The organism is Prosthecobacter sp. GW821-HT29F12 (assembly GCF_058803405.1).
The window spans coordinates 2,929,935-2,987,605 of sequence record NZ_CM179517.1 but is presented as its reverse complement, the minus strand read 5'-3'; the positions used below and the strand labels follow the sequence as shown (position 1 = coordinate 2,987,605).

The window sequence follows — 57,671 nt, the reverse complement described above, 5'->3', positions numbered from 1 at the left end:
GGCCGCACGTGATGCCTTGCGCACCTACATCGCTACCAATCCCGGAGGAGAGCGCAAACAGGAGACTGAAATGATCCTGCATCAGGTCAACACTGCCGAGGCCAATCAATCGCTCACCGTGGCCAAGTTCTACCAGCGTGTGGGCAAAACCAAGGCCGCTGCCATCTACCTCAATGAGGCGCTTAAGTTTGGTTCCCCTGAAGTTTCCGCCCAGGCGCGCACCATGCTTGCTGAACTCGCCGCCGCTGATCCTGCGGGTGTGGAAGATGCCAAGAAAGGACCGGGTCAGGACTACACCTCGCTGACTGCGGAGAACTTGAAGGCGCGTGATGATTATGTCGGTCCGCTGGCTCCGGAGCTTGCCCGCCTCAGCCAGAAACCGAAAATGCGTACGGGAGACGAAGGTTTCGTGCCGATTCCTTTGCAGGAGCCGACGCTGCCGCTCCGTCCCGGTGCCACCACGCCAGGAGCAGGCTCCTTGCTCCCGCCTGTGCCTGAGACTGAAAAGCCGGCATTGCTGCCTGTGCCACCTTCTCCAAGTGTACCCTCTATGCTGCCGCGCGCACCGGGTTCAGCGTTGCCAACGCCGCCAGTTCCGCCCGTGCCCTCCACGACGAAGCCTGCGTCATAATTCTTGCGCGGGCATTGCAGCACTCCATTACTGAGCTGGGTCACTTTTTAAACTATTTGGATGAAATCGCTTTTTCTTCTGCTGGCAGCTGGCTGCCTCCTGCTCTCCGGTTGCGCGGGCTACACCTTGGGCGCACAAAAACCTTCCCACCTCCGCCACGTCACCAAGCTCGCGGTCCCTACCTTTGAAAACCTCACCCTGGAGCCCCGGCTGGCCTCGTTGGTGACGAATGCGGTTATTAAACAGCTGCAAAACCATGGCTCCTATCAGATCGTGGCCAAAAGCGAAGCTGAAGCGGTCCTGCAGGGAAAAGTTTCGAACATCAACCGCCAGCAGTTTCGCTCCGACCTCAACAACGTCCTGCGCAGCTCGCAGCTCCTGGCCACTTTGACCTGTCTGTTTACCGTCACGGACACGGCTACTGGCAAAGTGCTGCATACGGGCAACGCCACTGCTGATTCTTACATCATCCTTGAAGCAAATCTGCAACTGTCAGAAACTCAGCTCTTGGAAGACGCTGCGCAGCGTTTGGCGAACAATCTGGCCGATCAGGTCTCCGAAGGCTGGTAATCATCTGTCCGCACCATGTCGTCGGATCCGGATTCAGCCGCTGAACAGTTAGACGGTGCAGATGATGAGTTGCTTGAACCTGTGGTCGCCACGGGACGTTTGACTGCGGGCCTGCATCTGGTGGCCACACCCATCGGCAACATGCGCGACATCACGCAGCGTGCGCTCGACACCCTGCGTATCGCCGACTTGGTGGCCTGTGAGGACACACGTCATTCCGGCATGCTGCTCAAGCATCATGACATTCGTGCGCGGCTCATTAGCCTCAATGAGCACAATGAAGCACACCGCATTCCCCAGTTGCTGGAGCACATCCGGCAGGGGGGCAGTGTGGCGTTGATTTCGGATGCGGGCATGCCCACGGTTTCTGATCCCGGGCAGCGCCTCGTCGGGGCCGTGGTCGGGGCGGGTCTGCATGTGGAGAGCATCCCCGGTCCCAGTGCCGTCCTCACGGCGCTGGCAGCGTCAGGACTGCCCACCACACCGTTTTATTTTGGTGGTTTCCTTCCTCACAAAAAAGGAGCGCGCACCACCATGCTGACCGCCGCCTTGCAGCGTGACTGCACCAGCATTTTTTTCGAAAGCCCCTATCGTCTGGTCGATACGCTGGCGATCCTGGCGGAGGCGGCGCCGGACCATCGCGTGGTCGTGGCGCGGGAGTTGACGAAAAAGTTTGAGGAATTCAAACGTGGTCCGGCAAGCATCCTGCTATCTTATTACCAAACCAAAACGCCCAAGGGAGAAATCACTCTCCTCATCGCGCCGGTCGATCCCCCCAAGTGGTTGACTTGGTAACTCATTCTCAACACTGCCTATCCCATGGAAGCCCTCGCCAACTGCGCCGTCCTTAACACCACCGACAGCCTTAAACTTTCGATCACCAATCACCTGCGCTTTACCCTGGGGGCCTACGTTGAAACAGCCAGTGAGAATGACTGGTACGTCGCCACTTCGCTCGCGGTAAGGGATCGCGTCATGGAGCGCGCCACCCAGTCACGCCGTCAGCATCGTTCCCAGGGCGTGAGGCGCGTGCATTATCTCTCGCTCGAATACCTCATGGGCCGCCTGCTGGAGAACAATCTACGCAATGCCGGCATCTATGATGCCACCAAAGTAGCGCTGTCAGAAATGGGCAAGGATCTCGACACTCTCGTGCAAAAAGAGCCTGACATGGGACTTGGCAACGGCGGTCTGGGTCGTCTCGCCGCCTGTTTCATGGATTCGCTCAGCACCATGGACCTGCCCGCCATCGGTTACGGCATTCACTACGAGTTTGGTTTGTTCCGTCAGGAGTTCGTCAACGGCAAGCAGGTCGAGCATCCGGATGCGTGGATGCGTGATGGCAGCCCTTGGAAGATTGCACGGCCATCCTATCGTCAGGCCGTCAAGCTCTACGGTCATACTATCCAGAAATTCGACGAATTTGGCCGTCCGCACCACGAGTGGGTGGAAACCAAATGCCTCCTCGGTCTCCCGTGGGACATTCCCATCGTCGGCTATGACAGCAACACCGTGAACGTGCTGCGCCTCTGGCAGGCGCAGGCGGATGAAGACTTCAACTTCAAGGTCTTCAACGAAGGCAGCTACATCGAGGCCTTGCGTGAAAAGGCCATCGCCGAAACCGTCTCCAAGGTGCTCTATCCGAACGATGCCACCGAGAGCGGCAAGGAACTGCGCCTCGTGCAGCAGTACTTCTTTGTCGCCTGCTCGCTGGCCGACATCGTGCGCCGCTTCAAGGGCGGTTACGATCTGCCATGGAGTGAGTTTCCTGCCAAGGCGGCCGTGCAGCTCAATGACACGCATCCAGCCGTCGCCATTCCAGAACTCATGCGCATCCTTATCGATGAAGAGAAGCTCGAATGGAGCCAGGCTTGGGAAATCTGCCAGAAGACCTTCTCCTACACAAATCACACCCTGCTTCCCGAAGCGCTGGAGACCTGGAGCGCGGCGTTGTTTGAGCGTGTGCTTCCGCGTCATCTGCAGATCATCTATGAGATCAACAAGCGCTTCCTCGAAGGGGACGTCGAGGCGCGCTGGCCGGGCGATGGAGAGAAGAAGCGTGCGCTTTCCCTCATCGAGGAAAGCGGCGGCAAAAAGGTGCGCATGGCGCACATGTCCGTGCTCGGCAGTCACGCCACCAACGGTGTGGCCGCGCTTCACACACGCCTGCTCTGCGAGCGCCTTTTCCCGGAGTTCTTTGAGCTGTATCCCGAGCGCTTCCTCAATCTGACCAACGGCGTCACCTTCCGCCGCTGGCTCGATGTGTGCAATCCGCAGCTCTCCTCCCTCATCACCGAATCCATTGGTGCCGGCTGGTTGAAGGATTCCACCAAGCTCATCGCGCTCGACAAGTTTGCCGACGACGCTTCATTCAAGGAAAAATTCCAGGCCATCAAGCGTGGACACAAAGTCCACCTCGCCAAAATCATTCAGGACACCTGCGGGGTCAGTGTCAGCCCTGACGCCTTGTTCGATGTCCAGATCAAGCGTCTGCACGAATACAAGCGCCAGCACCTCAACCTGCTGCACATCGTCACTCTCTATCGCAAGATCATCGCCGATCCGAACTTCGACATGGCTCCCCGTGTCTTCATCTTCGGCGCCAAGGCTGCTCCCGGCTACTACCTCGCGAAGAACATCATCCACGCCATCAATGCCCTTGCGGCCAAGGTCAATCATGACCCGCGCGTGAATGGCAAGCTGAAAGTCATCTACATCCCGAACTACGGCGTCTCCATCGCCGAGCGCATCATTCCTGCGGCTGATCTTTCCGAGCAGATCTCCACCGCCGGCAAGGAAGCCTCTGGCACCGGCAACATGAAGCTCGCCCTCAATGGCGCGCTCACCATCGGCACGCTCGATGGTGCCAATGTGGAAATCCTCGAAGAAGTCGGCCCGGACAACATCTTCATCTTCGGCCTCACCGTCGAAGAAGTCACCGAGCTCTATGCCAAGGGTTACAATCCTTGGGATTTCTACCACGCCAGCAAAGACCTGCGCCTCAGCATCGACTGGCTGGCCTCCGATTATTTCACCGGCAACCAGGACGAATTCAAACCGTTGCGTGACAGCCTGCTCTCCCATGGCGATCCCTTCCTCGTCATGGCCGACTATGACCGCTACGCTGCCTGCCAGATCGAAGTGGACAAAGCCTATCGCGACCAGCCCCGGTGGCAGAAGATGGCCATCCACAACACCGCCCGCATGGGCAAGTTCAGCAGCGACCGCACGATCTTGGAATACGCCAAGAACGTCTGGAATCTGCCGCAGATTGGCGTCTAAAACAGGTTTCTGCCCAAGTGCTTTTTTCTCAAAGCGCTTGGGTGTTCCTCTCTTCAAATTTGTACCGAAGTGGCTTGATCAGCCGCCGGGAATCACATGGCTCTATGCACCGCAAGTGCGGCGCGTGTGTAAGCCCCGCCGCTGCCCAGCGTGGCCACGACTTCCGCCAGCTCCTGCTGCAACTGCTCGCGCCTGACATCATTGGTGAGCAGTTCCAGCGTGGCTTCGGCGAGCGTCTGCGCGTTGAGATCTCCCTGCACGAGTTCCTTCACCACCTCGCGTTTGGCGAGGATGTTGATGATGCCCAGATGCTTGATGCGCACCACCAGCTTGCCGATGACGTAGGTGGGCCAGCTGACGTTGTAGACCAGAGTGTAGGGCAGACCAAAGCAGGCGGCTTCCAGCGTGGCGGTGCCTGAGGCGACGGCTCCGGCTTCGGCGCGCTGCATCAGATCATAGACGGTGCCGGTTTCGATCCAGCGCTTCGCCTCGGGCATGCCGTGTTCGTCGGTCATGTTGCGCATGAATCCGGCCAGCGTTTCGTTGGCGGCGGAAACGGCAAAGCGGGCGTTGGGCACGGCTTCCTTGATGATCTTCGCCGCCTCCATCATGATGGGAAACAGGCGGCGCACTTCGTTGAGGCGGCTGCCGGGGAACCAGCCGACGAGGCCGGGCTCGCGTTTCCAGTCGCGTTTCAGCGTCACCACGCGGTCCACCATGGGGTGGCCGCTGAATTCGGTGCGCAGGCCGCTCTTCTCATAAAACTCCTTCTCAAAGGGGAAGATGCAGATCATGAGGTTGAGCACCTGCGCCATGGTCTTCACACGGCCTTTTTTCCAGGCCCAGACCTGCGGGCTGATGTAGTAAAGGATGCGGCCCTTGTAACCGGCGGTGCGCAGGCTTTTGGCCAGCCGCAGATTGAAGCCGGGATAGTCCACGAGAATCACCGCCTCAGGCTTTTGATCGAGGATGGAGTCCAGCACGGCATCCATCTTCTCTTTGAAGTAGCGGTACATTTTCACCACTTCCCACAAGCCGACAACGCCTGCAGTTTCGACCCAGTCTTCCACGCCTTCACCAACCACTTCACGCATCTTCGGGCCACCGAGGCCGATGACCTGCATGTCGGGTTCCAGGGTTTTCAATTCACGCAGGAGTCCCGCAGCATGGGTGTCGCCGCTGACTTCGCCTGCAATGATGAAGATCCGGTTCATGAGGTGCCCAGCGCAGCGTTCTTTTCGATTTGATCGGTGATTTCCAAAGCGATGCGCACGGCTTCTGCGCCTTCCTGCCCAGTGACGACCGGGCGGCGGCCATGACGGGCGCATTCCACAAAAGCGGCGATTTCCAGCTTCAGCGGTTCGTCCTTCTCCACTTCCACGGCTTCACGCACGATCTGCATGCCGTCTTTGCGATAGATCCAGCCGCTCTGCTCCTGGTAGTCCAGGCTGAGGTAGCTCTCGCTCTGGAAGACGCGGATCTTGCGCATCTTCTCCGGGCTGATGCGGCTGGCGGTGATGTTGGCGATGCAGCCGTTGGCGAACTTGAGGCGCGCATTGGCGATGTCCTCACGTTTGGTCAAAACGGGGATGCCCACGGCATCCACTTGAATCAGCTCCGACTTCACCAAATGCAACACGATCTCGATGTCGTGGATCATCAGATCCAGCACCACACCAATGTCGATGCTGCGGTTCGGGAAAGGGGAGAGACGGTGCGCTTCGATAAAGCGTGGGTTGTCCATGCGCTCTTCAAGCTGGAGCAGCACCGGATTGAACCTCTCAATGTGGCCCACCTGCAGGATGACGCTCTTGGCTTTCGCGAGTTCGATGAGAGCCTGCGCCTCCGAGTAGGATTCGCTGATGGGTTTCTCCACCATCACGTGAATCCCGGCCTGCATCAGCGGTTCGGCGACTTTGCGGTGGAAGATCGTCGGCACGGCAATGGTGGCGGCATCCACACGCTGCGCGAAGTCGGCCAGGTCACTGGCGGCCTGGGTGCCATACTGCGCGGCAAATTCAGCGGCGCGTGCGGGATCGGCATCATACACGGCGGAGAAGGTGATGGCACCTTCGCTCTTCGCGGCGATCTCGGCCATGATGCGGGCGTGGTTTTTGCCAATGGCGCCGACTCCGGCGACTCCGATGCGGAAAGGGGAACTCATATTAAGTGTAATGATAGCGGCAGGAGGCTATTTCAATGCCAGCCTGAGTCACCGCATAAACCAGACGATGCTCGCTGTCCACACGACGTGACCAAAAGCCTGCCAGTTGGTGACGCAGGGGCTCGGGTTTGCCAATTCCAGCGAAGGGGCTGCGTTTGATGTCCTTGAGAAGCTCGTTCACTCTGCGCAGCATGCGGCGGTCGGTCTCCTGCCAGTGTTGATAGTCTTCCCATGCGCGGTCAGAGAAGATGAGATTCATGCTTCCAGATCAGGTTCGCGAACCGTGCCTTTGCCCGAGCGCAGTTGCTCGATGGACTCCAGCAGATGGCGGGCGTTGGCAGGACTGCGCATCAAATGGCTTGTTTCGTTCAGCGCCTCATATTCCTCCAGCGGCAGCATGACGACTGAATGCTTTTCGTCGTGGATGATGACCAGAGGTTCACGATCATCGCAAACTTTGAGAATCGCCTGGATCAGACTTTTATCGGCGTTGGCGCTGGTGATCGCAGTCATGTGAACAATAGAGCACAGCAGGCCGTAAAATCAAAATTTGCCGGGGAACTTCATGCCTGGTGGAAGCTTGGGCATTTTGCCACCGCCACCTCCGAGCATTCCACCCAGACCACCGAGGCCTCCCATGCCACCACCGCCGCCGCCTCCTCCCATCATGCCGCCCATCATCTGGGCCATCATGCCTTTGTTGCTCATGAGCTTCTTCATCATTTCAAACTGCTTGAGGAGCTGGTTCATTTCCATCACCGGGCGTCCTGCTCCGTTGCAGATGCGCTTGCGGCGCTGGCCATTGATGATCTCAGGGCGCTGCCGCTCCTTCGGCGTCATCGAAAGGATGAGCGCCTCGACGTGTTTCATGCGCTGGTCGCTGTCGGGACCGATCATGTCCTTCATCTTGCCCATGCCCGGGAGCATGCCGAGGATGCCGCCGATGGGGCCGAGCTTCTTCATCATGCGCAGTTGCGCAAGCATGTCGGTGAAATCGAATTTGTTCGACTGCATGCGGGCGGCCAGCTTCATGGCCTCCTTCTCGTCGATCTCTTCGGCGGCTTTCTCCACCAGGCCCACCACATCTCCCATGCCGAGGATGCGCTGCGCCATGCGGTCGGGGTGGAAAACTTCGAGCTGCTCGACCTTTTCACCCACACCGAGGAATTTGACTGCGCATCCGGTGACCTGACGCATGGAGAGCAAAGCACCGCCACGGGCGTCACCATCCAGCTTGGTCATGATCAAGCCCGTGATGCCGACGGCTGCATTGAATTTCTGCGCCACGCTCACGGCTTGCTGTCCTGTGGCGGCGTCTGCCACCAGCAGGACTTCATTCGGCTCCACCACGGCACGCACACGCTTGAGTTCCGCGAGCAGATCTTCATCGAGGTCCTGACGGCCGGCGGTGTCAAAGATGGCGATGCCACTGCCCTGTTCCTTGAGCCAGACCATGGCTGCTTTGGCTGCTTTCACCGGATCGGTTTCACCTTCGGCAGGTGCAAACACAGGCACATTGAGCTGCTGGCCAAGCACCTGCAGCTGCTTGATGGCGGCTGGGCGGTAAAGATCCAGCGCGAGGAGCAAGGGGCGGCGGCCCTGCTTCTTGAGCCAGTTGGCCAGCTTGGCGGAAGTCGTCGTTTTACCGGCGCCGTTGAGGCCGGTCATCAGAATGCGCTGCGGGGGCTCCAGATTCAGCGCGCTGGCATCACTGCCCAGCAGTTTGACCAGTTCATCGTGGAAAATTTTGACGATCTGCTGCCCGGGCGAAACCTTGAGCAGCACTTCAGCGCCGACCGACTGCTTGCTGACGGTGTCGACGAGTTCTTTGGCGACTTTGAAATCCACATCCGCCTCCAGCAGGGCCATGCGGATTTCCTGCATGGCATCGCTGACATTGGATTCACTGATGCGGGCCTGGCCGCGCAGCTTTTTAAAGGCGCTTTCGAGTTTTTCAGAGAGGGCGGAGAACATCGGGAGAAAATAAGGGGCGCTGGATAGTCGGCAGCAGCCCACTCATGGCAACTGCGAAGGCGCGACGAATCAAGGCTGTGAAATGGGCGCTGTGGAGGGGGGCATGTATGCCGCCTCAAGGTCAATCTTGAAGCGCCAGCTCACCACCTCGGCTGGCTGGGTGGCATCACGCTGGAAGCTGAGGCTCAGGGCGCAGTCCTCCCGGCGCAGTTTGTAGGGGAACTGGAAGCGTACGATCATCGTGGCCGGGTCATAATCCACCGGCACGGTGCCGAGACCGGCGATGCGCAGCTTGATGCTTTCCGGCAGGATGGTGCCGATTTTTTTCAAATCCGCTTCGATGAGGGGGCGGCGCTCGGTGATGACCGCATCAGGCTTGGGCTTCAGCTGGATGAGCTGTTCGCCTTTGTCGTTCTTGGCATCGGCCACGAGGAATTTATTGGAGCCCACATCACCCCGGCCGCGGAAGCTGGTGGCGAGCTTGAAATTGATGTCGTTGTCGCCATGCACAATGTAGCGGCCCAGCTTGCCGTTGGGCGTGTCCCAGGTGACTTTTTGACCGTTGACGGTGACGAGGGATTCGTAGCCGATCTGCAGCGCGGTTTCCATGATGGCGTCGTCGAAGTTGCCGTAGGGGTAGGCGAATGAGAGGCATTTGGTGTGCAGGTTTTGCTCCAGAAATTCGCGCGAATCTTTCAGCTCGCCCAAGACCCACTGCTGCTTGTCAGCGTCCGTCTTCAGGTTCTTGGGGGGGCTCTTAAGGCTGGCGTGGGAGACGCTGTGACTGCCGACTTCACAGCCGTGCTGCATCATCTCTTTGATCTGCTCCCAGCTCATCGAACGTCCTGCACCGCCGACATAGTTCTTGTAGAGGTAGATGGTGAAGGGAAAGCCAAACTCACGCAGCACCGGATAGGCATAGGTGTAAACACCCTCCCAGCCGTCATCCATCGTGATGACGATGGCCTCTTCGGGAATGTTCTTCTCACCACGCTTCCAAGCCATCATTTCGCTGTAAGAAATGACAGGGATCTTGGAGTCCTTGATGGCCTGCATCTGCGCCCGGAATTTGGGGGCGGCGATGAGCATGGGGCTTCCGCCGCGGTCTTTAAAGTCATGGTAGCCAAGGATGGAGACGACGGAGGATTTGTTGAGCTCAAAGGCCGGGGCCGCCGGGACTTCCGGCGCAGGTGCGGCAGCTTCCAGCAGGGCGGTCTCCTTCAGCTTCTTTTCGATCGCCTGCTCTTCGGCGGTCAGGACCGGCTCCTCGGGTTTGGGCGGCGGCGGTGGTTTCGGGGTGACGCCGCTCTGCTCGGCAAGCCGGCGCAGTTTGGCCTCGATTCGCTTGCACGAAGGCAGCGTGCCTAGAGCGAGGACAACAAGGATGAACGGAAAGACAAAACGCATGGCGCTAAGGATTGAGGGCGGGAGGTCGCGGCCGGGTGATGAGCAGGCTTTTGACGATGAGGTGAGGGCTGGCTTTATCACCGGCGCTAAGCCGCAGTGTTTCGCCGCGAAGGTCGCTGGTCAAGGTGAGGCTGCCGAGTCTCAGGATGCGGAAAGACTGGGCATCCTTGGTCACTCGCTCGACCTCCAGTTCCTTTTCGAGCCTCTGGCCATTGCACTCGATCACGATCTTCAAGGGGGCCTCCAGTTCCGTGCAGGCATAATGCAGCAGGATGTCGTAGGTGCCCGCAGCGATGAATTCGATGCGCCATGCGATCTCGCCGACGGTGGCTGTTTGCGCATCTGCCGGTGCTTTGGGGGTGACCTCTTGAGCCAGCGCGGGTGAAAGGGCGATGAGGGCCTGCTTTTGCTCAATGGGCACCGGTGCTGGCGGTGTGGCAGGCATGGGCATGGTGCCGGACTGCGCCTGCTGGGTGGCGATTAGATCCAGAACTCCGCCTGCGCTGATGATCTGCTGGATGCGGGCGATTTCAGCGGTATACGCCGACTTGTCAGTGGCGGCGGCGGCCTGCCTCTGCAATTCGAGCAGATACTTGCCCAGCAGAGGAATATGCCGTGCGCTCAGTTCCTTCTGGTAAATCGTTTCCATCTGCTGGAGTCGTGCTGCAGATGGAGGTGTGGCGGCGCCAGCTGCGGGTTGCTGGGCTTGGGCATGGCCAGCAAGCAGCAGCACCGTGGCGATCATCAGCAGGTGCTTCATGGCTGCTTCCCTCCTTGGCTCTCAGCCGAGAGCGCCCAGGCACCGGGCGCGGGCCGGCGTTTGCTGGCGGTATTTTCAATGGCGCTCAGTGTGGAGAGGAAAGCCCGCTCCATGGCATTGCGCTGTTGGTCACGAGAGGGCGCGACCACTGCAGCAAGCCCGTGATTGACGAGGACGTTTTGATACAAGCCCACATTCGGCAGAAACAGCAGTGCTGCCATGGTGCCGTCTTTATCGCGGTCCGGGCGGATGAGCAGGCGGAGGGGTTTGTTGCGCAGGTAGCTGGCGGTGAATTCGCGTGCCGTGCGACCCACGGAAGGTACATCCTCTTCCTCGATGTTGAAATGCTTGGCGAAGCGTTTCACTCCTGCCTTGTCGTTCTCATCCACCGGCGCACAATCGATCCACAGCAGGCGCATCATCACGGTACGACCTTCGTAGACCACCTTGAAGCGTTCACCGGAAATAGGCTCTTCATCCGCAAGACGCGCCTCACTGATGTCTTCAAATCCACTGAAGCCCCCACCTGACGTTGTGATGGCATTGATGCCAGTTTGACCCGCCTTTTGATCTGCCAGCCGCTGCACCCGGCGGATTTCGGCATTGATCTGTCCCTTCAGCGCGGGCTTGGTCACGGCGAGATCATTCAATTCGTCGATATACTTGGAGGCGGCTTCGGTCCTGGCAGTTTCGATGGCATCCTTCAGCGTTGTGCTGGCCTGCTTCATCGCGGTGGTCGAGCTGGTCTGTGGGAGAGTGGTTGGGCTTGTGACGGCGGCGTCCGTGACGGGCACCAGGCGCAGGTTGCGAATACGGATGATGTTGGCGGGATATCCATCTGCAGCGGTGAGGCGCAGCGTGACAGGATTCCGGCTGAAAGTCAGCGGCCCGACACGCACCGTGGTGAACGTGGTTTCATCCGTGCTGCGGGTGATTTCAAAAGTGCGGTGATTTTCCGCGGCGATGCCCAGCAGCGTGACTTCATCAAATCCAAACAAGGCGGTCTGCTGTGGCTGAAATTTGGAAGAAGCATAGATGCTGCCAGCCACGGGGGCATCACTCATGTTGGCTTCGAATTCCAAGTGGTAGCTGCCCGGCATCAGGCGGAAATTCTGCCACTCCGCACCGCTGCCGTTGGAGCGCCAGCCGCCCAGCGTTTCGCCTGAAGCCTGGGCCGATCCCATCATTCTGGCCTGAGTCAGGGGCAGCGGCGTGGCGAGGCTGGACACCGTGCCTGCATACAGCGCCTGCAACTGCTCGCGCCGCTGGCGTATGGCGCGCGCTTCCTCGTAGTCACCCGCTGCGGCGACTTCCGTTTCCACTTTGGCCAGCGCGCGCTCGTACTGCTGGGTGAGCAGTTGCGAATCTGCCATCACCTGGCGCATGAATGCCGAGCGTGTGGCGGTGAGTGCTGCCGGCTCCGGTGCGGGCGTCTGCGCCAGCAATGCCGTGCAGGCATGCAGCGTGAGAATCAAAACTGGCAGCGAGAACTTCATCGGGTGGCCGGCACGAGTTCCACGGCCAGCAGTTGCATGAGATTGTCTGTGATCAGCGATTGTGCGGAGAGTGTCAGCGTTCCTGATCCATCGCTGATCTTGAGCGTGCCTGCGCTACGCTCCTCCGGACCCTTGATCGTGGTTTCGATGCTCGTGGTCAGGGTGAAGCGCGCTTCTTTGATCAAAAGTTTGCCCCCCTCCGCAGTGCCACAGCGGTAACGCAGCATCACTTCATATCCGCCGGGCGGCAGCGCGGGCAGCTTCCAGGTGGCGGACGCTCCGACTTTGGACCATCCGGTGATGGCGCCGCCTTCGAGCCGCACGCCGCTCAGAGTGGCAGTGTCGATCGGGAGCTTGATGCGGTCCGGCAGCAGCGAGGTCTTGAGAGCCTGCTCGCGCGTTTGCAGCAGCAGCAGTTCTTTGTCGAGCCGGGCCAGTTCGTTTTGCAAACGTTTGCGTTCATCGCGTGCGGTGATGGCATCGTCGTAGTCTCGCTCGGCGGCGAACTGCTTTTCCAAGGTGCCCAGCGTGGTGATCTGCTCTTTGACCGGTGCCAGGCTGGCTTCGATCAGATCGCGCTCATAGCCCAGGCGCAGCAGGGAAATCTCTGAACTTGCTCCGGGATCATCCGTGCGCTTCTCCGCCATCGGGGCCGACATGGCAAGCCCCGCGCCGACGAGTGCGCATGCGAGAACGAAACCGGGTTTCAAATGGATGATGGACGGGGGTGAAATAAGCTGCCCCATGCTAGCCGGAGCCCACGCTGAAACAAGCCCGAACTCAAGGTCCTGGCATAGGTGTTTTATTCATGGCATGGCGCGCATAAATTCAGGCTGGCGACCCGTGGCGGCCTCTGCCAGCATGGGGGCATGCGTTTCATCCTTGCCAGCCTGCTTCTCTCCCTCACGGCATTCACTGCCGAACCGGACTTTCCCCTCACGGAAGATTCCAAGCCGCAGCCGAGTGCGCCCAAAGGCACCCTCATCAAAGAAATCTACACTGCGAAGGAGGGCAGTCTCTTTCCCGGCACCCAGCGTGAATACCAGATCTATCTGCCCGCCGGGTTTGACAAAACGAAGCCCGCTGCCTTCATGGTCTTTCAGGACGGCGTCATTTACCAGGCTCCTGTCGTCTTTGACAATCTAATCGCGAAAAAGGACATCCCGCCACTGGTCGGCATCTTCATCAAGCCCGGCGTGGTGCCCGCCGCAAATGACAAGGCCCTGCCGCGCTTCAATCGCAGCTACGAGTACGACAGCATCACTCCCACCTACTCCCAGTTCCTGCTCGATGAGTTCTTGCCTGCCATCGAGAAAAAGCACGGCATTCAACTCAGCACGGATCCCAATCACGCCGCCATCTCCGGCAACAGCAGCGGCGGCATTTGCGCCTTCATGGTCGCGTGGCACCGCCCCGATCGCTTCCGCCGCGTCTTCACCGGTGTGGGCACTTACGTTGGCATCCACGGCGCGGACCAGCTCCCCGTCCTCGTCCGCAAATTCGAGCCCAAGCCCCTCCGTGTCTTCCTTCAATCCGGCACTGGCGACAACAACCTCTACTGCGGCGACTGGTGGATGGCCAATCAGATGATGGAACGCAGCCTCACCTGGGCCGGCTACGACGTGAACCACGCCTGGGGCGAAGGCGGCCACAACTCCAAACATGCCTCCCAAATCTTCCCCGACGTCCTTCGCTGGCTCTGGCGCGACTGGCAGACGAACATCGAGATCAAAGCGAACGCGAAAGGGGAGTCAAAGTGGAAGGGGTATGAGGTGGTCGGGGAAGGGGAGTGGCAGTCCAAGGCCGAGATAGATTACCAGTTCAGCATCTCCTCGCAAAACTCCGGGGATGTGTTCATCGCAGGGGCATCCGGGGTCACGGTTCTCAGTCCTGATGGAAAGACACGATATCTGCAACCTGCTATCGAGAACAGCCGTGCTCAGGCCATTGCTGCATTCTCAGGTGATTCGCTCATTGCCACCCGAAGGGATGGCGACAAATGGCTTCTCTCCCAGCTGGAAGCCGGGAAGTGGCATGACATCGCCGCATCCACCGAGACTTCACGGTTTTCGGTCACGCATTCCGGGCTCATGATTTTGAATAACTGGCGGGAGCTCACGGTCGTTTCACCCAATGGAATCGTGTTGAATACCCAGGCTTGCAAAGAGGGGGCTGCTGCCACCACCCTTTCACCAGATCAATCGATCCTTTATGTCGCCGACCAATACGACCGCTATATCCACTCGTACCATTTGCTGCCAGATGGCAAACTCGTTAACAGCGAGCCTTATTGCCGCCTTGAAATCAAGGATGGCGCTCGTGATGCCGAATGCACGGGCCTCTGCGTGGACACCAACGGCTGGCTCTACGTCGCCACCTCGCTCGGAATCCAGGTCTGCGACCAGGCAGGGCGCGTGAACTTCATCATCCCGACACCGAAGCAACCCCTCGACGTGTGTTTCGGCGGCAAAGATCTCAGTGAGCTGTTCATTGCCTGCGGAGACAAAATCTACAAACGCCCGACCAAAGCTCATGGCATCGTCAGCGGCCAGACGGCTCCGGTCAAACCACCGCTGCCAAAGCTCTGAATTTTTTTGGGGGACGCTAAATTCGGCGTGTGAGTCGCTTTAATCGTCGTGCGCCAACCATTCCCTTGTGCAAGGGCGCCCAAATACTCTTTGCAAGGTAGGTTTGCCTCAAACTACCGCAAAAAATGAAGATGATTCAGATTGGAGGCACGTAGTTTGTATGGCACTTAGTCCGCCCCCCAAAAACTGAATGCAGAGTACTGAAGCAGCGCCGTCCAAGTCGAAGACATTTTCCAAGAAAAACCTCCAGCGTGCTGCTTTACTGATCATAGGCGTTCTGCTGGGTGCCGTGCTAATGAAATGGTACGACCGTGCGGAAATGTCCGGAACAGTCACGACCACCACTCTGGGCCACCCCTTGCGTCCAGGGCCATGGGGAGAGGTTTATTCCACGCCATTCACCATCGCCGCTCCGGAGGAGCTGCTGCCAATGCGCAAACTGGAAGAAAATGGCACACGGTGGATCTTCCCCAATGCGCATTACAGCGATGTGGTGAGTTTGCTGGAGTCTACCGGGATGCCGGCCAATCTGCAGGCGGAATTGATGGCGCCCGAGACGCTTGTGCAAACTGCCAGCGGCATGGAAATGCTGCCCTCTTCCAAGACCCTGCTCGCGCTGCCTGCCGGACCGCGCAAGAAGCTCTATCAGGCTCTTTTGCAATATCCTGAGAATCGTGGCCAGATCACCTTCATTCACAAGGGCACGCTGGGAGATCGCTTTGGGGCTTCTCACAACGGCGAGCATACGCTGATGCTCTTCAAGCAGCTCTGCTGCGAGCATGGAGACTACCTGGTTTTCAGCGGCTTGTCCGTCGTCCTCGCCCAGCTGCCGACGTATGAGGAAAAACGGGACTTCATGCGTGGGCTGACCTGCCAGCGGACTCTGACGATGTGGTTCCGCGTCAAACAGGGCATGGATATCAATGCTCTGGCAAACTACTGGGGCAAAGGAATCAAGGGCACCGATGTGCGCACCATCTTCGAATCCATCGCGGATGCTCCGAACGGCGGCACGCTGGGCGTCATCAATGTCCTGCCGCCGCTGCCCTCTTCCCAGATGTTTGTTTATCCCACGCCGGACAATCCTTTGAACGGCCCCGCACCGGTGCGCGACTGCCACTGGACCTCCTTCAACTTTTTTCAGGATGTGCCGGACCAGCAGATGAGTGATCCTGCTCACTTCATGCAGAAGCTGAAGGAGGATTACATTCCTGCCGCCGGGGATCCCCGCTATGGCGACATCGCTCTGTTCTCCAAACCTTCCGGCAACATCGTTCACTCGGCGGTGTATCTGGCAGATGACATTCTATACACCAAAAACGGAGCCACCTTCACCTACCCGTGGATGCTCGAAACCCTGTCGGATCTCCTGAAGCAATATTCTTTTCAGGTGGAGCCGGGCGAAAAACTGGTGGTGAGTTATTTCCGCCTCAAGAACATGTAGGCATGACATCCTTTGATTCACTGCGCCCCCTCCTTCAGCGTCGTCTCGACCTTATAGCCGACCACGCCTTTCGTGACCGCGATCCTGCGGCTCATCTGGAGGCATTGAAGCAGGTCTCGGAGGAGCTCGGGGCCGAGCATCTCAAATTGCGCGCCCAGCTGTCGCCGCGTCTCAATCATTTCCTCACCCAGGCCAGCTTTTCAAAAGCGCTGGAATATCTCGATAGCTCGGAGGGCTGAGCGCGTTGAATGCGGTTCCACCATGAACCGCTTTCTTTTTCTCAAGACCCTGCTGTGCCTCGCTCTCGCCGTCACGGCCAGCGCCGGCGACAAACCCAACATCATCTTCATCCTCTGCGATGATCTTGGTTATGGCGATGTGAAATGCTTGAACCCCGACGGCAAGATCGCCACGCCGAGTTTTGATCGCCTCGCTAAGGAGGGCATGATTTTTACCGATGCGCACTCAGGCTCCAGCGTCTGCACCCCCACACGCTATGGCGTGATGACGGGTCGCTATGCCTGGCGCTCCAAGCTGCAAAGCGGCGTGCTCGGCGGTCTCAGCCCGCGTTTGATCGAGCAGGGACGCCTGACGGTGCCAGCGATGCTCAAGGCCCAGGGCTACTCCACGCATTGCGTGGGCAAATGGCACCTGGGAATGGACTGGGTGCGCACGGGGCCCACGGAGGAGCTGAACATCGAAAAAGCCGAGCAGGTGAACAACGTGGACTATACCAAGCCAATCACCAACGGCCCCACCAGCGTGGGCTTTGACACCTACTTCGGCATCAGCGCCTCGCTGGACATGGTGCCGTACTGCTTCATCGAAAACGATCACGTCGTGGCCAATCCCACCGAAAAAATGAAGCTCGCCATGAACGCAGGTGGCCGCATGAGCTACACCCGCGAAGGCCCCGGCTCCCCCGGCTTCCGTGGTGAAGACGTCCTGCCCACCTTCACCCGTGAGGCGAAAAAAGTCATTGAGTCGAAAGCAAAACAAGGCTCCCCATTCTTCCTCTACCTGCCGCTGAATTCCCCCCACACTCCCATCCTGCCCAGTGAAAAATGGCAGGGCAAAAGCGGCATCAGCCTCTACGCCGACTTCGTCATGGAAACCGACGACGCCATCGGCCAGATCATGAAGGCCACGGAAGACGCTGGCGTCGCCAAGGACACGCTCATCATCGTCACGAGTGACAACGGCTGCTCACCTAGTGCCGACTACCCCAAGCTGCTCGCTGCAGGTCACAATCCCAGCTACAACATGCGCGGCCACAAGGCGGACATCTTTGACGGCGGCCACCGCGTGCCCTTCATCGTGCGCTGGCCTGCGAAGGTGAAAGGCGGCCAGTCCTCCGCACAGATCGTCTGCCTCACAGACTTCATGGCCACCGCAGCCGATGCCGTCGGCGTGAAGCTTCCCGAAACCGCCGCCGAAGACAGCTTCAGCATCCTGCCCGCGTTGCTGGGCGAATCCGGCAAGCCAGTGCGCCAGAGCGTGATCCATCATTCCATCAACGGCTCCTTCGCATTGCGTGAAGGCGACTGGAAGCTCGAACTCTGCGCCGGTTCCGGCGGCTGGAGCGACCCACGCCCCGGCAGCCCCGGCGAAAAAGGCCTTCCCGACACCCAGCTCTACAATCTGAAATCAGACATCGTTGAGAAGGACAACGTGCAGGGCGCAAACCCCGAGATCGTCACCAAGATGACTGCCGAACTCGAGCTGATCGTCACCAGCGGTCGCAGCACTCCCGGTGCAGCACAGCAGAACGCAGTGCCCGTCGTCCTGCGCAAGCCCACGCCTGCCGCTCAGGCGAAAGGCAAAGGGAAGAAAAAAGTGAAGTAATACTCCCTAAGCCTCTCCCTGCTGAAATCACGCAACTTTGTTCGTGCGTTCCCAAACCTTCCCGCTAACCTCGCGACCTCGCTTCCCAAACCAAGCAATTACCATGAGCTACTCCTCACCCAAACTTCACAATGCAATGTGGCCCGGACTCGTCGGAAAAGGCGATGGCGAAGGCCAGGAACCACCGATCAGCCTCGAAAAGATGCTGGATCTGACCGCCGCAGCCAATGTGAACGGCCAGAAGTTTGAAGGCATCGACTACTTCCTCTTCCTCCCTCACACCAATCCCGAGGCCAGCGACGACGAGCTCAAGAAGATCGCCGATCTCATCGCCAGCAAGGGCTTCAGCGTCGGTTCCCTCGTGGCCCCCGTGTGGCCCGGCACCGTCGGTGACTCCGCCATGGGCGACGACGCGCAGCAGGAAAAATTCCTCAGCGCCGTGAAAATGGCCTGCCGCATCGCCAAGATCTTCAATGCACATGGCGTGCGCAAATACGGCGTCATCCGCATCGACTCCGCCGAATTCGGCGTGTCCAAATGGCGTGAGAACCCCAAGGCAAACACCGCCCGCATCGTGGACACCTTCAAGAAGGCTGCCCAGATCGCTGCGGACAGCGGTGAGCGTCTTGCCGCCGAAGGCGAAATCTGCTGGGCCGGCATGCACTCTTGGAAAGACATGCTTGACGTCCTTGAAGGCGTCGGCATGCCAAACGCCCTCGGCTTCCAGGCTGACCTCGCCCACACCTACCTCTACACCCTCGGCTACAATGCTCCTGAGCATGCCCTCCTCAAGGAAGGCTACAGCGACGCCGAGTTCTGGGCCGCTTACGAGAAGATGACCGACGCGCTTCGTCCTTGGACCATCGACTTCCACGTCGCTCAAAACGACGGCACCGTCCACGGCGCCGGCTCGCACGACAAGACCGGCAAGCACTGCCGCGCTGACGATCCAAACGGCAAGCTCGACATCACCAAGGCCTCCGGCTACTGGCTCAAGGACGCCGCCGCCCGTGGCATCCAGCACATCTGCTGGGATGGCTGCATGTTCCCGAACGCCGTGCTCGAAACGCCGGACACCTGGAACAAGATCCTCGCCGCGATGATCAAAGTCCGCGACGCCCACGGCTGGTAACAGCCCGGTGGTCTGATCCACTCCTGAGCGCCGCAGAGTTGCAAAACTCTGCGGCGTTTTCATTCCCACCCGCCTCTCGCATGCATCGTTTTCTTGTCATGCTCCTCATGCTCGCCTCCTGTGTGCGCATGACCGTTTCCGTGAAGCTGCCCGCAGAAATCACCGCAGTGCTGCCGTCAAACTGCCGGCAGGTGCTTTATGTGACGGCCGCAGATCAGCAGACGACGGCGGCGGAGTTGAGGATGCTCGAACGCACGCAGACGAATGACTGGCAGACTGCCGGACCTTCCATTCCCTCCCGCATCGGTCGCAATGGCATGGCATGGGGACATGGCGAGTTTGCGCTCGCGTCTCCGTCAGGATGGCGCATCAAAAAAGAAGGAGACGGCTGTGCTCCGGCAGGCGTTTTTCGCATCACCCAGGCCTTTGGCGATGGACCACAGCCTGGCTTCATCAAGCTGCCGTATCTCCAATGCACGAAGCACCACTGGGGCATCGATGACGTCCGCTCCCAATACTACAATCAGATCGTGGATGATCGTACCGTGGCTTGTGACTGGACCGGTCCCGAAACCATGGTGCCCAGCATCGGCTGCTACAAACTCGGTGCCGTCATTGCGCACAATCCAAGCAACACCCCAGGATTCGGCTCCTGCATCTTCATGCACATCTGGCAGGGGGAGAATGTGCCCACGGCGGGATGCACCGCCATGTCTGAAGCAAATCTACGCAAGGTTCTCGCATGGCTGGAACCCCACGCAAACCCATGCCTCGTGCAGCTTGTTCAGCAGCCCTGACGGATCACCGATGCTCAATCACATCGCTGCTCTTGAACCGCACTTTGGGCAGCGAAGCATAACGGTCATCCGCATGACGATACCCCGCCGGGCACAGCACCGCCGTGGTGAATCCCTGGGCTTCAAGCCCCAGCACCTCGTCATATTTGGCTGGCACAAAGCCCTCCATCGGACAGGTGTCGATACCGAGCAGCGCAGCGGCCGCCATGAACTGACCGAGCGCGATGTACGCCTGCATCTTCGCCCACTCGGACGTCATGTAACCTTGCTCCAGCGTACCCAAGAGCATCTTGCGGAATCCCACCAGTGAATCCGGCGTGCCGCCACGCACCTCGGCGATGCGCATGAGATTGGCGTCGATTTCGACTTCCGACATCGTGCGCCGCGTAGCCATGACGACCAGATGCGAGCAGTCCACCACCTGGCGCTGACGCCATGAATGCCCGCTCAATTCCTCCCGCAGGTCCTTGTCCTGAATGATGATGAACTTCCACGGCTGCAGGCCGTAGCTGGACGGAGTTAGCACGAGCGACTCCTCCAAGGCCGCCCAAGTGTCTTCAGGGATCTTCTTCGTGGAGTCGAAGACCTTGGTGGCGTAGCGCCAGTTGAGGGCGGTGAGAAGTTCGGCAGGAGTCATGGGGTGAGAGACTATGAGGTTACACGTCTCAGGTTTAAAGTTTAAAGTTGGGGAAGCGCGGATGCTGCAGCGCGGACGAAATGCGCCTGTCACTCCGAAGGCCATGGGGGCGTATTGTAGTTCCGGCTTCAGCCGGTTCTGGATAGAGCGTCCAGAAACCGGCTGAAGCCGGAACTACAATACATGCTCTCTGGCCTGCAGAACACCTGCCTCACTCAAGCTCCGGCGGCACATTGCCGTAGGTCCAGGGCTTGCCGAACGGCGGAGCCTTCGGCGGCTCCGGCTTGGGCTCCGCAGCCATTTGGTTTGCCAGCTCGATGCCCTTCTTCGCCATCTGGGTTCCCGCCGTGATTTCGAGATTGGAGTAAGCAGTCAGGCGTGTCTCATAACCGCCGCCATGGGGGCCAAAGGCTTCTTCCGTGGGCACGTAGCCGACGATGCCGTTGGAAAGCTCACACGGGAAGGTGAAGGCGTGGTGGCTGCCCTTTTTGATGTCGAGGCCATACTGCACGAAGTATTCGGCCGGATCGGAAACAAAACACGCGGGCCCCACTTTGATGCACTGCACCTCGCAATCGACGAGGGGCATGGTCTTGTTGAGGTGGTCCAGCATGAGGATCTCTTTCGCAAACAGGTAGTCGGTGCTGTCTCCTGCCACTCGCGGTTTGCTCGCAATTTCAAGGCTCTTGGCAACACGCTGCGCCGAAGGAGGACGGCGTTTGATCTTCAAAACTTCCTGACGCGTCTCGATGGGCGCGGTGGTGATTTTGGGCATGGACAGCAAAACGCGGATGGCCTCCGCGCCGACCCGTCCGCCGACAAGCTGACTCCATTCTTCCGGTTTTGGGCGCTGGCTGGTGCTGAGGTTGTCCACCTGCGTGATGTCGCCACAGGCCCCCTGCATGAAGACCACCGGCGCATGCGTGCCGAGTCCTCCCTGGATGGTTTTTTCGAGGTATTGAATCCAGTTGGCCGAAATGCCGCCGGGATTGGTGGTGGCATGGCAGGCAAAATTCACCACTACACCGACCAGCTGCCCCTGCATGTCCCAGGCGCCGATGACACCGACCTGCGGGTCGATGGGCCCGGCGTATTCGAGGATGTCCGGATTGCCCGCTCCAGGGTGGCTCCAGCTCTGCCCGTTCTTCATGCGCAGGCGGCGGTTGAAGGACACCTTGTCCTCATGGCCAAAGCCGCAGCCCAGTTGCACCGGCACTTTGTTTTGATTGGCCGCCACCACTCCAGCCACAATTTCATGCGTCAGCCGCAGCAGGTAGCCCGGATCGGCACAGGAGGATTCTTCATAGGCCAGCTTCTTCACCAGATCTGAAGCCGTGTCATATTCACCCGGCATGACCATGCCCACGGGGCCGGAACTGTGCGAATGCGAAGCGCAGATCAGCACGGCGTCCCCAGTGATTCCGGTGGCTTTTTCAATCTGCGCGCGGGCGTCCAACACGATCTGCCGTGGCACGACCAGCGAATCGAGCCCGATCACCACCGCCGTCTTTTTCCCGTCATCAAACAGCGCCACCCGCACCTTGCAGGCGTCGTGGAAGGTCCGGTGGAAGCTCTTGCCGTAGCCCCCCGGCTGCTCCATGCCGATCCCCGGCGTAATGTCCCGCTCGGCAAATCCGGCCTTGATGCTGGAGGTGGGGGCAGGGGGCAGAGCGTGCAGCGTAAGGCTGGACAGACCGGCAAGAAGGGGCAGAAAGCGAAGGCGCATGGGGTGTGTACGCTCAAATTCAGCCCCTTTGATGATAAAAAACTTACATTACATCTTGGTGCGGATATTGCATATTACCCATCCTTCGAACTATCGTAGCACCGTTCGTTCCCTACAGATTCGTGCATGCTTCCTATTACATCGCCAAAGGCCAGAAGACACTCGGTCCGTGTTCAAAGGACGACCTGCGCAATTTTCTCGCCTACGGTTCGATCCGGGACAGTGATCTGGTGAAGCGCGAAGACGAGGAGCAGTGGCGTCCCGTTTCATCCCTCCTTGAACTTCATGCCGACGGGCAGGTCGTTGCGGACGGATTGACCGTGCTGCCCACCCGCCGCCGGGTGGCTCGTTATCGTGACTACAACCGCGTGCCCTACAATCAACGCGGTGGCGCGGTGATGCGGCGCATGATCATGGGTTTTCTGTTTCTCCCGCCACTGCTCTGGTGGGCTGCCGTGGCCTTGTATTCAGACCATATTTTCCGCCAGAAGAAGGATGAAAACGGCTACCTCCTCGTCTGGGGCCGCTGGGTGGAGGTGCTGGTCACGGCCATGATCATTGTGAATGCCGTCGCCTGGTGGATGGCCATTGCCTACGCCTCCTGGATTCTGGGGCCGGGCCTTGCCGAGCTGATGAAGGGCCTCGGGGAGGCAGTGGATGTGGTCAAGGGACTGCTCAATGACACCTCAACGAAATGATTTTCTCATGTCTGCCCCGTTGCCGTCATGGCTGGCAATGACTGGATTGACATTTGGTGTGCAGAATTTGGCATCCTGATGCGATGCTGACATCTGCCTTCGGAGCGCTGCGTTGGTTCTGGCATGAAAGCCAGCCACACACTTTCGTTTTTCACCACCACCTTGTTCGCCGTCGCGCTGCATGCCGCCCCTGTGGACACCACGGCCGCTTCCAAGCAGGTCGATGCGCTGCTCGCCAAAAGCTGGCAGAAACACCAGATCAAGCCGAACGCCCTCGTCGATGACGCCACCTTCCTCCGCCGTGTGTATTTGACGGTGGTGGGCCGCATTCCCACGCTGGATGAAGCCCGTGGCTTCCATGCCTGCCAGATGCCGGACAAGCGCGCCAAGCTCATCGATTCACTCCTCGCCAGCGAAGGCTATGTGCAGAACTTTTTCAACTACTGGGCGGATGTGCTCCGTGCTCAGAGCCAGGGCGTTGCCGGCAGCACCACATCGCTGAATTACCTGAACTACCTCCGTGCCGCGCTGCGGGAGAACAAACCGTATGATCAGATCGCCCGCGAGCTCGTCTCCAGCGAAGGCTCCTGCTTCGACACCGGCGCCATCGGCTACTACATGCGCGATCGCGGCATGCCGCTGGACAATCTCTCCAACACCACCCGCATCTTCCTCGGCACCCGCATGGAGTGCGCCCAGTGCCATGATCACCCCTTCGACAAATGGACACAGAAGCAGTTCTACGAAATGGCGGCCTTCACGCACAACATGAGCGCTTCCAGCTACCGCTCCAAGAGCGGAGATGAAGTGCAGAAGATGATCCGCAATGACAAGTCCCTCGACAACGACACCCGCGATCTCATGCGCCAGGCGCTCAATGAGGCGACCCGCTCGCTGCGCGACACCTTGGTGGTGCAAAACAAAGGCCAGCTCCGTCTTCCACACGACTACAAGTACAAGGACGCCAAGCCCAAGGATGTCGTTCAGGCTTCCGTCATGTTTGGCAAGCCCGTGGCGCTGAAGAAGGAGTCGAACACCATTGGCGAATTCGGCCAGTGGCTGACCTCTCCCGAAAATCCGCGCTTCACCACTATCATCGCCAACCGCCTCTGGCAGCGCGTCTTTGGTGCCGGCCTCTACGAGCAGGTGGACGAAATGATGGACAATAGCGTCGCCTCCAATCCCGAGCTCATGCATTTCTTGGAGCGGCAGATGGTCGCGCTGAAATACGACATGAAGGCCTACCTGCGCCTCCTGCTCAACACGCAGACCTTCGCCCGTGAGAGCACCAAGGAGGTCTCCCCCGGCACCCCCTATTACTTCCAGGGCCCGGTGTTCCATCGCATGCGCTCCGAGCAGGTGTGGGATTCACTCGTCACGTTGGTGAGCCCTGATCCCGATCAGCCCAACTGGAGCAGCCGTGAACGCGAACGTCGTGATCTCGAAAACCGCCATCATCTGGCCCAGCTTCTCGACAAGACCGAGGCCCCGCTGCTTTACGAAGCCGCCAAAGAAGTCGCCGCCGCCATGCGCGAGCAGAACAAGGAATTCGACAAGCTGCGCAAAGAGTTGGATGAGGCGCGCAAGACGGACGACAAGGTCAAGGCCCGCGACATCCAGCGCCGCCTGGGCGAAAGCCAGCGCATCCTGCGCGAACAGGTCTCCAAGTGCTTCTACGCCGCCGCGAAAAAGTCCGGCAATCAGGAGATCCAGAAGGAACTCGCCGCCGTCAGTGGTGATGGCCCCATGGAAATGGCGATGATGAATCTCATGGAAGACAGCCGTGTGGACGCCAAGGCGGCACCGCTGGATCCAAGAGTCATGTCCATCATCAAGGCCGACGAAGCCGTGCTTGGCATGAAGGATGAAAAAAGCATCAAGGGCTTCGAAAATTTCCAGCGTTCACTCCACCAGACTTGGAGCCGTGCTGCGGAGCTGCCGTCTCCCGCACCGCGCGGCCACTTCCTGCGTGAGTTTGGTCAGAGCGATCGCGAGATCATCGAAAACGCCAGCGACGAAGCCAGTGTGCCACAGGCGCTGACGATGATGAACGGCTCCCTGCTCAACCAGCTCACCAGCGCATGGTCCACACTCAGCATCAATCTCCGCAAGGCCAAAACCAACGACGAGAAGATCGACACGCTCTTCCTCAGCCTCTACTCCCGCACACCGAACGCCAAGGAGAAGGCCCACATGCTCCAGACCGTGGAGAGCTACGCCTCTTCCAAGACCTTGTGGGAGGACATCACCCTCGCCGCTCTCAGCACGCAGCGTTTCATCTTCGTCGAATAACTCCTGCCCTGCCTCAGCCACACCTCATTTGAATTCACCATGAAAACGCCCAACAACGATCTCTCCCGCCGCGCTGTGCTGACTCGCATGGCCCAGTCCTGCCTCGGCGTCGGTCTGCTGCCCTCCATGGAGCATCTCTTCTCCAGCAAAGCCTTCGCCGTCGGTGAAGGCAGCGCCACCGCCAAGCAGGCTGCTACGGCGCGCAACGTCATCTTCCTCTACATGACCGGTGGTCAGAGCCATCTGGACACCTGGGATCCCAAGCCCGACAACAAGGAAGTCGCTGGTCCAGTGAAGGCCATCAAAACCAGCGCCGACGGCGTGCAGGTCAGTGAATACCTGCCGCGCATGGCCAAGCAGATGCATCACGCCTGTGTCATCAATTCGATGGCCACCAACACCGCCGCGCATGAGCAGGCCAACTACTTCATGCACACCAGCTTTGGCCTGCGCAGCACCATCAAGCATCCCGGCATGGGCGCCTGGCTCAGCTTCTTCCAGGGCCCCGGCAATCCCGCGCTGCCGCCCTATGTGTATGTCGGCAATGACAGCCGTCATCCCGGCGCAGGCTTCTTCGCGAAGAGGCACGGCCCCCTCATGGTGAACAATCCCGAGGCAGGTCTGCAAAACGTCTCCCCTCAAAAAGGCGTGACTGATGAACGCTTCGGCATGCGCCGTGACCTCGCCCGTTCACTGGATGCCGAGTTTCAAGGCAAGTGGGACACGCGTGGCGTCAAAGCCTACTCAGACGTTTATGACGATGCTGTGAAGCTTATGAAGAGCGAAGACCTCGTGGCATTCGATCTGACCAAAGAACCCGACGCCGTTCGTCAGGCTTACGGCAAGGACACCTTCGGCCAGGGCTGCCTGCTCGCGCGTCGTCTCGTGGAGCACGGCGTGCGCTTCATCGAAGTCAGCCTCGGCAGCTGGGACACGCACGTGGCCAACTTCATCAATGTCCCGCAGCTCTGCAACACCCTCGACACCGCCCTCGCCGCCCTCATCACCGATCTGGAGCAGCGCGGCTTGCTGGACAGCACCATGATCGTGGTCAGTTCCGAATTCGGCCGCACGCCCAAGATCAATCAGAACCAAGGGCGCGATCACTACCCCATCTTCTCCTCCGTCATCGTCGGCGGCGGCATCAAAGGCGGCATCAAATACGGCTCCACCACACCGGACGGCGCCGGTATCGCCACAGACAAAGTCGGCCCGCCCGATCTCAACGCCACCATCGGCTACGCCCTCGGCCTGCCGCTCGATCAGGTGATCTATTCCCCCAGCAAGCGTCCCTTCACCGTGGCCGACAAAGGTCAGCCCCTCACGCATCTGTTTGCGTGAGGCTCTAAAGCTCACAAGGAAAACGCCCGGCAGTGTGAACTGCCGGGCGTCGTTGTTTAGATTTGGCGCATCAGGCCTGCAGCCCGATTAGATGGACTTGTAATCCCAGCCCTGGCGGTAGGCCGCACGGGTGATGAGCTTGTTCGCATCCGCATTGTCGGACTCCTGCTTGGCCGCGTCCCAGTTGATCACTTTGCCGGGATTGGCGATGGCCAGATTGCCGAGGAGACAGAACTTGGTCAGCGGCACGGAGTAATCAAAATTGCTGCCGCAGATCTTGTCCTGCTCGATGGCGCGGATCAGTTCGAGCTGTGGTTCGCCTTCGGCCAGCGAGCCTTCCAGCTTCAGTTCGGGCTTTTTGCCACCGAGGAAATCAGCCATCTTGGTGCTCGGGATGAGGCGTGGGCTGCCGCAATAGTCGTCAGTGTTGAGGATCACGCCGGCGTCGCCACGCAGGAGGAAACCGCCCTTGATCTTGTCCCAGTCGCGGTCGGCTTCCAGTTCAGCCGGACGCTCAGGCTTCAGGCTGCCTTCATACCAGTGCAGTTTGATCTCGCCGTATTTTTCCGTCTTGAAGTAGAACACCACGTGGGAGGACTTCGGCCAGCTCACGTCCGTCAGTTCATTGCACTCGGCTTCCATCTTGTAGGGTTCGCCCAAGCCGCAAGCCCAGAAGGGTCCGTCCAGCAAATGGCAGCCCATGTCGCCCATGGCACCTGCGCCGTATTCGCGGTGGCCGCGCCAGGCGAAGGGATGCAGACCATCGGTGAAAGGAACGGAAGGGCAGGCGGCCAGCCAGTGTTCCCAGTTGAATAGATCTTCGGCGGTGTCGACCATGATGTCTTTGCCATCCGGGCCTTTCTTCTTCTCTTTGATCTTCGGCACCGTGCCATTGATGTACTTGGCCTTGGCTTCATTGCCCTGGGGCCAGATGGGGCGGTTCGTCCACACGTGGATTTCTTTGACGTTGCCCACGATGCCTTCGCTCACCCACTGCTTGAGGAAGCGGATGCCCTTGCCGGTGTGACCCTGGTTGCCCATGTTGGTCTTCACGCCCTTCTTCTTGGCCGCTTCATGCAGCTGATTCGCTTCCCAGATCCGGTTCACCAGAGGCTTCTGCACGCACACATGCTTGCCGCGCTTGATGGCTTCCATCGCTGCAGGGTAGTGCGCGTGGTCCGGAGTGGACACAGTGACCATGTCGATCTTGTCGCCCATCGCTTCAAACATCTCGCGGAAGCTCTCGAACATCTTCGCATCCGGGTACTTCTGCTGCGCCTGCTTCAGGCGCTCACGGTCCACGTCACAGATGGCCACGATGTTGGCACCCTTGGCGGAGATGCCCACGTCAGAGGCTCCCTTGCCACCTGCACCACCGATGCCGGCCACATTGATTTTTTTGACGGCACCTTCCTGGCCAATCAGCAGATTGGGGAGAAAAATGCTGCCCGCAGTTGCTGCGGTGTTGCGGAGGAAAGTACGGCGGTTGGGGAAGAGAGAGGGCTTCATTTGGATGGATTGGGGCCGCAAAGATAGCGGATTGGCGCTGAAATACGCAATGGGAATGTCACCTCCCCCAAAAAACGTCTTCACAGAGGAGAAATGCGCCTAGGGCATTGTTTCTGCTTGGCTAAAGACGACTTAATCCCTTACAAGGCTCCATGGACTTTGCCAAAATTGCTTCCGACCTCTCCGGTTTTGTGTGGGGACTGCCCCTCATCATTCTGCTGTTTGGCACACATTTGTTCCTGACCGTGCGCACTGGCTTCATCCAGCGCTTCCTGCCGCAGGCGATCAGGATTTCCTTTTCGCGTGAAAAAGAAGGGGAGGGGGATGTGTCCCAGTTCGGCGCGCTGATGACCGCACTCGCCGCCACCATCGGCACTGGCAACATCGTCGGTGTGGCCGGCGCCATCACCATGGGCGGTCCCGGTGCCGTGCTGTGGATGTGGCTGACGGGCGTGTTTGGCATCGCCACGAAATACTCCGAAGCCGTGCTGGCCGTGAAATATCGCATCACCATGCCAGACGGCAGCATGGCCGGCGGCCCGATGTATGCGCTGGAGCGCGGCCTGAAGCAGAAATGGCTCGGCGTCCTGTTCGCCTTTTTCACCTGCATCGCCGCCTTTGGCATTGGCAACATGACGCAGGCCAACAGCATCGTGGAGCTCCTGCGCGAGCATATCAAACCCGACTCCGATGTCGTGCTGCGCTGGGTGTCTGGCAGCGTCATGGCGGTGCTGACTGCCGCCGTGGTGCTCGGTGGTGTGAAAAGCATCGCCAAAGTCTGCGGCTTTCTTGTCCCGATCATGGCCATCGGCTACGTCATCGGCTGTGCGCTGGTTTTGATCAAAAACTACGCCGCTCTGCCGCAGGCTTTTGCAGACATCTGGAATGGGGCCTGGAGCGGTCAGGCCGCTGTCGGTGGTTTTGTCGGTGCCACGTTGAAGCAGGTGGCGCAGGCGGGGATCGCCCGCGGTTTGTTCTCAAACGAATCCGGCTTGGGCAGCGCACCCATCGTGGCGGCCGCGGCTCAGACCCGCAATCCCGTCCGGCAGGCTCTTGTCAGCAGCACCGCCACCTTTTGGGACACCGTCGTGGTCTGCCTCATGACCGGTCTGGTCATCGTCAGCAGCGGTCACTGGAAAGACGGGCTGCCCAAAGGGGCTCTCACCAGTGCTGCCTTTGGGGATCTGCACGCAGTCGGCCCCATCTTCCTGCTCTTCGGCCTCATGACCTTCGTGTTCTCCACCATCCTCGGCTGGGGCTACTATGGGGAGAAGGCGGCAGAATACCTCATGGGCACGCGCGCCGTGAAGCCCTACCGCATCCTTTGGGTGCTGGCCGTGCTCTTCGGCTCTGTGCAGCCTGCCCAGGCCGTCTGGGACTTTGCGGATGCCGCCAACGGCCTCATGGCCGTCCCAAACTTGATCTGCCTGATCTGCCTCAGCGGGGTGATCGTGGCCGAAACCAAGGCCCACAAAAAAGAACTGACCGGCCGGGGTTGAAAAAATCTGCCCTCGCACTTGCAAGAACGTCGGGTGCCTCTATTCTCTCCGCCCGCCACTCACTGCCTCATGGTGTAATGGTAACACAGCAGATTCTGAATCTGTTATTCAAGGTTCGAATCCTTGTGAGGCAACCACTCCTGCCACAGGCAGGACAGACAAAAGAAAACGGCACGTGCATCTCAAGGACGCAGCGTGCCGTTTTGCTAAAACAAGGGATCAACAACTCAGGCTTTGGCCTGCGCTGCTGCAAGGATCGCGGAATCCAGGCGGGCCAGGCGATGGGCGCTGGAGGCTGACTCAATGCCTTCAAGGGCGCGGTAGGTCTTGCCCACCTTCTTCACGAGACCGCAGTTGGTCAGCTTGAGGATCTTCTCATACGAGCGCAGGCGCAGCATCTCTTCGCCGCCGCTCACCGCATTCTTCAGCTTCAATCCTTCAAAGACTTTCGAAAACAGGGCTTTAAACTCGAAGGTTTCACCGGTAGAAAGTACGTTCACCAGTTCATCGGTGACGTGATCAACTACCCGGCGGGAGAAAGGCGCTTTTTTCGTGACTGCTTTTGTGGTGACCATCTTTCCCTGTACCACAAAAAAGGCTCGCTGTCTCGGAAACCCTTCGCAAATGTCACATTTCTCCTGCGTAAATGCGCATCATGCCGCTAGATACGCATCTTTCGCGCATCGGCTAAGTTTTTTGAAAGAAAATTCAGCTCTTAAGGCTGCCGATTTGCTCTTCTGCGGCCAGGAGCGCAGCAGGCTCACCGGCCCGCGGCCACGTGTGTAGCGCGCTCCCTTGCCGGCATTGTGCTGGGAAATGCGCCGCTCCAGATCATTGGTGATCCCGCAGTACAGCGTCCCGTCCTTACACAGCAGCACATAAAGCTGCCACTTTTTTTTGGCAGGCTTGGCCTTGGCGGCAGTCTTTTTCTTTTTCGTAGGCACGGCGCATCATAGCCGGTGCGGCAGGAAATCAAAACAGCTCGCTGATCGTCGAACCTTCCGTCAAGGCCACAGGCCGCCCATCCGCCGAGGTGTAGCTGATCTCGCGGTAATCGTATCCCAGCGCCGAGTAGATGCTGGCATGAATGTCTGCCGGTGTGATGGGGCGTTCGTTGGGGTAGGCCCCGCTTGCATCCGAACTCCCGATGACCTGGCCGCCGCGCACCCCGCCTCCGGCGAGCACGACGCTGTAGCAGCCCGGCCAGTGGTCACGCCCGGCGTCGGTGTTGATCTTCGGCGTGCGGCCAAACTCACCCATCCAGACGACAAGCGTGCTTTCCAGCAGGCCGCGTTCTTCCAGATCGTCCAGCAGCGCGGAGTAGGCCTGCTCCATCGGCGGCACCAGCCGGTTCTTGAGCCCGTTGAAGTTGTCCTTGTGGGTGTCCCACGTGATGGAGGGGCCGTTCACCGTCGTGACAAACCGTGTGCCGGATTCCACCAGACGCCGCGCCAGCAGGTGGGATTGCCCCCAGCTGTGCCGGCCATAACGCTCGCGCACCTTGTCCGGTTCCTTGGTCAGATCGAAGGCATTGGCAGCCTTGCCGGACTGCAGCATGGTCGTAGCCTGCTCATTGAAGATGTCCATCTGCGCCGTCTGCGTTGACGCAATGGGCCGTGAGGCGGCGCTCATTTGATTCAGCAGCGCCAGGCGCTCTTGAAAACGTGCGGGGGTCAGGCTGGCATCCAGCCCCATGTTCCTCACGCGAAACGCAGCGGCGTTCGGATCATCATCCAGCACATAGGGATCAAATCGCGTGCCCAGGCAGCCGCCAAACTGGCCGGGTGTCAGATACACCTTGCTGTCGCAGTGTGGAAACGGCGTGATGACATACGGCGGCACTCCCTTGCTGAAGCCATCCCGCTGCGCCAGCCAGCCGACAAGCGTGCCTACTCCGGGCAGATCCGTAGGGCTGGGCGTGATCAGCGTGCTGTCCACCCGATAGGGCCGCCCCGTGGTGGCCCAGTGCATGCCGCCATTGTGACTGCTATGCCCGTGATGCACCGAGCGGATCACCGCCAGCTTGTCCATGCGCTTCGCCATCTGCGGCAGCAGTTCCGTCACATGAATGCCCGGAACGTTCGTGCGGATCGTTTTGAATTCGCCGCGAATCTCCACCGGCCCGTCCGGCTTGGGATCCCAAAGGTCGATATGGCTTGGCGCACCGCCATTGAAGATCATGATCACCGACTTGGCCTTGCCCAGCCCGATGCTGCTCTTGTTGACTGAGGCACCCAGCGCTGCGAGCTGGTTCAGCCCCATGCCAAGCATTCCCACGCCACCGGCATGAAGGAAGCTGCGTCGCGAAAGGCGAATCTCTGGAACGGAAGTGCTCACGATTCACAACCTACGGGGCCAGGAAGAAGATCTTGCGAATGCGAAGTTATTTGCGTCGCCTGCTATACCCGCCGCCGCGCTCTCGTATTGCTCTCATGGATCGCCGAGACTTCATCAAAACCACCAGCGCCGTCGCTGCAATGACGGGCGCACGCCGAGTTCTGTCCGCCCCTTCTGCAAAGCGTCAGCCTGACCTCATCAAAACCGAAAACGCCAAACCCGGCGCAAGCTTCCAGCTCACCCGCATGCGGCCGGATGACTCGAAGTCCTACCGCACCTCGCTCATCGAAGGCTACTGCTCGCGCCAGTCGGTCAAGGCCGGTGAAAAGCTCGACATCTTTGTCAGCACCAAACCGGCCGCCAAGTTCACCATCGACATCTTCCGCATGGGCTACTACGACGGCGCAGGCTCACGCCTGATGACCACCCTCGGCCCTTTCGAAGGCAAAGTGCAGCCCGTGCCTGAGATGGCCGACAAACGCCTCCGCGAATGCCAGTGGGAAGCCTCCACCACCCTCACCATCCCCGCCGACTGGCCCAGCGGCGTCTATCTCGGCCGCCTGAGCACTGTTCCGGAAGCCGCCGACAAGCCCTACTGGCAGAGCTACATCATCTTCATCGTCACCGACGACCGCCCCGCCGACATCCTCTTCCAATGCAGCGACAACACCTGGCAGGCCTACAATCGCTGGCCCGTCAATGAATCCCTCTACACCGATCCCCGCGCCGCTCATGTCCCCGGTGTCAGCGTGAGCTTTGACCGCCCCTATGGCAAATACGTCCAGATCTTCGACAACCCGCAAAGCATGGGCAGCGGCGAGTTCCTCCTTTGGGAATACCCCCTCTGCTACTGGCTCGAAAAAGAAGGCTACGACGTCACCTACTGCTCCAACGTCGACAACCTCAATCCCGCCAACCTCGCCCGCGTCAAAACCATGATCAGCGTCGGTCATGACGAGTACTGGGACATGCGGCAATACACGAACGTCAAAAAGGCCATCGCCGATGGCCTCAGCGTCCTCTGGCTATCCGCCAACGACGTTTACATGGTCACCCCTTTCACCCCAAATGCGAAAGGCGCTGCCAACCGCCGCCTCACCCGCGAAACCTGCTACGGCGAATTCCGCGAGGAAGAAAAAGAGGCCTATTCCAAAGTCCTCGGTCCTTTCGAAAACCCCGGCCCGGACGAGCGGGACATCATCGGTGCACGCACCATCGTCCCCTTCAATGGCGGTGGCGACTGGACCTGCGCCAAGCCCGATCACTGGCTCTTCGAAGGCACCGGCATGAAGCAGGGCGACAGCATTCCCGGCCTCGTCGGCTGGGAATTCCACGGTGACCCAGACACCGCCCGCCCCGGCCTCGAAGTCGTCGCTGAAGGCAACGTCTGGGCCAGCGGCGTCCGCCTCGGCAAATACGCCGCCACCCTCTTCGAAGGCCCCAAGAAAAACATCGTCTTCAACGCCACCACCATTTTCTGGTCCCAGGGCCTCAGCGACCCTCCCGGCCACATGATCCCCTGGAGCCACTTCTCCCGCCCCCACGGGCCCGATGAGCGCGTGCAGCGCATCACAAAGAATGCGCTGAAACGAGCGATTGGATGACGACGCAACGACACGCTCTCCTTTTTTGGACTGCGGTCGCGCAGTGAGGCACGAACGAAGCTACCGCTTTCGCAGGCCTCTCTGTGCGCGCATGCGATGAAACATCCGAAAGCCGTCTCGGGTGATTGTCCTCAGGCCGGGCAGCACGCGCGTGCCGCGAGACATTCGAAAGTGGCAGATCTCGCCGCCGCACTCCGAAACCTCACTCAAACACAATCAAGCTCCGCGCCACCTCACCCCTCTGCAGCGCGTCATACGCTTCATTGATCCCCTCCAGCGGATACCGCTTCGTCACCAGCTCATCCAGCATCAGCCTCCCGGACTGATGCATGCCAATCAACAGCAGCAAATCCGTGCGTGGCTGCGTGCTCCCATACAGGCTCCCGCGCAACGTCTTCTCCGCATACACCAGCTGATTCACATTGATGGACGCACGATCCGCCGCGCTCGTGATGCCCACCATCACGCACATGCCGCCCTTCTTCGTCGCATCAAACGCCTGCTCCGCCGTCTTCCCAGAACCATACGCCTCAAACGCATAGTCCACGCCCTTGCCATCCGTCAGGTCCTTGATCGCCTGCACCGGATCGCCCGCGTTGGCGTCCACGTAATCCGTCGCGCCAAACTGCCGCGCATCACCCTCCTTGCGGCTGAATTTATCCACCGCGATGATCTGCCGCGCACCCGCCATGCGCGCCCCTTGCACAATGTTCAAACCGATCCCGCCGCAGCCGATCACCGCCACCGTGCTGTTCGGCTGCACCCGCGCCGCACGCTCCACCGCACCCACGCCGGTGATCACTCCGCACCCGATCAGCGCCGCCTTTTCAAACGAGAACTCCTTGGGAATCTTCACCACTGAGGCCTGCGGCATCGTCGCCAGCGAGGAGAAGGCCGAAACCCCTGCGTAATGCCGGATGCTCTCGCCCGCGGAGTTCTGAAAGCGTGTCGTGCCATCCGGCATCAGCCCGGTGAAGCGCATCGCCGTGCCCATGTCACACAGCGCAGGGCGTCCGCTGCTGCAGTACTCACATTTCCCGCAGGAGCCGCGCCACACCAGGATCACATGGTCACCAACCTCAACGGAAGTAACACCTTCACCCACGGCTTCGATCACACCGCTGCCTTCATGACCGAGGATGATCGGCATCGGCATGGAAAGGTCGCCCTTCATCACATGCAGGTCGCTGTGGCACACGCCAGCGGCTTTCATTCGCACCGTCACCTCACCCTTCTGCGGAGGTAGAACACGCACCTCTTCGATGCGCAGGGGTTGCTTCGCTTCATACAAGACGGCGGCTGGGGCAAGGGTGGACATGGCAGGATGAGAGAGCATTCAGGCGTGCGGGCAAGCGATTCGTTGGGGGGAGTTAAACTGAGCCGGTAGAGCTTGCTTTGACCTGATGGTGCCCGAAGCTGGAGCCCAAGCCTGATGACTTAAACTTATTCCCTAACTTAATGAAACATACCCTCTGCCTGATCGCCGGTCTCTTCACCCTCTCCCTTCTTCCGGCGTCTGCAGCTGATGAGAAAACCTATCCGGCCAAGGATCCCATTCTTAAATACGAGGTTCCTGCCAAATGGACCACTGAAGTGGACCCAAAGGATGGAGACATCGCCATCACTTCCGACGACGAGCGGATTGCCGTGAACATCGTCGAACTGCCTGTGGCAGCCTCCGTGGAGATGATCGAGACCCTGGTGCCTGACATGGTCAAAGAATTCGAAAACCCCAAGCTGGTGGAAGCTGCGAAGGAGCAAACCGCAGACGGCCTGACGGGCTATGTCGTCACTTACACCGCGACCTCTGATGGCAGCCCGGTGGTGATCAACATGGTGCTCTTCAAGGCTGGCAAGGAGCGCTCCGTCCTGGCAAATTTCGTCCTGGATAATCCAGCCACGCTGCCGAAAGAGCAGAACGAAAAATTTGCCGCCTTCATGAAGTCGCTCCAAGGCCTGGCGAAGTAATTGGTCGCAGCTGAAGAGAAGTCAGGGGTGGGGAAATCAGGCACCAAACGGCTGCCTGCCATGCCTGCGCCTGTGCGCTGGCAGTTCATTCATCACTCCACTCCCCGGTTGCAGGCATCGCCGGTCTCGCTGAGATAGCGTCCGCATGTTTTCCAACCGCAAGACATTCCTCCACCTCGGCGCTCTGGCGCTGCTGGGCGTGACCGGTCTCCGGGCGCAGGCTCCGTCTGCCCCCGCACCGGCGGCTCCTGCGCCTGCTGCTGAAACGGTGCCGGACCTGCCGGCGCTGCAGGCGGCGGCGCGCGCCGTTGAAGAAAAGCTGCCTTCACCGGCGGTGCTGCCTCAGACCTATTTCGATCTCACTCCTGTGCAGCGGGATCGCTGGCGGAAGTTTCTCCCACAGACCCTGCTGAAACTCACCCGGCGTGAGCGTGTGGAGATCGTGGTGCTGGGTGATGCGATCCTCGATGGTGCCAAGGCCGAACCCGGCGTGGACCCGGTGCTCAAAAGCTTTGCAGGCGTGTTCGCTAAAAAGCTCGCGGCCCAGTTTTACTACACTGGCGGCGTGCGCGTGGTGCGGCCCGGCGGCAAATTGCGCGACAAGGAATCCAAGGTCATGGGACCGGAGATTTTGATCCAGCCGGTGCAAACCTCCAGCATCATTTCGGCGGCCTCGGCGCTGTCCACCGTCGGATTTCAAGGGCAGCCCGATGTCGTCTTGGTGGCGCAGGGCTTGGAAGACGGGCTGGCTGGAGTCTCTGCCGCAGATGTGGCGGTGGCTTTTCGCAGTCTCTTGGATACCGCGCGCGGCAAACGTCTCGAAGTCATCGTCGCGGGACCCATTCCACAGGCGGCAGATCCGGAGGAGGCCAGCTTGGCGCTCACGCGCGGACCCTCCAGCGTGCTGCGTGAAGCCAGTGCCAGGGCGGATGTCATTTTTTCAGACCTGGGCGATTTGTCTCGCCTGCTGCAGGCACCTTCCGGGGCCAAAGGGGCGGATCAAATCTTCCCGGCGCTCATGCAGGAGTACCAAAGCCTCCTGAACCTCCTCCCTTCCCAGGGCGTGATGACGCCAACGACCGGCATGCATGCGGAGATGGGACGCATCTTGTTTCAGGATGTGATGCAGGGTGCACCCGGTGTCCTATGGAAGATCAGCGCTGCCAAGGCGACGCTTGCGGGGCAGGGGCAGCTGACATTGGAATTTGAACTGGCCAACACCCGGCGCGACCCCCTGAATGTGACTCTGCTGCCGCTGGTGCCTTCCGGGTTAAAGCCCAAGGACACGAATCCCGAAATCGAGCTGGCTGCTGGCGCAAAGCAGACGGTGAAGTTGAGCTATGCCATCACTGACACACGCTTTCTGCCGCTGACCGATGGCGAAATGCGCCTGCCGGTGCTCGTGATCGCGGGCAAACAATCGCGCATCGAGGACATCGTGGTGCCGTTGCGTCCTTTCAGCATCACCTGGAACGCACGCGCTGCCTTCAATCAAGAATCGGAGTTTTCCCCTGAACTCGAAATCGAAAACAGCACCGGATCCAGTCTCTCGGCCTCATGGGAGTCGAACTGGGGTGGTAAATCTCAGGAAGGCAAGATCGCTCTGGAAGCCGACGGTTCGGAAGTTCTCAAGCTGGCCCTGCCACTGCCGGCCGATGGGCGTCTGCCCCTGCGGCGTGTGCTGCCGCTGAAGCTGGCGCTGAACTCCAATGGAGTGAGGCAGATTTTTGATCGCGACATTGAAATCACCCGTAACATGGGCCTCAAAGAATCGGTGCCCCTGACTGCGGCAGATGCCCAGGAGAGCGCCGTGACTCTGCGGGCGGATGCTGACAGCATGAAGCTCTTCCTCACCCTCGATCTGACCGGGGTCAGTCTTGTGGACGACGCTTCCGGCAAGGCGTTTGAACTGCTGCTGAACCTCGACGCTCGCAGCTATGGCGAACGACAGACTCCCGGGGCCACAGCAGCGCTGCGCATCACCGGCAAAGCGGCCGATGGCGATGCGACGGTCGATCCGATCGCACCTTGGGCCTTTGGCAGCGGTTATGCTGCGGTGTTCGAGCCGAAAGAAATCCACGCGGCACTCACCAGCTCCGCAGGCGGTGGCCGCAGGCTCACCATCACCCTGCCGAAAAGCTATCTCTACCGCCACGAATGGGCTTTGGGGAATGGCAACAGCCAGCTGGGCCTGAACGTCCGCTTCAATGGGGGCGGCCGTGGCTATTTCCTCACCCGCAGCAGGCGGCAGGGGGATGATGCAGAAAGTCTGAGCGTCTTGGAATTGACCGACAAACCCACGCAGCGCTGGACGGTGCGCGTGGAGTAGAAGAAAACAAACATGGCTGAAGAACGAGCGAGTAAAAAATTGTGGGACCGTGCAGCGTGGAAAGACGCGAGCTTTTTCCTGACCTACCTGCGTCCCCACTACAGAGTCTTCATCCCCGCGCTCATCGCGCTGGCGATCACGGGCGGCATGACAATCATTTTCATCAAGGAGCTCGCCGCCGTGGCAGGGCGCGGAATCGGTGGCGCCCATGGTCCTGAGTGGATGGCTGAACTCAACCACAGTGCATGGTTCCTGGTGTCCATCGTGGCGGTGCAGGCTGTCATCGCCTTCTTCCGCATCATGCTCTTTGCCAAGGCATCCGAGCGTGCGCTGGCCGCCCTGCGCCTCGATACCTTCAGCCGCATCATTCGTCTGCCCATGGCCACGCTGAATCAGCGCCGTGTCGGTGAACTCGCCTCCCGCCTCGCCAACGATGTCGAGGCCATGCGCGAAACGCTGGTCGTCACCATCCCCATGCTGATCCGCCACACGGTCATGCTCTCACTCTGTCTGGTGCTGATCCTGAACATGTCGGTCAAGCTGTCGCTGTTCATGGTAGGTACCATCCCCGTGGTGATCGTGATGATCGCCATCTTCGGCTCCCGCATTCGCAAGCTGACCAAGCGCGCGCAGGACAACCTCGCCTCCTCCCAGGTCGTGGTGGATGAGAGCCTCCAGAGCATCGTCAGCGTGAAGGCCTTCCGCAACGAGGCCTACGAACTCGCGCGCTATGAAAAAAATCTCAGCGAATACCTCCGCACCGTGCTGCGTGCGGCTGTGCCTCGGGCCTCGTTCATTGCCTTCATCATCTTCGCCTTCAGCGTGGCCTTGATCCTCGTGACCTGGTTCGCCATGCGCATGCTGAACGACGGCGGCATCGGCAAGGAAGAGCTGACTCAGTTCGCCGGCCTCAGTGGCATGATCGCAGCCTCCTTCGTGCAGTTCCCTGAGCTGATCACCCAGATCCAGCGCTCACTCGGCGCCACCGAGCGCGTGCGTGAAATCCTGCGTGATCAAACCGAGCCCGACGACACCGTCGGAGCCTCCAAACAGCGCTTCAAAGGCGAGATCGACATGCACGATGTCAGCTTTGCCTATCCCACACGTCCGGAAGCCATCGTTCTGCGTGATTTCAATCTGCAGGCAAAAGCCGGCCAGCGCATCGCCCTCGTCGGTCCCAGCGGCTCGGGCAAATCCACCAGCGTTTCGCTGCTGTTCCGCTTCTACGATCCGACCACCGGCGAAATCCGCATCGACGGCCAGCCGATTCGCGACATGTCTCTCACCACTCTCCGCCGCAATCTCGCCCTCGTGCCTCAGGAGGTCCTCCTCTTCGGCGGCAGCATCAAAGAAAACATCGCCTACGGCAAGCCTGAGGCCACCGAAGAGGAGATCATCAGTGCCGCGAAAAAAGCCAACGCTCACGATTTCATCGTCAGTCTCACCGAAGGTTATCAGACCCTCGTGGGAGACCGCGGCACCCAGCTTTCCGGCGGCCAGCGCCAGCGCATCGCCATTGCCCGCGCCATTCTCGCAGATCCGGCCATTCTGATCCTCGATGAAGCCACCAGCAGCCTCGATGCCGAAAGCGAACGCCTCGTGCAGGACGCGCTCGACAAGCTGATGGAAAACCGTACCAGCATCATCATCGCCCATCGCCTCAGCACCGTCCGCCGCTGCGATCAGATCCTCGTCATGTCCAGCGGTGCCATCCTCGAACGCGGCACCCACGACGAACTCGTCGCCAAACCCGGCAGCCTCTACGGCTCCCTCGCCAAGCTCCAGTTGGAATAGCCACATTGTGGACTGCCAGCCCTGCGCATGATTGCCCCAGCGCGGCGTGGTCCGCACTCTCCGAGTGCGGTCTGGGCCACTGGTGGCCCTAGCTCCTAAACACCATCGCCGGCTCCAGCTTGCTCACGCGCCAGATTCCCATCAGCGCCGCCAGCGTGCAGATGCACAGCACCACGCCCAGCACGGCAAACGGCACAAACTCCGGCATGTAAAAAGGCGGCTGCTCATTCTTCAGCGCTGCCATCGCGAAGCCGGAAGTGAAGAACAGCCCGATGCCGTAACCAATCAGGCCCACCGTAAACGCCTGCGCGATCAGCATCAGGCACAGCGTGCCATTGGACGCACCCATCGCCTTCAGCGCACCCAGATGCCGCATGTTCTCCAGCACGAACGAGTAAAACGTCTGGCAGCTCACCGCCATCCCCACCAGCAGGCCGATGATGACCGTGGTGCCAAAGGAAATCGGAATACCGGTGTTCTTCACATACCACCACACCGTCGAGACATTGAAGTTGTCCGTCTTTTCTCCGCCACGCTGCTCCCAGAATTCGCCAAAACCCGCTTCACGGTTCACAAACGCCTTCAGCCCAGTTTCGCGCTGAATATCCGCCACCGCTTGGTCCAGGCTCACGCCCTCGCGTGGCGCGCAGATCACCGCCTGCAGCATCTTGCGCTGGGCCGGCACATATTGCAGCGCCCGCTCATACGTTGTCCACACATACGGACCGCCAGTAAAGGAAGTCGCTGCATCCGCGATGCCCACCACCCGTGCCTCCTGGTCATTGAGCTCAAACACATCGCCCACCTTCACCTTTTCCCCGCGTTTGCGTGCCAGTCGTGTCACGCCCAGATCATCAATGATCACCGAATGCGGCAGCCTCAGTTTCATCAGATTGCCTTCCAGCATCTTCGCCGGCGCTCCCGCCAGCGTGTTGGCGTCAATGCCGATGAGCTGGATCATCTTGAAGTTCCCGTTTTCCAATCGCACGCGCTGGATGCCCGAATAGATCGGCGCAGCCCACGCCACGCTGGCCACACTGCGTACGCGCGCCACATCCGTGTCCAGCAGCGGATTCGTCTCATTCACCTGCTCCACCTTTTCCTCCACAACCCAGATCGGCGCCGGGACGTTTTTCAGCGTCGACTTCGTCCAGTTCATCAGCCCGCAGAACACCGCCGTCTGCTGCGCCATCAAAAACGTCGCCACCGCGAGACCTGCCACCAGCATCAGGTATTTCGCCGTGTCACCAAATAGCATTTTCAGAGCAAGGCGGAGCATGGCAGGTGTTACGTGTGGGATTCGCGCCGTGGCGCAGCCATCAGCGGCCTCCGCCAAACAATCCGCCAAGTCCGCTGCTGATCACACTGGTCAGCACGCTTTGGATCTGGCTGCCGCTGGGGTTGTTGTCGTGGATGTGTCCCTGCGGCGTCAGTTTGTCGATGATCTGCGGCAGGAACTGCGTCAGCAGCGGCTGCACCGTGTGCACATGCATGCCCACTTTGCCAGCAAGCGCCTGCAGGTTTTCTTCTCCCACCGCGGCCTTCATCTGCTCGGCATTGATCGGCAGGTTCGTTCCCGTTCCGACCCAGGAGGCAAAAATCTCAGTCAGGCCTGCTTTCTCAAACTGGGCCATCATTCCATTCAAACCACCCGCTTCATTCAGCAGCCCGGACAGCATCGCTGCGGGGTCCATTTTGGCAGAGCCGCCGAGCATGCTGCCCAGCGCGTTTTTGGCGAGTGAATCGAAAAGTCCCATGGTGGCCGCGAGTGTGGGGGAGGGGATGCCAAAGTCAAGGCCCCTCCACCAAAGGAACAATCCGTCAAGGCCCTCCGCCGACGCAAAATCGTCCTCGTCCTCCTGCTCGAACTCGTCCTCGATCACAGCGCCTTCGCCACACCCAAGTCCCACACGCCACACCCGCCACGTATTGTAGTACCGGCTTCAGCCGGTCCGGTCGACTCCCAGATCCCAGCCATCCCCCTCTGCCCGCAACACTTGACCTCCCACCCCCACCCGCTACTCTCTCCACCCCCAAACCCACGAAAAACCACACAACCATGAGCCAGACCCACGAATTCCAGGCCGAAGTCAAACAAGTCCTCGATATCGTCATCCACAGCCTCTACACCGACCGCGAGATCTTCATTCGCGAGCTCGTCTCCAACGCCTCAGACGCGATGGAAAAGATGCGCCTCACCCAGCTCACGGAAAAGGAAGTCTTCGATGCTTCCGCTGCGCTGGAAATCTCCATCACCACCGATGAAGCCGCCCGCACCCTCACCATCGCTGATCACGGCATCGGCATGACCCGCGCAGAGCTCGTCGAAAACCTCGGCACCATCGCCCATTCCGGCTCCAAGGCCTTTGCCGCCGCACTCAAAAACGCCGGCAAGCAAAACGACGCCTCCCTCATCGGCCAGTTCGGCGTCGGCTTCTACTCCGCCTTCATGGTGGCAGACAAAGTCGAGGTCCACACCCATTCCTGGCGCAACGACGGCGAGCACCTCGTCTGGACCAGCGATGGCAGCACCAGCTACACCATCGACGAATCCTCCGAAGAAGCCCGCGGCTGCAAAATCATCCTCCACCTCAAGGAAGACGCCGCCGAGTTCTCCAAGAAGCATCGCGTGAAGCAGATCTTGGAAAAATACTCCAACTTCGTCACCTTCCCGGTCATCCTCGACACCGAGCGCGTCAACACCGTCGAGGCCCTCTGGCTCAAGTCCAAGGACAGCATCACCGACGAGCAGTACACCGAGTTCTATCGCTTCGCCGCCCACGCCTTTGATGATCCCAGCTACCGCCTCCACTTCCAGGCCGAGTCCCCCATCGCCATCAATGCGCTGCTCTTCACCCCCACGCAGAACATGGAAGCCTACGGCATGGGCCAGATGGAGCCCAACGTCGGCCTCTACTGCAAAAAAGTCCTCATCGATCCAAAGCCCAAAAAGCTCCTTCCCGAGTGGATGCGCTTCGTCCGCGGCGTCATCGACAGTGAAGACCTTCCCCTGAACATCTCCCGCGAGTCCATGCAGGACAGCGCCCTCGTCCGCAAGCTCGGTGACGTCGTCGCCAAGCGCCTGCTCAAGCACCTCGACAAGGAAGCCGTCGAAGACCCGAAGAAGTACAATGAGTTCTATGCGAACTTCAGCCGCTTCTTCAAAGAAGGCATCGCCACCGATCACACCAATCGCGATGCCATCGCCAAGCTCCTCCGCTTTGAATCCAGCATGACCGAGCCCGGCGAGACCGTCAGCCTCACCGAATACGTGAAGCGCATGAAGGAAGACCAGAAGGAAATCTACTACCAGGTTTCCACCTCACGCAGCACCATCGAAAGCGGCCCCTACGTCGCCGCCTTCAAGGCCAAGGGCTTCGAAGTGCTCTACATGTTCGAGCACATCGACGAATACGTCATCTCCAGCCTCAGCAAGTTCGAAGACAAAGACCTCAAGTCCGTCAACGCTCCCGACATTGATCTCGGCGACGACACCAGCGAAGGCGAAGCCCTCGCAGAAAGTGACGCCACCTCCCTGTGCGACTGGATCAAAGAACGTCTCGCCACCCAGGTCGAAACCGTCCGCACCGGCAAGCGCCTCGTCGGCAGCCCCGCCCTCGTGCTCACCCCTGAAGGCGAGATGAGCCCGCAGATCCGCCAGATGATGAAGGCCATGGGCAAAGACGGCGACATGCCCGGCTCGAAGGTCATCTTCGAAATCAATCCCCGCCATCAACTCGTCCGCAATCTCTCGGCCCTCCGCGAAAAAGACCCCGAAACCGCCGGCCTCATCACCGAGCAGATTCTGGACAATGCCCTCCTCTCCGCCGGCCTCCTCGATGAGCCCCAGCGCATCATCGAGCGCACGCAAAAGCTGATGGAAAAACTGTCCGCATAGAGTGACGGCTCAAGGTTGTCATTGAGTTCAGAGCATCCTTAATTACTCTCCGGGGGCGTCGCAGGTGCGACGCCCCTTTTCATAGGTGTCATGAGCCTGCGAGCGTTAACAGACCCCTTGCTATGGCTTCGGTCCCTCTGGGATCATCACACGGTGCTGCGCATGTCACGTGAGCAGCTTCAGGCACGCCAGTTGCAGAAGTTCCGGCGCTTGGTGGCCCACGCACAGGCACATTCACCTTATTACCGCTCCATCATCCAGGAGCGGGGCATCGCTGTTCGCGCCTGTGTGCCCACCGATTTTCCGGTGCTCACCAAGCAGGACGTTGCCCTGCATTTTGATGACATCGTCACAGATCGTCGTATCACACGCGCTCGCATTGTCGATTTCGTGTCCCAATCATCGGACGGGAGAAATCTGTTTGAGGGCAAATACCATGTCATGAACACCTCCGGGTCTTCCGGGCAGTTTGCCTGCCATGTGTTCTCCCATGTGTCGTGGATTTCAGCGGCCAGCCTGGGCGTGCGCATTGCGCCTCTGCGCCTGCGGCAGCGCGTGGCCTATGTAGGCGTCACCACCGGGCACTCCGGCGGTGTCAATCTTGCACACTCAGGCAATGAGGGCGCCAACAAGCTCTTTTACCAGATGCGAGCCTACGATGTGCTGCAGCCGATCCATGACGTCATCGATGATCTGAACGCCTTCCAGCCCCGCGTGGTCACCGGGTATGCCACCATGCTCAAGGAGCTCGCTGAGGCCCAGATCCAGGGCAAACTGCGCATCCGGCCTTGGCGCGTGGCCAGTGGCGGCGAGCCTCTCCTGCCGGACGCGCGGGCTCTGATCGAGCGCGCCTTTCAGACCCAGGTCATGAACATTTATGCCTCCACCGAGCATCTCTACATGGGCCTCACTTTGCCGGGCAGTGATGGCATGCATCTCATGGAGGATGATCTGATCTTCGAACTGCATGAAGACCACACCTGCGTGACGAATCTCTTCAACGACACCATGCCATTGATTCGTTACCGGATGAGCGATGTCTTGTTGCCTGACGAAAGACCACGCAAAGACTCATACCCCTACACCAAGGTCCAGGGCCTCGTCGGGCGGCAGGAAAATGCGCTGATCTTCATCAATGAAAAAGGCCAGAGGGACTTCATTCATCCTTTTGTCGTCCTTGATCTGGCCGTGCCTGGCCTTAATGCGTGGCAGGTAATATTGGAAAGTTTGTCTTCCTTTCGGGTTCGTGTCTGTCTTGCAGAAGGCTGCACCGAATCTCAATGCCGCGAAGCTGTCGAGCGGGTCACTCACCACTTTCAGCACATCTTGAAGGAAAAGCAGATGCAGAATGTCGTGTTCGAAATTGAGCGTGTGGACTCTCTGCCCATCGATCCCAAAACAGCCAAATTCCGCCTCGTGCTCAAATCCCCCAATTATCAGGACCTGCCGGGTTAGAGGAGGAATTCTGTGTCCTATAAATCCAGATCAACCAAAACGGTTCTCCCTCTCCCCGCCCCTGACACACCATGGCGGTATGTTCCGGGCACGTTGGTGACACTTTCTCCCGGGGACATGGGTGACAGGGTGACTGATGCCCTGGAACCAAACAAACGAGATGAAGGAACGGTTGAAGATGATCGGCGAGTATTTGAGCGGCGGCTATGGGCCAGCGGAGCTGGCCCGGCGATACGGCGTGAGCCGCAAGTCCGTCTACAAGTGGATCGCTCGCTACGAGCAGGCAGGAGCGGAGGGATTGCAGGAGCGATCCAGCGCACCGCATCACCATCCCAACGCCACGGAGTTGGAGGTCGTCGAGCATATCCTGCGGCTCAAGGCTCGCTGGCCACACTGGGGCGCGCCAAAGCTTCTGGCACGGCTGCAGCGCGAGTCTGAAGCGGGGCCGCATCCTGCGGAGAGCACGGTCAGCGACATCTTGCGCAGGCATGGGCTGTCCAATTCGATCAAGCGACGCGCGCATGCCAGCGCAGTGCCCAGCAGCCAGCCGCTGGGGCATGCACGTGCACCCAACGAGGTGTGGTGCGTGGACTTCAAGGGATGGTTCCGCACGGGCGATGGCAGCAAGTGCAGTCCACTGACGCTCACCGATGCCAGCAGCCGTTACCTTCTGCGCTGCCAGTGCCTGGGCAGCAAGACCGGAGGGCCGCTGGTGCAGCCCATCATGATCAGCGCGTTCCGGGAGCATGGGATGCCGTGCGCGATACGCTCGGACAACGGGCCGCCCTTTGCCAGCCGCACGCTCGGCGGGCTCAGCGCACTGAGCGTGTGGTGGTTGCGGCTGGGCATCAGGTTGGAGCGCATCGAGCCGGGCAAGCCGCAGCAAAACGGACGGCACGAGCGCTTTCATCGCACGCTGGAACAGCACACCGCATCACCGCCAGCACGAACGCTCAAGGCGCAGCAGCGCTGCTTTGACGAGTTCCGCCGCGAGTACAACCACGAGCGCCCGCACGAGGCGCTGGGCCAGACCACACCTGCGGAACACTACAGGCCATCGAGCCTTGAGTATCCTCAGCGACTGCCTGATGCGCGGGAGTTCCCTGAGGAGTGGCACCGGCGCAAAGTGAAGCCAGGAGGCACGATCAAGTGGAGCGGCCATGAGGTGCATCTCACACAGGTGCTCAGCGGCGAAGATGTGGGGCTGGAGCCGGTGGGAGACGGGCGCTGGGCAGTGTGGTTCCAAGATCTTGAACTGGGCGTTTTTGATGAGCGCACCATGAAGGTCAAAGGGCATAAAAATCTGCCAAAACAGGCTGGGACCAAGCCACGTGAAGCCGAGGATGGGAGGGGCGGTGTTTTGTGAGCCTGCGCTACGGGCGTCTTCCCGGCTCGGCTGAGGCCTCGCTCGGAAAGCCACCCTGCGCGCAGGCTCACAAAAACAAGGTGCTGCATGCGCTTGGATGAGCCGCCCCAGCCATAAAAAAGTGTCACCTATGTGCCTGGGAGAAAATGTAACCCTTGTGCCCGAGTGCACAATGGCAAGAATATTTTCCTCGGGGGAGAGGGCAGGGGTGAGGGGGCACGGTCACCCTTAGCCAGCATGATGTGTCTTCATCCACTCCTCACTCCCAAGGGCACCTTGGGCAATTGCCACATCATCGATGGGGATGGGACGAGCCGTGCGTCCATGCGATGTTATGAGCCTGTAAGGCTATAGAAAAGGACGGATCAATCCTTGCTCGCTACCGTTCGCATCAAACCTCCGCTTGCACCTTCGCGCCTACCCGCCTTCATGCCCGCATGATCGCCTTCCTTCGCGGCCTCCTCGCCGAAGCCCTCCCACACCGTGCCACCATCGACGTCAACGGCGTGGGCTACCTCGTCCTCATCCCGCTCACCACCTTCGACAAGCTCCCGCACCCCGGTGAACAAGTACAGCTTCTCACCCACTACCACGTCACCGATCGCGACCACACCCTCTTCGGCTTCATCACCGCAGACGAGCGCGATCTCTTCCGCCTCCTCATGGACCGCGTCTCCGGCATCGGTCCCAAGATGGCCCTCAGCGTCCTCAGCGGCATGCCCGTCGCCGCCTTCAAAGACGCCGTCATCAGCGGCGATGTGAAATCCCTCTCCCGCATCAAAGGCGTCGGTGGTAAAACTGCCGAACGCATCGTGCTCGAGCTCAAGGACAAAGTCGGCGTCGTCGATGCCTGGCAGGCCTCCCGCACCGCCAAAGGCGCCCACGACCCCAAACAGGAAGCCCAGACCGACGCCGTCCTCGGCCTCATCGCCCTCGGCTACAAACAATCCGAAGCCATCAAAGCTGTCAACGACCTCGCCAAACAGCCCGGCATGGAGACCGCCGACAAACTCATCCGCGAAGCCCTCCGCAGCATGAACTAAAGTAGCCTTGTTCCTGCGGAACAGGGGAAAGCCCCCGTTTCACCTCAGCCCTGCAGTGGTCCCCCACGTTGGACATCTGGTGCTTCCCTCTGTTCCACAGGAACAGCACAACTTGCTCTCACCATCAGTGTCGCCATCCCAGCCATAGCCTGGGAGCGCGGGTCTCTGAGCCCGCAGCAGGTCGTCCGCGCATGAAGGATGTTCTTTCATGCTGTCTGTCGCAAGCAAACATGGAACACCAGTGCCGCCATCAGATGGCGCGGCCATCCCAGCCAGAGCCTGGGAGCGCGGGCCTCCGAGCCCGCAGCAGGTCGTCCGCGCCTGGCAGATGTTCTTCCATGCTGTCAGTCACAAGCACACTTGGGACATCAGTGCCGCCATCGGATGGCGGAGCCATCCCAGCCTGTAGCGAGGGATTGAGCGCAGCGACATCCCTCGTAAACGCTCACGTCATCCCCCAAGGCACATGCATCGCGTAGCGATGACAGCACGCATGTCCCTGACCTAACGTCCTCGCCTCGGTGCCCCTACTTCAAACTCTTGATATACAAAATCAGACTCTCAATCTGCCCCTCATTCAAAATCCCCGAATAAATCGGCATCCCCGTATCAAACTTCTCAAATCCCTTCACGACCTTCGCACTCGGATTCGTGATCGACTCCCGCAGATACGCCTCATCCGCTTTAAACTTGCCCTTCTGTCCTTTGGCGATCTCACGCTCGCTGCCATACAGCCCCTTCCAGCTCGGCCCCACCTTGCCCACCAGCGTCCCATCCGTGCTATGGCACGCCATGCAGCCAAACATCTGATACAGCCGCTCGCCTTCCTCTGCCGTCGCCTTCACCGTGGCCACTGCCGCCGCTTTACGCGGCGTCAGGTCCACCTTCAGATTCTCATCAAACCCTTCCTTCTTCGCATCAAACGTCATGAGCTCCCACGGTGAAAAATACGCCGTGTTCTCCGCCTTCAAGCCATCCGCGCTCTTCAGCCCCCAGCCGATCCGCATCTGGTGCACACCCGCCTTCATATCTGGAAAACCCACCAGCACGCTCATCCCATCATTGCTCAGGTACGCGCTGCTCGCCGTCATCCATTCCTGCCCGCTGCTGCCATCCAGCTTCAAATGCGGCGAGCCATAGTCAAAGGTGCGTTTGTAGTTCCAGCGCTCAGCATTGAAGCTGTCCGGATCAGTCGCCAGTTTCGGATCCAGCTTCGCATTGAAGCGCAGCAGCAGCCCCTTGTCCGTCGGCGTCACTTCCTTGAGCAGCACGCGCGGCTTGCCCGTGTAGCGCACGCGCGCCAGACCACTGATCTTCTTCACCACTGTGCCCCACACCTGGAATCCCACCACATAGAGCTGACCGTCCGCCGGATTCACCACCGCATTCAGCGTCGGGAAATCAAAGTTGCGGTTAAAGCTCACAACCGCCGCCTGCGGCTTTTCAAAATGTGAGTTCATCAGCACGCGGAACAGCTCCGGCCGGTTGTAGCCAATGTGGATCAACTCCCCATTCACCGGCCCCATCTTCGCATCCAGCAGCCAAGTCTGCGTCACCCCGCTCGGATTCACTGGATGCGGCAGCCACGTCAGCGGCTCCGTGATCGTCTCCGGATACTTCTCCTTCGGCGCGATCGTCGGCAGATGCCCGTAGAAGTGGTGATCCGAAATGATATGCAGCGGCGTGGACGGCACATAGTTGCCCTGCTGATCGCTCGCCGTCACCAGCCCCGTCTTCGGATTCACCCCAATGAACGGCTGCCGCAAACCATACCCAATCACCTCCATCGACTTCCCATCCGCCGCCACCTTGATCACCGTCCCATTGTGCTTCCCATAGGTCGTCCCCTCCTGCCCACCCTTCGAAATATACAGCTCCCCCTTCGGCCCCAGCTTCATCGAATTCGGAAACTCCCGCGTCTCCGCCGTCTGCGCAAAAAGATTGCAGAACATCTCATACCGGTCGCACTCCCTGTCCCCATTCGTGTCCACCAGTTTCCAGATCCCATTGCGATCAAAAACAAGGATCTCGGCAGATGCGCTGTTTTTGTCCGCTCCATCTCCCATCTTCGATCTCCCATCTCCGGCGGCACGCCTCACAACGATGCTCATCGGCTCATGAAGCCCGCTCGCAAACCTCTTCCACGTCACCTTCTCCAAGTCCCCCTTCAAACCCGAGATCAACCACACATCCCCATCAAACGTCACCCCCGCCGCATCCCCCTGATCATTCAAAAACGCCACATCCGCCAGCCTCACATTCCTCTTCCACGGATTTTCCAGGGGCAGGGGAATCTCATCGATGACATAAGCGTCCGGCTTGGTGGAAAGCGTGGCGGTGGTGGTGATAATATCACTCCATTCCATGATCCCGTTCGACTCCTCTGAGAGAGTCTTCAATGTCTTGTTTCTAGCGCCAGTTTCAATTTCCTGCGGTTGTTCGGTTGGAGAAAGGACCATGTACAAACAATCTTTTTCTGAACTGATGGTGGTCTCCTGGATCTTGGCACCATTGGAAAAAACAATCTTTCCGAATGCCGTAATCTCGCCGCTTCTTGGAGGAGCATCCATCCCGATCATTAACGTCAACGGCTCGCGATGAGGCGCCACGGCGATGTGTCGCTCGACAGAGACGGCGGCATCGTTTTTAACCACCAAAACACGTTCAGTGATCTCTACGTCACCAACCTTGTAAATGAAAGAAATGCTCCCGTCTTTGGCGACAAGGATTGACTCAAACTGCGTATTTGTCACCGGCCCTCTCCCCACCTCTTCCGGACTCGGCGTCGCCTCACGCGGATCCACAAAGCTCGGCTTCTCCCCGACCTGCCATCCCGGATAAATCCCGTTCGCCAGCCACACCTTGCCAATCGGCTTCGGCAGATACTCCTGCCCGTCCTTCGTCTTCTGTCCCGCCACATGATACGAGCCAGGCGCCAGCGCCTCCGCACTCACCGGCGGCTTCCCAGCCTCGCCTTCCCAGATGCACGCAATGCGCAGCAGATCCGTGTCAAAGCACGCCCACAGATTGTGCCCCAGATTCAAAACAATCCCACGCGGCGTCAGATTGTCCTTCGGAAAACCCTCCCCCACCTCCCGCGCATCCAGCACACTGCTGAAAAACGGAAAATCCTTCTCCACAAAATCCCCCCATGGCGAGGGCGTGGCGGGGGCGTCTGTCTTGGGGGCCTTGGCAGGCTTGTCTGCGGCAAGTGTGGCGATGGCAAGGGGCAGGAGCGCGAGGAGCAGGCGAAACTTCATGGTTGGAGAGAACAGGCAAGGCGGGTCGAATCTGTCAATCAGGGAGTGCTCCTCCCATGCTTCGTCCCTTTTCCAGCGCCACCCATCGCACCATGGCCCCCAGCGTGGAGTGGTCCGCACATTCCATGTGCGGTCTGGGCTTGGCAGAACCGCACCTCGGAGAGTGCTACTCACTCCACGCTGGAGCTCTCCGCATGTGGCGGTTTGCATGACGAGACACTTGTTTCCGCCATAGGAAGGTGCCAAAAATAGCCTGCCGTAGGAATCGCGAGTGGACTGGTTGCGGAGCTATGCATGTATGTCTCCATGAGTCTCCGCAGCCTTCTTTCCAAGCTGCCGCCGCGTCCTCGCCTCTATGTCGCCACGGCGATCTATGGCGTGGCCGGTGGCGGGATCGCTGTGGCCTTTCATCAGTGCATCCACCTCCTCTACGGCCGCACGTTTGAAACCTGGGCGGTGCAGTCGCCTGACACGTTTGCCTGGCGCACGCTGGCCCTCATGCTGGCGGCCTCACTGGCCTCAGGACTGCTCCTGCACTTTGCCGGACCGTCTGCTGCTGGCAGCGGCATTCCGCAGTTGAAGCTGGCGTATTGGAAAGAGTTTGGCTGGTCATCTCCCCGCATCATGTGGGTAAAGTTTGTCGCCGGTGCTGTGAGCATCGGCAGCGGCATGAGCCTGGGGCGCGAAGGCCCTTCCGTGCAGATGGCGGGCACCATGGGCTCCGTCATCGCCACGCGGCTGGGACTGGCCAAAGCCAAGCACCGCATGCCTGCAGCGGCGGGCGCAGCGGCAGGTCTCGCAGCAGCTTTCAACACCCCTCTCGCCGCCGTCACCTTTGTGCTGGAGGAAATCATCGGCGATCTCAACAGCCGCTTTCTCGGCAACGTCCTCATGGCCTCGATGATCGGGGCGCTCGTGGTGCATGGCCTGCTGGGCGCAGAGCCGGCGTTTCGGATGGTAGTGACGAACGAACCCGGCTGGCAGGTCTATGTGCTCACCCCCTGGGTGGCTGCCTGCGCCACGCTCGCGGGGCTGCTCTTTCAGCGCGGCAGCCTGAACCTCCGTGGCTGGTCCCATGCACAACGCCGTCTGCCCGCCTGGGCCTTGCCCTCAGTAGGCGCTTTGCTCACTTGGGCCATCGGCATGCTCGTCTGGAAGCAGACCGGGCGTCTCGGCGTGTTCGGTCTCGGCTACAATGATCTCTCAGATGCGCTTTCAGGCAGGCTCGCGTGGGAGCTCGCAGCGCTGCTGCTGGTGGCCAAGCTGCTCGCCACCATATTGTGCTATGGGCTGGGAGGCCAGTACTGTTCGGCACGCGGTCTGCTATAGAGGGGTGAATGGAGCCAAGCATTTTTGAATTGAGGCGGCGGTGAAAGGGCCAGGGAGTGGGAGGTGGGCGACATCGTGGCATCCGGGCACGCGCAGCCCTGGCGCGCGCGCGCGCCTGCACTGCCCTTTGCTATGCGGGTTTCCAGTTGCTCAGCGTGCCATGCCGCGGCTTGCGCACCCGGGTGGCGCGCTGCACCTCAAGCCGCAGCGCCTCGGCAAGCTCCTCCTCGCTGGCCGTCTGCATCTGATGAAAGGCCAGCATCTCCAGCATGCGTTTGCTCGGCCGCCGTCCCAGCCTGCGCGTCAGCAGCACCGCGCAGATCAGCGCGGCATAGATCTGGATGGCCACGCCGTTTTCGCTCTCCGCAAACCAGTGCCGGCAGGGCAGCAGGCATTTGAGCCAGCGGAAAAATCCCTCCACCTCCCAGCGCTGCCGGTAGAGTCCGGCGAGCTCCCCGGCGCTGAGCTGTTCTGCCGTTTGATTGCTCACCAGCCATACGGGCTCCTCCATGTCCGGCCGGTCGACGACCACCAGGCGGAACGGGCCGCGCCTGCACAGGGCCCTCTCCCCGAGCATGACGCGCTCATCCCGGCAGACGCCGGCCTCAATGTCGCGCTGGCTTAGCGGCAGCTCCTGGAGCGTCTCCACCTTGACATGGTTCTGGCGCAGGCGCATGAGAAAGCCGCACCCGGCGCTCTCGAGCTCCTCGAGGTAGCGGTAGTTCATGCCGTAGTTGCGGTCGCCGATGTAGAACTCCCCGGCCTTGAGCTGCTGGCGCAGGGCTTTGCGCTCGCACAAAACCCCGTTGGAGGGCAGGCCGCCGGCAGGCAGGCCGTCGGCCAGGCGGTATTTGATGTGCAGGCGCACGGCGCGCTGGTCCTTGTACTGGCTGCGCCAGGTGGCCCAGTCCATGCGCGGGAGCACATACCACAAGGTGCTGTCGACCACGCGCAGCGCGGCGAGGTCCACGCCGCCGGGACCGGGCTGCGGGGGAAGGTCCGCCACCAGGCGCTCCAGCACGGCCTGGAGCAGCCGCGCATCAAAGAGGCTCTGCGCCTCCGAGAAGCTGCCCAGGCTTGCGGGCAGGGTGCCCAGGGAGCGTTGCGTGCGCTGCAGCCTGCTGGCCTGGCAGAGCCCGCGCATGGAGGTGATGACCGGGTTGAACAGGCCGAGCAAAAACAGCGAGAAGTAATCGCGCTGGTGGAGGGTGCGCCGCGGGTCGTGCTCGCTGCGGTGGGGCTGATGCAGCGGGCTGACCTCGTCGAGCACACGCTGGAACTGCTCGATGAGCTTCCAGTGCCGCAGCTGGGCGGCTTCAATCTTGGGGGCTGGGACTCGGGCTGCAGCCATCAGCAACTTCATGCCACCCTTCGCCCAAACGTACAGCAACGTTTTTGTCACATCACTCCACCTCAAACCCTGTGCCGAACACTATTGGCTGGGAGGCTGCGGCGGCATCTTTTCTCCCACCCTGTTCTTCGGCGGCATGGCAGGGCTCGCGGCCGCTGGGCTCGGCAAACTGGTGCTGCCCCTTCATGAAGGAGATCAGGTCGTGCTCGCCGTCGTGGGCATGTGCGCATGCCTGGGCGCGGTCGTGCGTGCGCCCGTCACCGGCATTCTGATCGTCTTTGAAATGACGCACCAGTTTTCCCTCGTGCTGCCGCTCATGCTCGGCGTCCTCGTCAGCCAGGCCATCAGCCGTCGCATGATGAACTCCAACTTCTATGAAGAAGTCCTCGAGCAGGACGGCCACCACCTCAACCGCATCATTCCTCCGCGCGATCTGGGAGCCTGGCAGCAGCTTCCGGCATCCGCCATCGCCAATTTCCATCCAGAATCGCTCACAGACCTCGGCAGCGAATCTCTGCGCGCCGCCTTCAACCGGCATCCCTACTCAAATTTTCCGGTGCTGCAGGACGGCAAAGTGGTGGGTGTGCTCACCCGGCATGACATGGAGCGCGCTCTGCTTTCCAACGAAGCACCCGAGTTCGAGCCCGCAGTCACCGCAGATCCCCAGGAAAGCATCCGCGTCATCCAGTCCCGCATCATCGACTCCCGCGCTGGCATGGTCATCCTGTGCGATGACAAACAGACACTCCTCGGCGTCGTCACCCTCCACGATCTCCTCCGCGCCCAGCTCGCCTATGGCAATGTGGGAGAGGACTGAGAAACTCAGCCTCGGTGGCTTCATCGCGGCCTGGGCCCGGAGATTCCATGTGCGGTCTGGGAGAGCTGGAGACCGCACTCGGAGAGTGCGATCCACACCGCGCTGGGTTACTCGTATCTCACCGCCGCACACACCATCTCCAGCACCCGGTTCAGCGAAGCCGCCCCGCTTCCCTCCATAAACGCATTCCCCGGAATCGGCTGCCAGTTGTCGCGATCATGCTTCTGTTCCGGCTGCGGGATCCGCGTCAGCGTCGGATCATACTGCCCGTCCTTGCCGCCCAGCTTGTAAATCACCAGGTCCAGCGACGGCACAATGTATAAACAAAAACCACCCGCTCCCGATTTCCAAAACGCATCCTTCGGCGCCCCCGCCACGTGCCCGTCCGCATTGTGCTCAAACTGCAGCGAGAACGGCGTGTGCGGATTGTACGGGCTCCACGTCTGGCATTTCTTGATGTAATCCGCCGGCACAAGCTGCTGATCCTTCCACTTGCCACCATGCGCCAGGCAGTACCCCATGCGCACCGCATCCGTCGCATGCAGCGCCGTGCTCCCCGCGCCATTCGCGTGCGGCATCACATAGTCGCCACGGTGCAGGCAGTAGTCCCACGCGCCCCAGCCCTGCGGTTTCGCCAGCCGCGCATCAATGTAGTCCTTCAGCTCCATCCCGGTCACATGCCGCAGCACGATGCTGGCAATGTGTGGGGAAGGGGAGGAATACGAATACCCGGCCCCCGGATTCGTCCACAGTGGCACATTGAGCGATGACTTGTCCAGATCCTTGATGTTCTGCCCCGGCACCGGCTTCAGCTGCTGCGCCTTCGGGTCACCTTTCACATACCCCGTCGGCGTCTGCCCTTCACCCCAGTAGCCGCCCGTCATGCACAGCAGCTGCCCCAGTGTGATCTCCGCCTTGCGCGGATCATTCAGCGGAAAAGCCTCCGGCAGATACTTCTCAGTAAACACCTTCGTATCCAGCCCCTCAGGGATCTTGTCTTTAAACTCATGCAGCATGATCCCGCACGCGATGCTGCAAAAAGCCTTCCCCGTGGACGCCATGTCCGGATTGCTGTTGCGGCTCGCGCGGCCGAAGTATTTCTCAAATACCAGATACCCCTTGTGCACCACCACGAGGCCCCCGTTTCCCGTGGAGCGCTCCGTCATCACATACGCCGGCTCCAGCTTCACCAGATCCATGCCCCCCAGCTCGCGGCACTCCTTCTCCCCCTTCGCCTCGCGCCAGCCACCCTCACTGTCCGGCGGCGGGAAATAAAGATCAGCAGCCTGCAGCGCGGCAGAGGCGAAAACGAGTGCGGTCAGAAGTCGGAAGCTCATGGTCCATCACCATGAAATGCAGCACGCCATCTGGCCAGCTTCATTTTGCCCAGCTCAAAAACTCCTGCGCACACCGATCAGCACACCCAGCGCATTCAGCCCCGGATTCGGATTCGTCTGCCCTCCGTTGGACATGTGCTGAAACATCGCACTCGCATTCACGGACCAGTCTTGGGAGAGCGTGTGCGAGATGCCGAGCTGGCTGTACCAGTTCAAAGTAAAGTCCTGCCCCTGGCCACCAGGCGCACTCTGCGCATCGATCCAGCCCACCCCGCCACCTGCGGAGCCAAAGATGTTCCACGTTGCGCTCGGGTTCCACCATTCGATGACCCCACCACCGGAAAGCCCGAGGTAGCGGTTCTCAGACCCCGTCTCGATGTAATTCGCCATCGCGGAAAACTTCTGCCTCACAACCAGAGCGGAGCCATTGCGAAAGTGGAATCCAAACCACTCCGGCGTGCGCCAGGAAACGATGAAGGGGATGATGCGATAATTAAAAGTGGTGTCTCCGCCGACCTTCCACAGCATGCCCGTCTCAAATTCAATGGCACCTTTGTCCCAGGGCTTGAGCTCCACAGGTGCTACGGGCGACTTGGAGAAGCCCGTTGTAGAGACAATCAGCGCGCAGGCAAGGCAGGAAAGAAATCGAATCATTCTCAAACCTAAGCCCTTCCCGGCACATTTTCCAGCGAGGAGTTATTTGCCACTGCCTCGTCGCGCTTCATATCTAGCCCCTCCATGCCCGCTCAACCTGCCTACGATCTCCTGTCCCTCGGTGAAGTCCTCCTGCGCCTCGATCCCGGTGAGGGACGCGTGCGCACCTCCCGCCAGTTCACCGCCTGGGAGGGCGGCGGCGAGTACAATGTGGCTCGCGGCGCCCGCCGCTGCTTCGGCCTCCGCTCTGGAATTCTGACCGCCTTTGCCGACAACGAAATCGGCCGACTCATCGAAGACCTCATCCTCCAGGGCGGCGTGGACACCTCCCTCATCAAATGGGTGCCCTATGACGGCATGGGCAAGCGCGTCCGCAATCCCATCAACTTCACCGAGCGCGGTTTCGGTGTGCGCGGTGCCAAGGGCAGCGTCGATCGCGGTCACAGCGCCGCCTCGCAGATCAAGCCCGGCGACTTCGATTTCGATCACCTCTTCGGCACCCTCGGTTGCAAATGGCTGCACACCGGCGGCATCTTCGCCGGTCTGTCCGAATCCACCGCCGAGATCACCATCCAGGCCTGCGAAGCCGCCAAAAAACATGGCGTCACCGTCAGCTACGATCTCAACTACCGCCCCTCATTGTGGCAGGAGCGCGGTGGTTTCGCCGGATCTCAGGCGCTCAATCGCCAGCTCGCCCCCTACGTCAATGTCATGATCGGCGTCCTCAGTGACGAGCCGCCCGTCTCCTCCTCCACGCCCACGGACCCCTCCGACATCTTCGCCGCCGAAGACGCCAAGCTCCGCCCCATGATGTTAAAGCTCGCCGCTCAGTATCCAAACCTGCACACCATCGCCGCCACCCTGCGCCGCGTGCACACCGCCAATGTCAATGACTGGGGCGCCCTCTGCTGGCACAAAGGCAGCTTCCACCGCAGCCGCAACTACCCCCGCTTTGACATCCTCGACCGCATCGGCGCGGGCGACAGCTTCGTCGCCGGACTCATCCACGGTCTCCTCGTGGAAAACGACGCCCAAAAAGCCGTCGACTACGGCGCCGCCCACGGTGCCCTCGCCATGACCACCCCCGGAGACACCAGCATGGCCACCTTCCCCGAAGTCCAAAAACTCGCCGAAGGCGGAGACGCCAAAGTCCAGCGCTAGAGGAATGAAGAACTGAAAGACTCAATCGCCGTGTTAGATCGTGTTAAATAATGTCGTGTCCGGTAACTCCAAGGCCGTCATACCGGTTCTCCCTCTCCCCGCCCCCGATACACGACGACCGCGAAAATTTTTCTTCGGGGAGAGGGCTGGGGTGAGGGGACATCAGCACCGCTCGC

The 57,671-nt window shown here is 60.0% G+C and carries 47 protein-coding genes and 1 tRNA gene (1 of these 48 only partly in view); 26 read left to right on the top strand and 22 right to left on the bottom strand.

The genetic code is table 11. The features are described from left to right. The 4 genes in view from AC3RLQ_RS12355 to AC3RLQ_RS12340 are tightly spaced (at most 60 nt apart) and all read left to right on the top strand, a layout consistent with a single transcriptional unit that may run on beyond the window. Positions 1-631, top strand: the final stretch of a protein-coding gene (locus AC3RLQ_RS12355) for a tetratricopeptide repeat protein (RefSeq protein WP_493037471.1). The gene continues 719 nt to the left of window position 1, outside the view; the window shows 631 of its 1,350 coding nt (coding positions 720-1,350); the start codon falls outside the window, past its left edge; its stop codon occupies positions 629-631. 60 nt (positions 632-691) lie between these two features. Further along, positions 692-1,201, top strand: a complete 510-nt coding sequence (gene lptE / locus AC3RLQ_RS12350; RefSeq protein WP_493037469.1) for an LPS assembly lipoprotein LptE — start codon at positions 692-694, stop codon at positions 1,199-1,201. Between the two features lie 15 nt (positions 1,202-1,216). Beyond that, positions 1,217-1,996, top strand: a complete 780-nt coding sequence (gene rsmI / locus AC3RLQ_RS12345; protein ID WP_422322101.1) for a 16S rRNA (cytidine(1402)-2'-O)-methyltransferase — start codon at positions 1,217-1,219, stop codon at positions 1,994-1,996. A 24-nt stretch (positions 1,997-2,020) separates the two neighbouring features. Beyond that, positions 2,021-4,483: a glycogen/starch/alpha-glucan phosphorylase gene (locus tag AC3RLQ_RS12340; RefSeq protein WP_493037467.1), complete on the top strand. Its 2,463-nt coding sequence runs from the start codon at positions 2,021-2,023 to the stop codon at positions 4,481-4,483. A gap of 92 nt (positions 4,484-4,575) precedes the next feature. On the opposite strand, the gene lpxB is transcribed toward AC3RLQ_RS12340, so the two are convergent. The 9 genes from lpxB to AC3RLQ_RS12295 all read right to left on the bottom strand — a co-directional run bounded on the left by lpxB (position 4,576) and on the right by AC3RLQ_RS12295 (position 12,994). Next, positions 4,576-5,697, bottom strand: coding sequence for a lipid-A-disaccharide synthase (lpxB, locus tag AC3RLQ_RS12335; protein ID WP_493037465.1), 1,122 nt, complete (start codon positions 5,695-5,697; stop codon positions 4,576-4,578). Further along, the gene (locus tag AC3RLQ_RS12330; RefSeq protein ID WP_493037463.1) at positions 5,694-6,647 is read right to left on the bottom strand and encodes a Gfo/Idh/MocA family oxidoreductase; all 954 of its coding nucleotides are present in this window, start codon (positions 6,645-6,647) and stop codon (positions 5,694-5,696) included. The genes lpxB and AC3RLQ_RS12330 overlap by 4 nt, the downstream gene beginning before the upstream one ends. Position 6,648: 1 nt before the next feature. Beyond that, positions 6,649-6,906 carry a Txe/YoeB family addiction module toxin gene (locus tag AC3RLQ_RS12325; RefSeq protein WP_461523609.1) on the bottom strand — a complete coding sequence of 86 codons (258 nt, stop codon included), beginning with the start codon at positions 6,904-6,906 and terminating at the stop codon, positions 6,649-6,651. Further along, positions 6,903-7,160 carry a type II toxin-antitoxin system Phd/YefM family antitoxin gene (locus AC3RLQ_RS12320; RefSeq protein ID WP_461523608.1) on the bottom strand — a complete coding sequence of 86 codons (258 nt, stop codon included), beginning with the start codon at positions 7,158-7,160 and terminating at the stop codon, positions 6,903-6,905. Before AC3RLQ_RS12320 ends, AC3RLQ_RS12325 begins: the two co-directional genes overlap by 4 nt. 30 nt (positions 7,161-7,190) lie before the next feature. Then, positions 7,191-8,621: a signal recognition particle protein gene (gene ffh / locus AC3RLQ_RS12315; RefSeq protein ID WP_422322107.1), complete on the bottom strand. Its 1,431-nt coding sequence runs from the start codon at positions 8,619-8,621 to the stop codon at positions 7,191-7,193. A 69-nt stretch (positions 8,622-8,690) separates the two neighbouring features. After that, positions 8,691-10,028 (bottom strand): polysaccharide deacetylase family protein, encoded by a 1,338-nt coding sequence (locus AC3RLQ_RS12310; protein WP_493037460.1) that lies wholly within the window; start codon positions 10,026-10,028, stop codon positions 8,691-8,693. Between the two features lie 4 nt (positions 10,029-10,032). Further along, on the bottom strand, positions 10,033-10,788 hold the full coding sequence (locus AC3RLQ_RS12305) for a hypothetical protein (RefSeq protein ID WP_493037458.1): 756 nt from the start codon (positions 10,786-10,788) through the stop codon (positions 10,033-10,035). After that, positions 10,785-12,284: a hypothetical protein gene (locus AC3RLQ_RS12300; protein WP_493037456.1), complete on the bottom strand. Its 1,500-nt coding sequence runs from the start codon at positions 12,282-12,284 to the stop codon at positions 10,785-10,787. The genes AC3RLQ_RS12305 and AC3RLQ_RS12300 overlap by 4 nt, the downstream gene beginning before the upstream one ends. Beyond that, entirely contained in the window at positions 12,281-12,994 is a 714-nt protein-coding gene (locus AC3RLQ_RS12295; RefSeq protein ID WP_493037454.1) for a hypothetical protein, read from the bottom strand. The genes AC3RLQ_RS12300 and AC3RLQ_RS12295 overlap by 4 nt, the downstream gene beginning before the upstream one ends. Before the next feature lie 159 nt (positions 12,995-13,153). Here AC3RLQ_RS12295 and AC3RLQ_RS12290 point away from each other — a divergent pair, with 159 nt between their 5' ends. The 6 genes from AC3RLQ_RS12290 (at position 13,154) to AC3RLQ_RS12265 (ending at position 20,090) form a co-directional block, all read left to right on the top strand. Beyond that, positions 13,154-14,872 carry an SMP-30/gluconolactonase/LRE family protein gene (locus AC3RLQ_RS12290; protein WP_493037452.1) on the top strand — a complete coding sequence of 573 codons (1,719 nt, stop codon included), beginning with the start codon at positions 13,154-13,156 and terminating at the stop codon, positions 14,870-14,872. A 295-nt stretch (positions 14,873-15,167) separates the two neighbouring features. Beyond that, complete coding sequence (locus AC3RLQ_RS12285) at positions 15,168-16,316, top strand: hypothetical protein (RefSeq protein ID WP_493037450.1); 1,149 nt, start codon at positions 15,168-15,170, stop codon at positions 16,314-16,316. A gap of 2 nt (positions 16,317-16,318) precedes the next feature. Further along, positions 16,319-16,555, top strand: coding sequence for a hypothetical protein (locus tag AC3RLQ_RS12280; protein ID WP_493037448.1), 237 nt, complete (start codon positions 16,319-16,321; stop codon positions 16,553-16,555). 22 nt (positions 16,556-16,577) lie between these two features. Next, positions 16,578-18,161 carry a sulfatase family protein gene (locus AC3RLQ_RS12275; protein WP_493037446.1) on the top strand — a complete coding sequence of 528 codons (1,584 nt, stop codon included), beginning with the start codon at positions 16,578-16,580 and terminating at the stop codon, positions 18,159-18,161. A 103-nt stretch (positions 18,162-18,264) separates the two neighbouring features. Further along, positions 18,265-19,293 carry a sugar phosphate isomerase/epimerase family protein gene (locus tag AC3RLQ_RS12270; RefSeq protein WP_487686603.1) on the top strand — a complete coding sequence of 343 codons (1,029 nt, stop codon included), beginning with the start codon at positions 18,265-18,267 and terminating at the stop codon, positions 19,291-19,293. 80 nt (positions 19,294-19,373) lie between these two features. Beyond that, entirely contained in the window at positions 19,374-20,090 is a 717-nt protein-coding gene (locus tag AC3RLQ_RS12265; protein ID WP_493037444.1) for a L,D-transpeptidase family protein, read from the top strand. 4 nt (positions 20,091-20,094) lie between these two features. On the opposite strand, the gene AC3RLQ_RS12260 is transcribed toward AC3RLQ_RS12265, so the two are convergent. Together AC3RLQ_RS12260 and AC3RLQ_RS12255 are read right to left on the bottom strand one after the other, a co-directional pair. Then, positions 20,095-20,727: an NAD(P)H-dependent oxidoreductase gene (locus AC3RLQ_RS12260; protein ID WP_493037442.1), complete on the bottom strand. Its 633-nt coding sequence runs from the start codon at positions 20,725-20,727 to the stop codon at positions 20,095-20,097. A gap of 211 nt (positions 20,728-20,938) precedes the next feature. After that, positions 20,939-22,453 carry a hypothetical protein gene (locus tag AC3RLQ_RS12255; protein ID WP_493037440.1) on the bottom strand — a complete coding sequence of 505 codons (1,515 nt, stop codon included), beginning with the start codon at positions 22,451-22,453 and terminating at the stop codon, positions 20,939-20,941. A gap of 122 nt (positions 22,454-22,575) precedes the next feature. Here AC3RLQ_RS12255 and AC3RLQ_RS12250 point away from each other — a divergent pair, with 122 nt between their 5' ends. The 3 genes from AC3RLQ_RS12250 to AC3RLQ_RS12240 all read left to right on the top strand — a co-directional run bounded on the left by AC3RLQ_RS12250 (position 22,576) and on the right by AC3RLQ_RS12240 (position 26,784). Then, positions 22,576-23,151, top strand: coding sequence for a DUF4339 domain-containing protein (locus tag AC3RLQ_RS12250; protein WP_493037439.1), 576 nt, complete (start codon positions 22,576-22,578; stop codon positions 23,149-23,151). 123 nt (positions 23,152-23,274) lie between these two features. Further along, positions 23,275-25,443: a DUF1549 domain-containing protein gene (locus tag AC3RLQ_RS12245; RefSeq protein WP_493037437.1), complete on the top strand. Its 2,169-nt coding sequence runs from the start codon at positions 23,275-23,277 to the stop codon at positions 25,441-25,443. Positions 25,444-25,482: 39 nt separating this feature from the next. After that, positions 25,483-26,784 carry a DUF1501 domain-containing protein gene (locus AC3RLQ_RS12240; protein WP_493037435.1) on the top strand — a complete coding sequence of 434 codons (1,302 nt, stop codon included), beginning with the start codon at positions 25,483-25,485 and terminating at the stop codon, positions 26,782-26,784. 87 nt (positions 26,785-26,871) lie between these two features. Here AC3RLQ_RS12240 and AC3RLQ_RS12235 read toward each other — a convergent pair whose 3' ends face one another. Further along, positions 26,872-28,293, bottom strand: coding sequence for a Gfo/Idh/MocA family protein (locus AC3RLQ_RS12235; RefSeq protein ID WP_493037433.1), 1,422 nt, complete (start codon positions 28,291-28,293; stop codon positions 26,872-26,874). Between the two features lie 152 nt (positions 28,294-28,445). Here AC3RLQ_RS12235 and AC3RLQ_RS12230 point away from each other — a divergent pair, with 152 nt between their 5' ends. Together AC3RLQ_RS12230 and AC3RLQ_RS12225 are read left to right on the top strand one after the other, a co-directional pair. Next, positions 28,446-29,792 (top strand): alanine/glycine:cation symporter family protein, encoded by a 1,347-nt coding sequence (locus AC3RLQ_RS12230; protein WP_493037431.1) that lies wholly within the window; start codon positions 28,446-28,448, stop codon positions 29,790-29,792. 63 nt (positions 29,793-29,855) lie between these two features. Continuing rightward, a tRNA-Gln gene (locus tag AC3RLQ_RS12225) sits at positions 29,856-29,929 on the top strand. Between the two features lie 90 nt (positions 29,930-30,019). Here the strand turns inward: AC3RLQ_RS12225 and AC3RLQ_RS12220 are convergent. From AC3RLQ_RS12220 to AC3RLQ_RS12210, 3 genes are all read right to left on the bottom strand, one after another. Further along, entirely contained in the window at positions 30,020-30,367 is a 348-nt protein-coding gene (locus AC3RLQ_RS12220) for a hypothetical protein (protein WP_300195954.1), read from the bottom strand. Positions 30,368-30,445: 78 nt separating this feature from the next. Next, complete coding sequence (locus AC3RLQ_RS12215) at positions 30,446-30,736, bottom strand: GIY-YIG nuclease family protein (RefSeq protein ID WP_493037430.1); 291 nt, start codon at positions 30,734-30,736, stop codon at positions 30,446-30,448. Positions 30,737-30,764: 28 nt separating this feature from the next. Continuing rightward, complete coding sequence (locus tag AC3RLQ_RS12210; RefSeq protein ID WP_493037429.1) at positions 30,765-32,129, bottom strand: DUF1501 domain-containing protein; 1,365 nt, start codon at positions 32,127-32,129, stop codon at positions 30,765-30,767. A gap of 95 nt (positions 32,130-32,224) precedes the next feature. On the opposite strand from AC3RLQ_RS12210, the gene AC3RLQ_RS12205 reads away from it, so the two are divergent. Next, positions 32,225-33,733 carry a N,N-dimethylformamidase beta subunit family domain-containing protein gene (locus AC3RLQ_RS12205; protein ID WP_493037427.1) on the top strand — a complete coding sequence of 503 codons (1,509 nt, stop codon included), beginning with the start codon at positions 32,225-32,227 and terminating at the stop codon, positions 33,731-33,733. Positions 33,734-33,935: 202 nt separating this feature from the next. Here the strand turns inward: AC3RLQ_RS12205 and AC3RLQ_RS12200 are convergent, their stop codons facing one another. Continuing rightward, positions 33,936-35,051: a zinc-binding dehydrogenase gene (locus AC3RLQ_RS12200; RefSeq protein ID WP_493037425.1), complete on the bottom strand. Its 1,116-nt coding sequence runs from the start codon at positions 35,049-35,051 to the stop codon at positions 33,936-33,938. A gap of 140 nt (positions 35,052-35,191) precedes the next feature. Here AC3RLQ_RS12200 and AC3RLQ_RS12195 point away from each other — a divergent pair, with 140 nt between their 5' ends. The 3 genes from AC3RLQ_RS12195 (at position 35,192) to AC3RLQ_RS12185 (ending at position 39,824) form a co-directional block, all read left to right on the top strand. Next, the gene (locus AC3RLQ_RS12195; RefSeq protein WP_493037423.1) at positions 35,192-35,701 is read left to right on the top strand and encodes a hypothetical protein; all 510 of its coding nucleotides are present in this window, start codon (positions 35,192-35,194) and stop codon (positions 35,699-35,701) included. 145 nt (positions 35,702-35,846) lie between these two features. After that, positions 35,847-38,030 carry an SGNH/GDSL hydrolase family protein gene (locus AC3RLQ_RS12190; RefSeq protein ID WP_493037421.1) on the top strand — a complete coding sequence of 728 codons (2,184 nt, stop codon included), beginning with the start codon at positions 35,847-35,849 and terminating at the stop codon, positions 38,028-38,030. 12 nt (positions 38,031-38,042) lie between these two features. Then, positions 38,043-39,824, top strand: a complete 1,782-nt coding sequence (locus tag AC3RLQ_RS12185) for an ABC transporter ATP-binding protein (RefSeq protein ID WP_493037419.1) — start codon at positions 38,043-38,045, stop codon at positions 39,822-39,824. Between the two features lie 88 nt (positions 39,825-39,912). On the opposite strand, the gene AC3RLQ_RS12180 is transcribed toward AC3RLQ_RS12185, so the two are convergent. Then, entirely contained in the window at positions 39,913-41,103 is a 1,191-nt protein-coding gene (locus tag AC3RLQ_RS12180; protein WP_493037417.1) for an ABC transporter permease, read from the bottom strand. Positions 41,104-41,143: 40 nt separating this feature from the next. Continuing rightward, positions 41,144-41,707, bottom strand: coding sequence for a YidB family protein (locus AC3RLQ_RS12175; RefSeq protein WP_493037415.1), 564 nt, complete (start codon positions 41,705-41,707; stop codon positions 41,144-41,146). A 176-nt stretch (positions 41,708-41,883) separates the two neighbouring features. On the opposite strand from AC3RLQ_RS12175, the gene htpG reads away from it, so the two are divergent. From htpG to ruvA, 4 genes are all read left to right on the top strand, one after another. Further along, positions 41,884-43,722, top strand: a complete 1,839-nt coding sequence (gene htpG, locus AC3RLQ_RS12170) for a molecular chaperone HtpG (protein ID WP_493037413.1) — start codon at positions 41,884-41,886, stop codon at positions 43,720-43,722. Positions 43,723-43,884: 162 nt separating this feature from the next. Next, complete coding sequence (locus tag AC3RLQ_RS12165; protein WP_493037411.1) at positions 43,885-45,177, top strand: phenylacetate--CoA ligase family protein; 1,293 nt, start codon at positions 43,885-43,887, stop codon at positions 45,175-45,177. A 136-nt stretch (positions 45,178-45,313) separates the two neighbouring features. Then, positions 45,314-46,543 carry an IS481 family transposase gene (locus tag AC3RLQ_RS12160; protein WP_493037409.1) on the top strand — a complete coding sequence of 410 codons (1,230 nt, stop codon included), beginning with the start codon at positions 45,314-45,316 and terminating at the stop codon, positions 46,541-46,543. Positions 46,544-46,980: 437 nt separating this feature from the next. Further along, positions 46,981-47,586 (top strand): Holliday junction branch migration protein RuvA, encoded by a 606-nt coding sequence (gene ruvA, locus AC3RLQ_RS12155; protein ID WP_493037407.1) that lies wholly within the window; start codon positions 46,981-46,983, stop codon positions 47,584-47,586. A gap of 527 nt (positions 47,587-48,113) precedes the next feature. On the opposite strand, the gene AC3RLQ_RS12150 is transcribed toward ruvA, so the two are convergent. Further along, complete coding sequence (locus AC3RLQ_RS12150) at positions 48,114-50,846, bottom strand: DUF6797 domain-containing protein (RefSeq protein ID WP_493037405.1); 2,733 nt, start codon at positions 50,844-50,846, stop codon at positions 48,114-48,116. A 306-nt stretch (positions 50,847-51,152) separates the two neighbouring features. Here AC3RLQ_RS12150 and AC3RLQ_RS12145 point away from each other — a divergent pair, with 306 nt between their 5' ends. Next, positions 51,153-52,175: a chloride channel protein gene (locus AC3RLQ_RS12145; protein ID WP_493037403.1), complete on the top strand. Its 1,023-nt coding sequence runs from the start codon at positions 51,153-51,155 to the stop codon at positions 52,173-52,175. Positions 52,176-52,305: 130 nt separating this feature from the next. Here AC3RLQ_RS12145 and AC3RLQ_RS12140 read toward each other — a convergent pair whose 3' ends face one another. Further along, on the bottom strand, positions 52,306-53,526 hold the full coding sequence (locus tag AC3RLQ_RS12140) for an IS4 family transposase (protein ID WP_493031625.1): 1,221 nt from the start codon (positions 53,524-53,526) through the stop codon (positions 52,306-52,308). 10 nt (positions 53,527-53,536) lie between these two features. Between AC3RLQ_RS12140 and AC3RLQ_RS12135 the strand changes: the two genes are divergently transcribed. Further along, complete coding sequence (locus tag AC3RLQ_RS12135) at positions 53,537-54,343, top strand: chloride channel protein (protein WP_493037401.1); 807 nt, start codon at positions 53,537-53,539, stop codon at positions 54,341-54,343. Positions 54,344-54,450: 107 nt separating this feature from the next. On the opposite strand, the gene AC3RLQ_RS12130 is transcribed toward AC3RLQ_RS12135, so the two are convergent. Both AC3RLQ_RS12130 and AC3RLQ_RS12125 read right to left on the bottom strand, forming a co-directional pair. After that, positions 54,451-55,680 carry a serine hydrolase domain-containing protein gene (locus AC3RLQ_RS12130; protein ID WP_493037399.1) on the bottom strand — a complete coding sequence of 410 codons (1,230 nt, stop codon included), beginning with the start codon at positions 55,678-55,680 and terminating at the stop codon, positions 54,451-54,453. 54 nt (positions 55,681-55,734) lie between these two features. Next, complete coding sequence (locus AC3RLQ_RS12125) at positions 55,735-56,334, bottom strand: acyloxyacyl hydrolase (protein WP_493037397.1); 600 nt, start codon at positions 56,332-56,334, stop codon at positions 55,735-55,737. Positions 56,335-56,418: 84 nt separating this feature from the next. Between AC3RLQ_RS12125 and AC3RLQ_RS12120 the strand changes: the two genes are divergently transcribed. Continuing rightward, entirely contained in the window at positions 56,419-57,495 is a 1,077-nt protein-coding gene (locus AC3RLQ_RS12120; RefSeq protein ID WP_493037395.1) for a sugar kinase, read from the top strand. The last annotated feature ends 176 nt before the right edge of the window (positions 57,496-57,671 follow it).

Excerpts from the sequence above, each read along its gene's own strand:
- AC3RLQ_RS12280 (WP_493037448.1), top strand. The coding sequence starts at position 16,319 with ATGACATCCTTTGATTCACTGCGCCCCCTCCTTCAGCGTCGTCTCGAC.
- AC3RLQ_RS12205 (WP_493037427.1), top strand. The coding sequence starts at position 32,225 with ATGGATCGCCGAGACTTCATCAAAACCACCAGCGCCGTCGCTGCAATG.
- AC3RLQ_RS12285 (WP_493037450.1), top strand. The coding sequence starts at position 15,168 with ATGAAATGGTACGACCGTGCGGAAATGTCCGGAACAGTCACGACCACC.
- ruvA (WP_493037407.1), top strand. The coding sequence starts at position 46,981 with ATGATCGCCTTCCTTCGCGGCCTCCTCGCCGAAGCCCTCCCACACCGT.
- AC3RLQ_RS12220 (WP_300195954.1), bottom strand. The coding sequence starts at position 30,367 with ATGGTCACCACAAAAGCAGTCACGAAAAAAGCGCCTTTCTCCCGCCGG.
- AC3RLQ_RS12230 (WP_493037431.1), top strand. The coding sequence starts at position 28,446 with ATGGACTTTGCCAAAATTGCTTCCGACCTCTCCGGTTTTGTGTGGGGA.
- AC3RLQ_RS12135 (WP_493037401.1), top strand. The coding sequence starts at position 53,537 with ATGCCACCCTTCGCCCAAACGTACAGCAACGTTTTTGTCACATCACTC.
- rsmI (WP_422322101.1), top strand. The coding sequence starts at position 1,217 with ATGTCGTCGGATCCGGATTCAGCCGCTGAACAGTTAGACGGTGCAGAT.
- AC3RLQ_RS12260 (WP_493037442.1), bottom strand. The coding sequence starts at position 20,727 with ATGACTCCTGCCGAACTTCTCACCGCCCTCAACTGGCGCTACGCCACC.
- AC3RLQ_RS12275 (WP_493037446.1), top strand. The coding sequence starts at position 16,578 with ATGAACCGCTTTCTTTTTCTCAAGACCCTGCTGTGCCTCGCTCTCGCC.
- AC3RLQ_RS12180 (WP_493037417.1), bottom strand. The coding sequence starts at position 41,103 with ATGCTCCGCCTTGCTCTGAAAATGCTATTTGGTGACACGGCGAAATAC.
- AC3RLQ_RS12340 (WP_493037467.1), top strand. The coding sequence starts at position 2,021 with ATGGAAGCCCTCGCCAACTGCGCCGTCCTTAACACCACCGACAGCCTT.
- AC3RLQ_RS12265 (WP_493037444.1), top strand. The coding sequence starts at position 19,374 with ATGCATCGTTTTCTTGTCATGCTCCTCATGCTCGCCTCCTGTGTGCGC.
- AC3RLQ_RS12310 (WP_493037460.1), bottom strand. The coding sequence starts at position 10,028 with ATGCGTTTTGTCTTTCCGTTCATCCTTGTTGTCCTCGCTCTAGGCACG.
- AC3RLQ_RS12240 (WP_493037435.1), top strand. The coding sequence starts at position 25,483 with ATGAAAACGCCCAACAACGATCTCTCCCGCCGCGCTGTGCTGACTCGC.
- AC3RLQ_RS12290 (WP_493037452.1), top strand. The coding sequence starts at position 13,154 with ATGCGTTTCATCCTTGCCAGCCTGCTTCTCTCCCTCACGGCATTCACT.
- AC3RLQ_RS12190 (WP_493037421.1), top strand. The coding sequence starts at position 35,847 with ATGTTTTCCAACCGCAAGACATTCCTCCACCTCGGCGCTCTGGCGCTG.
- AC3RLQ_RS12130 (WP_493037399.1), bottom strand. The coding sequence starts at position 55,680 with ATGAGCTTCCGACTTCTGACCGCACTCGTTTTCGCCTCTGCCGCGCTG.
- AC3RLQ_RS12150 (WP_493037405.1), bottom strand. The coding sequence starts at position 50,846 with ATGAAGTTTCGCCTGCTCCTCGCGCTCCTGCCCCTTGCCATCGCCACA.
- AC3RLQ_RS12255 (WP_493037440.1), bottom strand. The coding sequence starts at position 22,453 with ATGCGCCTTCGCTTTCTGCCCCTTCTTGCCGGTCTGTCCAGCCTTACG.
- ffh (WP_422322107.1), bottom strand. The coding sequence starts at position 8,621 with ATGTTCTCCGCCCTCTCTGAAAAACTCGAAAGCGCCTTTAAAAAGCTG.
- lpxB (WP_493037465.1), bottom strand. The coding sequence starts at position 5,697 with ATGAACCGGATCTTCATCATTGCAGGCGAAGTCAGCGGCGACACCCAT.
- AC3RLQ_RS12270 (WP_487686603.1), top strand. The coding sequence starts at position 18,265 with ATGAGCTACTCCTCACCCAAACTTCACAATGCAATGTGGCCCGGACTC.
- AC3RLQ_RS12305 (WP_493037458.1), bottom strand. The coding sequence starts at position 10,788 with ATGAAGCACCTGCTGATGATCGCCACGGTGCTGCTGCTTGCTGGCCAT.
- AC3RLQ_RS12235 (WP_493037433.1), bottom strand. The coding sequence starts at position 28,293 with ATGAAGCCCTCTCTCTTCCCCAACCGCCGTACTTTCCTCCGCAACACC.
- AC3RLQ_RS12120 (WP_493037395.1), top strand. The coding sequence starts at position 56,419 with ATGCCCGCTCAACCTGCCTACGATCTCCTGTCCCTCGGTGAAGTCCTC.
- AC3RLQ_RS12140 (WP_493031625.1), bottom strand. The coding sequence starts at position 53,526 with ATGGCTGCAGCCCGAGTCCCAGCCCCCAAGATTGAAGCCGCCCAGCTG.
- AC3RLQ_RS12145 (WP_493037403.1), top strand. The coding sequence starts at position 51,153 with ATGAGTCTCCGCAGCCTTCTTTCCAAGCTGCCGCCGCGTCCTCGCCTC.
- AC3RLQ_RS12195 (WP_493037423.1), top strand. The coding sequence starts at position 35,192 with ATGAAACATACCCTCTGCCTGATCGCCGGTCTCTTCACCCTCTCCCTT.
- AC3RLQ_RS12330 (WP_493037463.1), bottom strand. The coding sequence starts at position 6,647 with ATGAGTTCCCCTTTCCGCATCGGAGTCGCCGGAGTCGGCGCCATTGGC.
- AC3RLQ_RS12160 (WP_493037409.1), top strand. The coding sequence starts at position 45,314 with ATGCCCTGGAACCAAACAAACGAGATGAAGGAACGGTTGAAGATGATC.
- AC3RLQ_RS12125 (WP_493037397.1), bottom strand. The coding sequence starts at position 56,334 with ATGATTCGATTTCTTTCCTGCCTTGCCTGCGCGCTGATTGTCTCTACA.
- AC3RLQ_RS12185 (WP_493037419.1), top strand. The coding sequence starts at position 38,043 with ATGGCTGAAGAACGAGCGAGTAAAAAATTGTGGGACCGTGCAGCGTGG.
- AC3RLQ_RS12300 (WP_493037456.1), bottom strand. The coding sequence starts at position 12,284 with ATGAAGTTCTCGCTGCCAGTTTTGATTCTCACGCTGCATGCCTGCACG.
- lptE (WP_493037469.1), top strand. The coding sequence starts at position 692 with ATGAAATCGCTTTTTCTTCTGCTGGCAGCTGGCTGCCTCCTGCTCTCC.
- AC3RLQ_RS12320 (WP_461523608.1), bottom strand. The coding sequence starts at position 7,160 with ATGACTGCGATCACCAGCGCCAACGCCGATAAAAGTCTGATCCAGGCG.
- AC3RLQ_RS12165 (WP_493037411.1), top strand. The coding sequence starts at position 43,885 with ATGTCACGTGAGCAGCTTCAGGCACGCCAGTTGCAGAAGTTCCGGCGC.
- AC3RLQ_RS12325 (WP_461523609.1), bottom strand. The coding sequence starts at position 6,906 with ATGAATCTCATCTTCTCTGACCGCGCATGGGAAGACTATCAACACTGG.
- AC3RLQ_RS12245 (WP_493037437.1), top strand. The coding sequence starts at position 23,275 with ATGAAAGCCAGCCACACACTTTCGTTTTTCACCACCACCTTGTTCGCC.
- AC3RLQ_RS12200 (WP_493037425.1), bottom strand. The coding sequence starts at position 35,051 with ATGTCCACCCTTGCCCCAGCCGCCGTCTTGTATGAAGCGAAGCAACCC.
- htpG (WP_493037413.1), top strand. The coding sequence starts at position 41,884 with ATGAGCCAGACCCACGAATTCCAGGCCGAAGTCAAACAAGTCCTCGAT.